Origin of the sequence: Rhodobacter aestuarii (assembly GCF_900156655.1) — a bacterium.
GTDB classification, from domain to species: Bacteria; Pseudomonadota; Alphaproteobacteria; order Rhodobacterales; family Rhodobacteraceae; genus Rhodobacter; species Rhodobacter aestuarii.
This window is the reverse complement of the sequence record NZ_FTOG01000008.1, coordinates 56,945-114,131: the sequence shown is the minus strand read 5'-3', so window position 1 is coordinate 114,131 and position 57,187 is coordinate 56,945. Positions and strand designations below refer to the sequence as shown.

Annotated in this window: 53 protein-coding genes and 1 tRNA gene (2 of these 54 cut by a window edge); 33 read left to right on the top strand and 21 right to left on the bottom strand. The window is 61.2% G+C overall.

Annotated features, from left to right (window positions below):
• The 4 genes from BW967_RS12435 to BW967_RS12420 all read right to left on the bottom strand — a co-directional run.
• Nucleotides 1-16, bottom strand: the 5' portion of a protein-coding gene (locus BW967_RS12435) for an inner membrane-spanning protein YciB (protein WP_076485402.1). 596 nt of this gene lie to the left of the window's left edge; only the first 16 of its 612 coding nucleotides appear in the window; it begins with the start codon at nt 14-16; its stop codon lies off the left edge, out of view.
• Between the two features lie 13 nt (nt 17-29).
• The gene (locus BW967_RS12430) at nt 30-935 is read right to left on the bottom strand and encodes an EamA family transporter (protein ID WP_076485401.1); all 906 of its coding nucleotides are present in this window, start codon (nt 933-935) and stop codon (nt 30-32) included.
• 107 nt (nt 936-1,042) lie between these two features.
• A complete protein-coding gene (gene ftsY / locus BW967_RS12425; protein ID WP_076485400.1) occupies nt 1,043-2,575 on the bottom strand; it encodes a signal recognition particle-docking protein FtsY in 1,533 nt (510 codons plus the stop codon).
• A 63-nt stretch (nt 2,576-2,638) separates the two neighbouring features.
• Complete coding sequence (locus tag BW967_RS12420) at nt 2,639-3,280, bottom strand: lysoplasmalogenase family protein (RefSeq protein ID WP_076485399.1); 642 nt, start codon at nt 3,278-3,280, stop codon at nt 2,639-2,641.
• Nucleotides 3,281-3,393: 113 nt separating this feature from the next.
• Here BW967_RS12420 and BW967_RS12415 point away from each other — a divergent pair, with 113 nt between their 5' ends.
• Both BW967_RS12415 and BW967_RS12410 read left to right on the top strand, forming a co-directional pair.
• Nucleotides 3,394-4,587: an alkane 1-monooxygenase gene (locus BW967_RS12415; protein ID WP_083952212.1), complete on the top strand. Its 1,194-nt coding sequence runs from the start codon at nt 3,394-3,396 to the stop codon at nt 4,585-4,587.
• A gap of 73 nt (nt 4,588-4,660) precedes the next feature.
• On the top strand, nt 4,661-5,071 hold the full coding sequence (locus BW967_RS12410) for a hypothetical protein (RefSeq protein WP_076485398.1): 411 nt from the start codon (nt 4,661-4,663) through the stop codon (nt 5,069-5,071).
• Nucleotides 5,072-5,080: 9 nt separating this feature from the next.
• Here BW967_RS12410 and xseA read toward each other — a convergent pair whose 3' ends face one another.
• Entirely contained in the window at nt 5,081-6,553 is a 1,473-nt protein-coding gene (gene xseA / locus BW967_RS12405) for an exodeoxyribonuclease VII large subunit (RefSeq protein ID WP_076485397.1), read from the bottom strand.
• A 75-nt stretch (nt 6,554-6,628) separates the two neighbouring features.
• On the opposite strand from xseA, the gene purD reads away from it, so the two are divergent.
• Nucleotides 6,629-7,891: a phosphoribosylamine--glycine ligase gene (gene purD, locus BW967_RS12400; protein ID WP_076485396.1), complete on the top strand. Its 1,263-nt coding sequence runs from the start codon at nt 6,629-6,631 to the stop codon at nt 7,889-7,891.
• Between the two features lie 91 nt (nt 7,892-7,982).
• Here the strand turns inward: purD and BW967_RS12395 are convergent, their stop codons facing one another.
• Nucleotides 7,983-9,362 carry an L-serine ammonia-lyase gene (locus BW967_RS12395; protein ID WP_076485515.1) on the bottom strand — a complete coding sequence of 460 codons (1,380 nt, stop codon included), beginning with the start codon at nt 9,360-9,362 and terminating at the stop codon, nt 7,983-7,985.
• 180 nt (nt 9,363-9,542) lie between these two features.
• Here BW967_RS12395 and BW967_RS12390 point away from each other — a divergent pair, with 180 nt between their 5' ends.
• From BW967_RS12390 to BW967_RS12355, 8 genes are all read left to right on the top strand, one after another.
• A complete protein-coding gene (locus BW967_RS12390) occupies nt 9,543-10,586 on the top strand; it encodes a Hint domain-containing protein (RefSeq protein ID WP_076485395.1) in 1,044 nt (347 codons plus the stop codon).
• Nucleotides 10,587-10,699: 113 nt separating this feature from the next.
• Nucleotides 10,700-11,485 (top strand): ribose-5-phosphate isomerase RpiA, encoded by a 786-nt coding sequence (rpiA, locus tag BW967_RS12385; protein WP_076485394.1) that lies wholly within the window; start codon nt 10,700-10,702, stop codon nt 11,483-11,485.
• A gap of 23 nt (nt 11,486-11,508) precedes the next feature.
• Nucleotides 11,509-11,988: a hypothetical protein gene (locus tag BW967_RS12380; RefSeq protein ID WP_076485393.1), complete on the top strand. Its 480-nt coding sequence runs from the start codon at nt 11,509-11,511 to the stop codon at nt 11,986-11,988.
• Nucleotides 11,989-12,092: 104 nt separating this feature from the next.
• Complete coding sequence (gene gorA, locus BW967_RS12375) at nt 12,093-13,445, top strand: glutathione-disulfide reductase (protein ID WP_076485392.1); 1,353 nt, start codon at nt 12,093-12,095, stop codon at nt 13,443-13,445.
• A gap of 81 nt (nt 13,446-13,526) precedes the next feature.
• Entirely contained in the window at nt 13,527-14,642 is a 1,116-nt protein-coding gene (gene hflK / locus BW967_RS12370) for an FtsH protease activity modulator HflK (protein ID WP_076485391.1), read from the top strand.
• A complete protein-coding gene (gene hflC / locus BW967_RS12365; protein WP_083952210.1) occupies nt 14,639-15,538 on the top strand; it encodes a protease modulator HflC in 900 nt (299 codons plus the stop codon). The genes hflK and hflC overlap by 4 nt, the downstream gene beginning before the upstream one ends.
• A complete protein-coding gene (locus tag BW967_RS12360) occupies nt 15,538-15,729 on the top strand; it encodes a DUF2065 domain-containing protein (RefSeq protein ID WP_076485389.1) in 192 nt (63 codons plus the stop codon). The genes hflC and BW967_RS12360 overlap by 1 nt, the downstream gene beginning before the upstream one ends.
• 164 nt (nt 15,730-15,893) lie before the next feature.
• On the top strand, nt 15,894-17,357 hold the full coding sequence (locus BW967_RS12355; protein WP_373455192.1) for a DegQ family serine endoprotease: 1,464 nt from the start codon (nt 15,894-15,896) through the stop codon (nt 17,355-17,357).
• A gap of 158 nt (nt 17,358-17,515) precedes the next feature.
• On the opposite strand, the gene BW967_RS12350 is transcribed toward BW967_RS12355, so the two are convergent.
• The 5 genes from BW967_RS12350 to BW967_RS12330 form a co-directional block, all read right to left on the bottom strand.
• Complete coding sequence (locus BW967_RS12350; protein ID WP_076485387.1) at nt 17,516-17,860, bottom strand: hypothetical protein; 345 nt, start codon at nt 17,858-17,860, stop codon at nt 17,516-17,518.
• 140 nt (nt 17,861-18,000) lie between these two features.
• Nucleotides 18,001-18,510, bottom strand: a complete 510-nt coding sequence (gene nusB / locus BW967_RS12345; protein ID WP_076485386.1) for a transcription antitermination factor NusB — start codon at nt 18,508-18,510, stop codon at nt 18,001-18,003.
• Nucleotides 18,507-19,058 carry a 6,7-dimethyl-8-ribityllumazine synthase gene (locus BW967_RS12340; protein WP_076485385.1) on the bottom strand — a complete coding sequence of 184 codons (552 nt, stop codon included), beginning with the start codon at nt 19,056-19,058 and terminating at the stop codon, nt 18,507-18,509. Before BW967_RS12340 ends, nusB begins: the two co-directional genes overlap by 4 nt.
• A gap of 1 nt (nt 19,059) precedes the next feature.
• Nucleotides 19,060-20,193: a 3,4-dihydroxy-2-butanone-4-phosphate synthase gene (gene ribB, locus BW967_RS12335; RefSeq protein WP_076485384.1), complete on the bottom strand. Its 1,134-nt coding sequence runs from the start codon at nt 20,191-20,193 to the stop codon at nt 19,060-19,062.
• Nucleotides 20,190-20,780 (bottom strand): riboflavin synthase, encoded by a 591-nt coding sequence (locus tag BW967_RS12330; RefSeq protein ID WP_076485383.1) that lies wholly within the window; start codon nt 20,778-20,780, stop codon nt 20,190-20,192. The genes ribB and BW967_RS12330 overlap by 4 nt, the downstream gene beginning before the upstream one ends.
• A gap of 223 nt (nt 20,781-21,003) precedes the next feature.
• Between BW967_RS12330 and BW967_RS12325 the strand changes: the two genes are divergently transcribed.
• The 3 genes from BW967_RS12325 to BW967_RS12315 all read left to right on the top strand — a co-directional run bounded on the left by BW967_RS12325 (nt 21,004) and on the right by BW967_RS12315 (nt 25,536).
• A complete protein-coding gene (locus BW967_RS12325; protein ID WP_076485382.1) occupies nt 21,004-22,290 on the top strand; it encodes a capsule biosynthesis protein in 1,287 nt (428 codons plus the stop codon).
• Nucleotides 22,291-22,399: 109 nt separating this feature from the next.
• Nucleotides 22,400-23,497 carry a polysaccharide biosynthesis/export family protein gene (locus BW967_RS12320; protein ID WP_076485381.1) on the top strand — a complete coding sequence of 366 codons (1,098 nt, stop codon included), beginning with the start codon at nt 22,400-22,402 and terminating at the stop codon, nt 23,495-23,497.
• Complete coding sequence (locus BW967_RS12315; RefSeq protein ID WP_076485380.1) at nt 23,497-25,536, top strand: capsular polysaccharide biosynthesis protein; 2,040 nt, start codon at nt 23,497-23,499, stop codon at nt 25,534-25,536. The genes BW967_RS12320 and BW967_RS12315 overlap by 1 nt, the downstream gene beginning before the upstream one ends.
• Here BW967_RS12315 and ribD read toward each other — a convergent pair.
• The 3 genes from ribD to BW967_RS12300 all read right to left on the bottom strand — a co-directional run bounded on the left by ribD (nt 25,533) and on the right by BW967_RS12300 (nt 27,609).
• Nucleotides 25,533-26,624, bottom strand: coding sequence for a bifunctional diaminohydroxyphosphoribosylaminopyrimidine deaminase/5-amino-6-(5-phosphoribosylamino)uracil reductase RibD (gene ribD / locus BW967_RS12310; RefSeq protein ID WP_175610456.1), 1,092 nt, complete (start codon nt 26,622-26,624; stop codon nt 25,533-25,535). The two genes, BW967_RS12315 and ribD, sit on opposite strands and share 4 nt — an antisense overlap.
• Nucleotides 26,621-27,091, bottom strand: coding sequence for a transcriptional regulator NrdR (nrdR, locus tag BW967_RS12305; protein ID WP_076485379.1), 471 nt, complete (start codon nt 27,089-27,091; stop codon nt 26,621-26,623). Before nrdR ends, ribD begins: the two co-directional genes overlap by 4 nt.
• A 158-nt stretch (nt 27,092-27,249) precedes the next feature.
• Nucleotides 27,250-27,609 carry a hypothetical protein gene (locus tag BW967_RS12300; protein WP_076485378.1) on the bottom strand — a complete coding sequence of 120 codons (360 nt, stop codon included), beginning with the start codon at nt 27,607-27,609 and terminating at the stop codon, nt 27,250-27,252.
• A gap of 159 nt (nt 27,610-27,768) precedes the next feature.
• On the opposite strand from BW967_RS12300, the gene BW967_RS12295 reads away from it, so the two are divergent.
• Nucleotides 27,769-29,043: an ATP-binding protein gene (locus tag BW967_RS12295; RefSeq protein WP_175610455.1), complete on the top strand. Its 1,275-nt coding sequence runs from the start codon at nt 27,769-27,771 to the stop codon at nt 29,041-29,043.
• Nucleotides 29,036-29,599 (top strand): response regulator transcription factor, encoded by a 564-nt coding sequence (locus tag BW967_RS12290; RefSeq protein ID WP_076485376.1) that lies wholly within the window; start codon nt 29,036-29,038, stop codon nt 29,597-29,599. The genes BW967_RS12295 and BW967_RS12290 overlap by 8 nt, the downstream gene beginning before the upstream one ends.
• A gap of 30 nt (nt 29,600-29,629) precedes the next feature.
• Here the strand turns inward: BW967_RS12290 and BW967_RS12285 are convergent, their stop codons facing one another.
• The 3 genes from BW967_RS12285 to BW967_RS12275 form a co-directional block, all read right to left on the bottom strand.
• A complete protein-coding gene (locus BW967_RS12285; protein ID WP_076485375.1) occupies nt 29,630-29,956 on the bottom strand; it encodes a hypothetical protein in 327 nt (108 codons plus the stop codon).
• Between the two features lie 106 nt (nt 29,957-30,062).
• Nucleotides 30,063-30,299, bottom strand: coding sequence for a DUF1127 domain-containing protein (locus tag BW967_RS12280; RefSeq protein ID WP_076485374.1), 237 nt, complete (start codon nt 30,297-30,299; stop codon nt 30,063-30,065).
• Nucleotides 30,300-30,432: 133 nt separating this feature from the next.
• Nucleotides 30,433-30,735 (bottom strand): hypothetical protein, encoded by a 303-nt coding sequence (locus BW967_RS12275; RefSeq protein WP_108188633.1) that lies wholly within the window; start codon nt 30,733-30,735, stop codon nt 30,433-30,435.
• A 127-nt stretch (nt 30,736-30,862) separates the two neighbouring features.
• On the opposite strand from BW967_RS12275, the gene pyrC reads away from it, so the two are divergent.
• The 11 genes from pyrC (at nt 30,863) to purF (ending at nt 41,970) form a co-directional block, all read left to right on the top strand.
• Nucleotides 30,863-31,903 (top strand): dihydroorotase, encoded by a 1,041-nt coding sequence (pyrC, locus tag BW967_RS12270; RefSeq protein ID WP_076485372.1) that lies wholly within the window; start codon nt 30,863-30,865, stop codon nt 31,901-31,903.
• A gap of 46 nt (nt 31,904-31,949) precedes the next feature.
• Complete coding sequence (locus BW967_RS12265; RefSeq protein WP_076485371.1) at nt 31,950-32,630, top strand: orotate phosphoribosyltransferase; 681 nt, start codon at nt 31,950-31,952, stop codon at nt 32,628-32,630.
• Between the two features lie 240 nt (nt 32,631-32,870).
• On the top strand, nt 32,871-34,361 hold the full coding sequence (locus tag BW967_RS12260; RefSeq protein ID WP_076485370.1) for a replicative DNA helicase: 1,491 nt from the start codon (nt 32,871-32,873) through the stop codon (nt 34,359-34,361).
• A gap of 86 nt (nt 34,362-34,447) precedes the next feature.
• Nucleotides 34,448-35,497, top strand: coding sequence for an alanine racemase (gene alr / locus BW967_RS12255; RefSeq protein WP_076485369.1), 1,050 nt, complete (start codon nt 34,448-34,450; stop codon nt 35,495-35,497).
• Entirely contained in the window at nt 35,497-36,273 is a 777-nt protein-coding gene (locus BW967_RS12250) for an MlaE family ABC transporter permease (protein ID WP_076485513.1), read from the top strand. Before alr ends, BW967_RS12250 begins: the two co-directional genes overlap by 1 nt.
• Nucleotides 36,270-37,013, top strand: coding sequence for an ABC transporter ATP-binding protein (locus BW967_RS12245; RefSeq protein ID WP_076485368.1), 744 nt, complete (start codon nt 36,270-36,272; stop codon nt 37,011-37,013). The genes BW967_RS12250 and BW967_RS12245 overlap by 4 nt, the downstream gene beginning before the upstream one ends.
• Before the next feature lie 136 nt (nt 37,014-37,149).
• Entirely contained in the window at nt 37,150-37,920 is a 771-nt protein-coding gene (locus BW967_RS12240; protein WP_108188634.1) for a DNA repair protein, read from the top strand.
• The gene (locus BW967_RS12235) at nt 37,920-38,345 is read left to right on the top strand and encodes a paraquat-inducible protein A (RefSeq protein WP_083952232.1); all 426 of its coding nucleotides are present in this window, start codon (nt 37,920-37,922) and stop codon (nt 38,343-38,345) included. The genes BW967_RS12240 and BW967_RS12235 overlap by 1 nt, the downstream gene beginning before the upstream one ends.
• A 45-nt stretch (nt 38,346-38,390) precedes the next feature.
• Nucleotides 38,391-39,761, top strand: coding sequence for a DNA repair protein RadA (gene radA / locus BW967_RS12230; RefSeq protein WP_076485366.1), 1,371 nt, complete (start codon nt 38,391-38,393; stop codon nt 39,759-39,761).
• Between the two features lie 33 nt (nt 39,762-39,794).
• Nucleotides 39,795-40,373, top strand: coding sequence for a CvpA family protein (locus tag BW967_RS12225; protein WP_076485365.1), 579 nt, complete (start codon nt 39,795-39,797; stop codon nt 40,371-40,373).
• Between the two features lie 115 nt (nt 40,374-40,488).
• The gene (gene purF, locus BW967_RS12220; protein ID WP_076485364.1) at nt 40,489-41,970 is read left to right on the top strand and encodes an amidophosphoribosyltransferase; all 1,482 of its coding nucleotides are present in this window, start codon (nt 40,489-40,491) and stop codon (nt 41,968-41,970) included.
• Nucleotides 41,971-41,988: 18 nt separating this feature from the next.
• Here the strand turns inward: purF and BW967_RS12215 are convergent, their stop codons facing one another.
• Entirely contained in the window at nt 41,989-43,020 is a 1,032-nt protein-coding gene (locus BW967_RS12215) for a sensor histidine kinase (RefSeq protein WP_076485363.1), read from the bottom strand.
• A gap of 296 nt (nt 43,021-43,316) precedes the next feature.
• Here BW967_RS12215 and BW967_RS12210 point away from each other — a divergent pair, with 296 nt between their 5' ends.
• From BW967_RS12210 to BW967_RS12185, 6 genes are all read left to right on the top strand, one after another.
• Entirely contained in the window at nt 43,317-44,531 is a 1,215-nt protein-coding gene (locus BW967_RS12210) for a TMEM43 family protein (RefSeq protein WP_076485362.1), read from the top strand.
• A gap of 182 nt (nt 44,532-44,713) precedes the next feature.
• A complete protein-coding gene (locus tag BW967_RS12205; RefSeq protein WP_076485361.1) occupies nt 44,714-45,820 on the top strand; it encodes a TRAP transporter substrate-binding protein in 1,107 nt (368 codons plus the stop codon).
• A 93-nt stretch (nt 45,821-45,913) separates the two neighbouring features.
• Nucleotides 45,914-46,684, top strand: coding sequence for an SDR family oxidoreductase (locus tag BW967_RS12200; protein ID WP_076485360.1), 771 nt, complete (start codon nt 45,914-45,916; stop codon nt 46,682-46,684).
• A complete protein-coding gene (locus BW967_RS12195; RefSeq protein ID WP_076485359.1) occupies nt 46,677-47,012 on the top strand; it encodes a dihydroneopterin aldolase in 336 nt (111 codons plus the stop codon). The genes BW967_RS12200 and BW967_RS12195 overlap by 8 nt, the downstream gene beginning before the upstream one ends.
• A gap of 113 nt (nt 47,013-47,125) precedes the next feature.
• A complete protein-coding gene (locus tag BW967_RS12190) occupies nt 47,126-51,805 on the top strand; it encodes a PAS domain-containing protein (RefSeq protein ID WP_076485358.1) in 4,680 nt (1,559 codons plus the stop codon).
• A gap of 142 nt (nt 51,806-51,947) precedes the next feature.
• Complete coding sequence (locus BW967_RS12185; RefSeq protein WP_076485357.1) at nt 51,948-52,307, top strand: cyclophilin-like fold protein; 360 nt, start codon at nt 51,948-51,950, stop codon at nt 52,305-52,307.
• 125 nt (nt 52,308-52,432) lie between these two features.
• On the opposite strand, the gene BW967_RS12180 is transcribed toward BW967_RS12185, so the two are convergent.
• The 3 genes from BW967_RS12180 to BW967_RS12170 all read right to left on the bottom strand — a co-directional run.
• A complete protein-coding gene (locus BW967_RS12180; protein WP_139327832.1) occupies nt 52,433-52,690 on the bottom strand; it encodes a hypothetical protein in 258 nt (85 codons plus the stop codon).
• A gap of 72 nt (nt 52,691-52,762) precedes the next feature.
• On the bottom strand, nt 52,763-56,455 hold the full coding sequence (locus tag BW967_RS12175; RefSeq protein ID WP_083952202.1) for a vitamin B12-dependent ribonucleotide reductase: 3,693 nt from the start codon (nt 56,453-56,455) through the stop codon (nt 52,763-52,765).
• 679 nt (nt 56,456-57,134) lie between these two features.
• Nucleotides 57,135-57,187 (bottom strand) — tRNA-Pro (locus BW967_RS12170) (it continues 24 nt past the right edge of the window).

Here is a 57,187-nt window from a genome sequence, read left to right as displayed (position 1 = left end):
CTTTCTTCTGTGCCATGCCTGCCTCTTTCCTATCGGTTGCCCGCAAATTCCACCACAACGGCGCCGAGGGCAATCAGTGCCATCAACCCAGTGCGCCGTGGCCCCACCTTCTCGCCCAGCACCAGCCAGCCAATCAGCGCGGCAAACACGGTCGAGGTTTCCCGCAGCACCGCTGCCTCCCCCACCCGGTCGATGCGCGTTGCCATCATCACCGCGCCGAAGGAGAAATAGGCCACGATCGCGCCAGTGACACCCCTTTTAAGAAGCGGCGCGAATTCGACCTTTGGGATGTGGCCCCAGCGCCGCAAGGTCAAAAGCGGCATGAACCAACCATCTAAGAAGAAGAACCACGCCAAAAAGGTGAACGGGTTGGCCGTGGCGCGAATGCCATATGCATCGACCGTGGTATAGGCAGCCACAAAGCCCCCCGTCAGCACCGCCAGCGCAAGCGCCGAGACCATGGTTTCGCGCCCCACGGTGAGCGTGCGCAGGTTATAAAGGGCCAGCCCCCAGATGCCGCCCACCAAAAGCGCCACGCCCGCCCATTGACCGGGCGTGAAATGCTCCGCGAACAAAAGCCCCGCGCCCAAAACGGTGAACAAGGGCCCGGTGCCGCGCACCACAGGATAGACAACTGTATAAGCCCCGCGCGTGTAGCTGGCCGCCTGCGCAAGCTTGTAGCCAATGTGAATGACCACAACGACCGCGAAAATCGGCCACATATGCGGCTCGGGCCACGGCACGACAAAAAGCGCGAAAGGCGCGGCGATCACCCCATAGGACGCATCAATCACCGCGCGGCTCAGCCAAGGATCATGCCGCCCCTTTTGCAGCGCGCCAAAAAGCGCGTGCAAAAACGCCGCCATCAGCGCAAGGCCAATTGCCACATTATGCCCGGTGGGCGTGCCGGAAATCGCGTTGATATACTCAATCACGTTGGGTCTTCTTTACAGACAAAAATGGGGCGCTCTGCCCCCGGCCGCAAGCGGCCTCCCCTCAGGGGGTTAAGCCAAGCCAAAGGGGGGGCAGCGCCCCCGCTCTGTTACTCGGTTTCAATCCCCACAAGCGCTGCGGCAAATTCTTCCGGGTCAAAGGGCGAAAGATCGTCGATCTGTTCGCCAAGGCCGATGGCGTGGATCGGCAAGCCAAAGCGGTCGGCCAACGCCACGAGCACGCCCCCCTTTGCGGTGCCATCAAGCTTGGTCATCACAAGCCCCGACACATCGGAGATTTTGCGGAACACATCCACTTGCGTCACCGCGTTTTGTCCTGTGGTCGCATCCAGCACGAGCAAAGTGTTATGCGGCGCGCTGTCATCAAGCTTGCGGATCACCCGCACGATCTTGGCAAGTTCTTCCATCAGGTCAGAGCGGTTTTGCAACCGCCCCGCGGTGTCGATCATCAAGAGATCGGCGCCTTCTTCGGTCGCCCGTTTGAGCGCATCATAAGCAAGCGCAGCCGGGTCCGAGCCTTCGGGGGCTGTAAGCACCGGCACGCCAGCGCGGTCGCCCCAGACTTTGAGTTGTTCAACCGCCGCAGCGCGGAAAGTGTCGCCCGCCGCGATCACCACATTCTTGCCCGCCGCACGGAATTGGCTCGCAAGCTTGCCAATCGTCGTGGTTTTGCCCGACCCGTTGACGCCCACCACGAGCACCACCTGCGGCTTGCGCGCATAAAGCGGCAGCGGTTTCGCCACCGGCTCCATGATCCGCGCGATTTCTGCCGCGAGCAGTTCTTTGAGTTCGGGCACCGAAAGCTTGCGGCCCATCCGCCCCTCGGCCAGGTTGGCGGTGACCCGCAAAGCGGTTTCCACCCCCATATCGGCGGCGATCAGCACCTCTTCGAGGCTTTCGAGCATCTCATCGTCCAGCACCCGGCGCGGCACATCGGCCCGCGCCGCGATCCGGCCGAAGAAGCCGGGCTTGGCCGCCTCGGGCTCCGGAGCGGGGACGGGGGAGGGAGCAGACACAACTTCGGGTTCCGGTTCTGTCTCGGGCGCGACCTCTGCCCCGCCGCGCCCCATAAGCCGACCAAAGAAACCCCGCTTTTCGGGTTCGGGAGCCGGGGCGGTCTCGGGCTCAGGCTCAGGCTCAGGCTCAGGCTCAGGCTCAGGCTCAGGCTCAGGCTCAGGCTCAGGCTCAGGCTCAGGCTCAGGCTCAGGAAGCGTTTCTTCTACCGGGGCAGGCTCTGCAACAGCTTCAACCACCGGCGTGGAGTCTTCCTCGGGTGCCGCCACAACCTCCGGCGCGATCACAACCTCGGGTGCCACTTCTTCTTGCGGCGGGGGCTCGATCACCGGCTCCGGAGCCACCGCTTGCACCGGTTCCGGCGCGGGCGGGGTTTCCAAAGCGGGTTCGGGTTGCGGCTCGGGGTCCGCAGCCACAGGCTCCGGCGCACCCTCGGGTTCTGGCTCGGGCGTGGGTTCCGGCTCCGGCGGCAGTTCCAGCGCCACGTCGGGGGCGTTGTCTTCCTCGGTCTCCGGCGCGGGGGCCTCGTTGACAAGCGCATCAAGCCCCTCTTCCAGTTTCGAGGAAGAGCGGGTGAGCCGCGATTTGAGCTTGTTGAAGAACGACATCGAGGCCTCCGTTTTGCAAAATCCCTAACGGATCAGGGCGGGGGAGAAAAGAGTGAAGCCGCTTTAGCCCAGCGCAGACCAAGCAATCAGCGCCTGCGCGGGCCAATAAAGCGCCCAAACGATGTGCGAGGCAGCGCGCCGCACCCGCCCCGGCGGCAGTGCAAACAACTCCAGCGCCAGAATGAAATCAGAGGCCATGAAGCATAGCGCACCCCAAAAGATGCGCGGATCATCGACGCGCAAGGCGGCGAGCACCATGACCAAAATCACGCCGATATAGAGTTGCACAGGCCACTTGAGCGCCCCCGCACGCGGTGCAAGGAACAAAAAGGCCAGCGCGGCCAAAGCCCCTGCGCCCAGCGCGGGCCAAAGATCGGGCCAAGCCCTTCCCAGCGCAAAAAATGCCGCCGCATAAGCCAGATGCCCCAAGGCAAAGGCCACCATGCCCGCCAAAAACGCCCCCTGCCCCGGACGCGACAGAAAGAAATCCCCCAAACCCCCAAGTACAAGACCAACAAGGATCACCGCCCCCGTGCCCGCAGGCGCAGAAAGCGCTAGCCCCGCCGCCAAAGCCCAAACCGCCCCGGTTTTGATGAAAGACTTGCGCCACGATGCGGGCGCCCCCGCAAAGGCCACTCCTTGCCAAAGCGCCAAAACCAACGCAGCACAGAAAAACGGCAAGGCGAGCAAAGGAACAGCAGACATGCACGCAATGGGCCACAAAAGCGCTGACGCGGCAAGTCGTCACCCCCCTCCCCGCCAGTCTTTTTGAGTAAGCAAAGGCAAAGCACGGCCCTTTCCCTGCCGGAGAAAAAGCTATGACCGACTCCCCGAAAGAACTGCCCTTTTCCGCCCTGACGGGCGCGTTGCGCGGTTTGCGCACGCTGGGGCGCGATATTCCTGATGTGAAATCCTTTGCGATTTTGTCGCTCACGCCCGCCGCGCTGATCTTGCTTGGCGCGCTTTATGGCGGGCTTTGGCCTGCCATCGCGCTGTTGTGGATTTTGCTGGGCGTTGATTACTTGGACCATCGCCTGCCGAAACCCGCACCGGATGCGCCCGAAGGGGCCGCGTTTCCTGCAGCCGATTTGCTCTCCCAAGCGGTGGCGGTGATGCATTTCGTGCTGTTGGTTGCGACCGTGGGCGCGGTTGCGGGCTTTTCGGGCCTTGGGTGGCCAAACCGGATTTTGGTCCTGCTGGCGGCGGGTCTTTGGTTTGGCCAAGTCTCTAATGCCAATGCGCATGAGCTGATCCACCGGGGCGAGCGCAAGCTCTTTGCGCTTGGCAAATGGGTCTATATCTCGCTGCTTTACGGCCATCATGTCAGCGCGCATCGGCTGGTGCACCATACTGCCGTCGCCACCCCGAAAGACCCGGCCACCGCCACGTTAAACGAAAGCTTCTGGGCCTACCTGCCGCGCGCTTGGCGTGGCGGCTTTGAGGCGGGCTTGGCGGTTGAAAAGGCGCGCGACGCGCAACGCCGCGACGCTTTGGGGCAAAAGCCCACGCTCAAACAGCGGATCAAGGCGCTCAATCCTTACGTGATCTACGTTTTGGGCGGATCGTGGTTCCTGATCGGATCGGTGCTTTTCTTCGGTTGGACGGGGCTTATCGCCTATGTCGCGCTTTGTGCATTGGCTCAGATGCAGCTTTTGCTCAGCGATTACGTGCAACACTACGGCCTTTTGCGCCGCGAACTCACCCCCGGCCAATATGAACCAGCGACCGAACTGCACAGCTGGGATGCGCGCGAAACCGCCTCCTCGCTGATGATGCTCAATGCCCCGCGCCATGCCGACCACCATGCCCACCCCGCGCGCCCCTATCCCGCGCTGCAACTGGGCGAAACGGAGGCGACAGGCCGCCCGATCTTGCCGCGCAGCCTGCGGGTGATGTCGGCGCTCGCGCTTTGGCCCGCGAAATGGTTCTCGGTGATGGATCATCGGGTGCTGGCCTTGCGCAAAGCGGTGGCAGAGGACGTGCCCAAGGTCACCATCGCCCCGCAAGCGTGAGGATGCCGCCTCACGCAGCCGTGGCTTTGCGGGGCGCCCCCTTTGACGCTATCTTGCGCAAAAGGAGTCCCGCATGCGCCCCAGCCTGATTGCCCTTGCCCTCTGCCTTGCACCGCTTGCCGCCACGGCGGAAGAGGTCGGCCCACCGCTCAGCGCGGATCAGTTTGACCAACTGACGCTTGGCAAAACGATCACCTATTCCTCGGGCGGTGAGGTCTATGGGGTGGAGCAATACCGCCCCGGTCGCAAAGTCGTGTGGGCCTTTGCCGAGGGGCAATGCGAGGAAGGCGACTGGTTTGCAATGAATGACCAGATTTGCTTTGACTACCACTCCCAGCAAGTGGGCCTGCAATGCTGGACCTTCCACCAAAGCGGCGATGCGCTGGTCGCGTGGTTTGAGGGCAATCGCGAAGGTGCGCCGCTTGTCTCGCTGGAAGAGGTCAACACACCGCTCAACTGCCCCGGCCCGGAAATCGGGGTCTGATCGGCGGGCTTAGAAAAGCGAGCCTTGCTCTGGCGGGGTGTCTTTTTTCTTGGCGCGCGGCTTTGGCGCGGGTTTGGGCGGTTTGACGGGGGCAGAAACAGGCACAACCGGGGCTGCGCCCGTGCTGACCGACAAGCGCCCATCGGCAAATTCCACCTCAAAAGCCCCGGCCTGCCCCGCCGCTCGCGCAGTGGTAAGCACCGTATCGCCGGGGCCCCGCACCACCGCGTAGCCGCGCCGCAAGGTCTCGGTATAGCCCAAGGTTTGACGCAGCCGCTCGAGCCGTTCCAGCCGCTCATGCGCCTGCACGAGCCGCGCCTTTTGCGCCTGTGCGAACCGCTCAGAAAGCCCGGCAAGTTTTTGCCCCTCATGCCGCAGATAACTTTGCAAAAGCCGGGGCGAGACCTGCGCAGCAAGCGTTGCAAAGGCCGCGCGTTTTTTCACCACCAACCGATCCAGCGCGGGCAAAAGCCGGTCGGCTGTCAGATCAAAGCGCTGGCGTTTCGGCGCAATCAACGCCTGAGGCCGCCCCAAACCGCGCGAAAGATCCGAAAGCCGTTGGCGACGCACATCGAGCCGATGCAGCAAAGCGCGTTTTGAGCGTGCCTCCATCTCGTTGAGCCGCGCCAAAAGCTCTGCCCGCACCGGCACCGCAATTTCTGCCGCCGCCGTCGGTGTGGGTGCGCGCCGGTCCGACGCGTAATCAATCAAGGTCGTGTCGGTTTCGTGCCCCACGGCGGAAATCAGCGGGATCTGGCTTTCTGCCGCCGCGCGCACCACAGCCTCTTCGTTGAAGCCCCAAAGGTCTTCAAGCGAGCCACCGCCGCGCGCGACAATCAACAAATCTGGGCGCGGGATCGGCCCGCCGGGGGTCAGCGCATTGAACCCGCGAATGGCGGCGCTGACCTCAGAGGCACAGGCTTGACCCTGCACCGCCACCGGCCAAATAAGCACCCGGCGCGGAAAGCGGTCGCGTAGACGGTGCAAAATATCGCGGATCACAGCACCAGAAGGCGAGGTCACCACCCCGATCACCTCAGGCAGATAGGGCAGCGGACGTTTGCGGGCGGGGTCAAAAAGCCCCTCTGCCGCCAATTGCTTGCGCCGTGCTTCAAGCATGGCCATCAGCGCGCCCGCACCAGCAGGCTCCACCGTCTCGACAATCAGCTGATAGCGCGATTGGCCGGGGAAAGTGGTCAGCTTGCCCGTGGCAATCACCTCCATCCCCTCTTCGGGGCGGATTTGCATCCGCGCTACCTGCCCCTTCCAGCTAACGGCAGAGATCACGGCATTGGCGTCTTTAAGGTCAAAATACATATGGCCCGAAGACGGGCGGCTTACCCGCCCCACTTCGCCGCGCACCCGCACACGACCAAATTCCCCCTCAATCACCCGTTTCACCGCGCCAGAAATCTCTGAGACGGTATAATCATGGGCGTTTGAGGGGCCGTCTGGGCCGGGGCTGTCGTCGATCAGGTCCATGTTGCCTTGCCTGTGGGGTGGCGAAACCCTAGAAGACCCGAAAGCCGAGGCCAAGAGCCGAAAGGGGACATAGGCATGAACATTCTGATCTTGGGCAGCGGCGGGCGCGAACATGCGCTTGCTTGGGCGGTGAAGCAAAACCCGAAATGCGACCGGCTGATTGTGGCCCCGGGCAATGCGGGGATTGGGCTGCTGGCGGAACTCGCGGCGATTGATCCGTGCTCCACCTCGGCGGTGCTTGCCTGTGTTGAAGAAAACGCGATTGATTTTGTGATCATTGGGCCGGAAGCCCCCTTGGCCGCGGGTGTGGGCGATGCTTTGCGCGCAGCCGGTGTGCCCTGCTTTGGCCCCTCTGCGGCGGCGGCGCAACTTGAGGCCTCCAAAGCCTTCACGAAAGAGATTTGCGATGCCTGCGGCGCCCCCACCGCCGCTTGGGCACGCTTTGCCGAACTGGACCCGGCGCTTGACTATGTCCGCACCCAAGGCGCGCCGATTGTTGTGAAGGCCGATGGTCTGGCGGCGGGCAAAGGCGTGATCGTGGCGATGACGCTGGAAGAAGCCGAAGCGGGCCTGCGCGAGATTTTCGGCGGGGCCTTTGGCGACGCCGGGGCCGAGGTGGTGATTGAAGAGTTTATGGCGGGCGAGGAAGCGAGCTTCTTTGTGCTCTCCGATGGGGTGAACGTGCTGCCGGTTGGCACCGCGCAAGACCACAAGCGTGTGGGTGAAGGCGATACCGGGCCGAACACTGGCGGCATGGGGGCCTATTCCCCCGCCCCGGTGCTCAGCGCCGCGCTGCAAGAGCAGGTGCTTGACCAAATCATCCGCCCCACGGTGGCGGAAATGGCCAAGCGCGGCACCCCCTTCCAAGGCGTGCTTTATGCCGGGCTGATGATCGAAAATGGGAATGCGCGGCTTGTGGAATACAATGTCCGCTTTGGCGACCCGGAATGCCAGGTGCTGATGATGCGGCTTGGCGCGCAGGCGCTGGACCTGATGCAAGCCTGCGCCGAAGGGCGCCTTGATGAGGTGCAAGCCACTTGGGCCGAGGATCACGCGATGACCGTGGTGATGGCCGCCAAAGGCTACCCCGGCGCTTATGAAAAAGGCAGCGTGATCGACGGGCTCGACGCCCTTCCTGAGACCTCCAGCCAGATGGTCTTCCATGCAGGTACGGCCTCGAAAGACGGCCAGATCATCGCCACCGGGGGCCGCGTGCTCAATGTCACCGCGCGCGGTGCGACCCTACAAGAGGCGCAAAGCCGCGCCTATGAAATGGTCGCGCAAATTGACTGGCCAGAGGGCTTCTTCCGCCGCGATATTGGGTGGCGCGCGCTATAATCAAAGCCGAAGCGAGGGGGGCTGTCTGCCCCCCGAGGTTATTTTCACCAACGCGAAGGCAAAGAGGGGCAGCGCCCCTCAAGCCCCAATCTCAGCAGTTCGGCACGTTGACCGCGAGCCCGCCAAGGCTCGTTTCTTTGTAATGTTCATGCATGTCGCGACCGGTTTGGCGCATTGTTTCAATCGCCGCATCCAGCGGCACGAAATGCGTGCCATCGCCGCGCAGCGCCAAAGACGCCGCCGAGATTGCCTTGATCGCGCCAAGCCCGTTGCGCTCGATACAGGGCACCTGCACCAGCCCTTTGACCGGGTCGCAGGTCATGCCAAGGTGGTGTTCAAGCGCAATTTCAGCCGCGTTTTCGATCTGCTCGGGCGTGCCGCCAAGCACAGCCGCCAAGCCCGCCGCCGCCATCGCCGCCGCCGAGCCGACCTCGGCCTGACAGCCGCATTCCGCGCCCGAGATGGAGGCATTGGTTTTGATGATGCCCCCCACAGCCGCTGCGGTGAGCAAAAACTCCCCCACCCGGCTGGAGGTCGCGCCCGGCACATGGTCGAGCCAGTAACGGATCACCGCTGGCAGCACCCCCGCCGCGCCATTGGTGGGGGCCGTTACCACCTGCCCTCCGGCGGCGTTTTCCTCGTTCACCGCCATCGCGTAGCAGGAAATCCAATCGTTGATCGTATGCGGCGCGGCAAGGTTCATGCCGCGCTCGGCCAAAAGCGCCTCGTGAATCGCTTTGGCGCGGCGCTTCACCCGCAGCCCGCCCGGAAGCTCGCCATCAAGCTCCAAACCACGGTTGAGGCAATCGTTCATCACCAGCCAAACCCGTGCGAGCCCGTCCGAAATTTCTTGCTCTGAGCGGAAGCGGCATTCGTTGCGCCATTTCATCTGCGCAATCGACAGCCCAGAGGCATGCGCCATCGTCAGCATTTCCGCCGCCGAGCGGAACGGGAACGGCACCGCAGAAGGGGTAGAAAGCGCGCGGTCATCCACCGCCGTATGTTCCGCCTCCGTCAGCACGAAGCCGCCGCCGATGGAATAATAAGTCTCGCGCAGGATCACGTCGCCTTGCGCGTCGCGCGCCTCGATCACCATACCATTCGCATGGCCGGGCAGCGGGGCGCCGTAATCAAAGATCAGATCATGCTCAGGGTCGAACTGCAGCGCGGCGAGCCCTTCGGGCACCAGAAGATGCGTGGCGCGGTTTTCGGCCAAGGCCGCCTCTGCCGCCTCGTGATCGTAGCTTTCGGGCAAAAAGCCCGCGAGCCCCAAAATCGTGGCGCGGTCGGTGGCGTGACCCTTGCCCGTGAAGGCCAGCGAGCCGTGCAAATGCACCCGCAAAGACTGCGGATGAAACGGCGAGGCCCGGAGCGCGTCCAAAAACCGCCCGCCTGCCACCATCGGCCCCATCGTATGCGAAGAAGACGGCCCGACGCCGACTTTGAAGATATCGAAAACGCTCAGAAACATCGCGCACTCCCTTTGCGCCATGCTGCACTGCTGCGTGGCTTTCAGCAGGTGCGAAAGCGACATTTGCACGCACGCAAGCGGTGAGCCACGTTTGCGGCGCTCGACCATAGTGAATCGGTAAATGCGTTAAGCGCAATTTCACCCTTGCCCGGCAAACTGCCCCTAAAGAATGGAGCAGTCATGCCAACTTTTGGCGCTTGGCAACTATCGGATTTGATTATTTCCGGCCCGGATCCCTTCGGGTCGAATGCTGTCGCGAATCCAGACACCGTTGGCGCCACGACCTTTACCATTAACCCGGCAGCCAGCCTGCGCTTTGTCACGCTGTCTGATGACGACTCGATCTTTGAAGATGCAGATGGCGATCAGGAACTGGTGGCGCCGATGGTCTTTGATGGGGTGAGTTATGGCTCCGGGGGCGCAGGCGATGTGGAGACGGAATATTCCTATGTCGTGCGCCCCGTCGGCTCAAACGACCCGGCGGACAACATCACGATTTATGTGCTTGAATTTGAGGGTGATGTGCATGGCATCGCCTCGTCAGAGCGGCTTTTAGCGGGGCGCGACTACCAGATCGTCGCCATCGAATCGGATGACCCAACGGTGGCCTATACGGCGATGGCGGTCTGTTTTGCGGCGGGCACGCTGATCGCCACTCGGCGCGGGCCAAAACCCGTGGAAACGCTGCAACCCGGTGACAAGCTGCAAACCTCTGACAATGGCTTTCGCCCGGTGGATTGGGTTGGGCGCTGGCGCGTGAACGGGCGCGGACGCTCCGCTCCGGTGCGGATCGCGCCGGGTGTGCTGAACAATGACCGCGCGCTATATCTTTCTGGTCAGCATCGCGTGCTGTTGCGCCCGACCGCCGGACCTTTGGTCGGCGAAGAGGTGTTGGTGGCGGCGAAAACGCTTGTCGGTCTGCCCGGTATCACACGGCTGCCGTGCAAGCGCATCGAATGGGTGCATGTGCTGATGCCCGAGCATGAGGTGATTTTCGCCGAAAATGCGCGTGCGGAAAGCCTTTTGGCCGGACCGCGCGCGCTGTCGCTGATTGAGCCGCAGCAGGCGCAGGCTTTGCGTCGTGAATTGGCAGAAGATCCGCTGCATGGCCTGCCCGCGCGCCCGATTGTACCGCCCGCCAAGGTGGAGCGGATGATCCTCTCCTATCGCGGCGGCAAGGGGCCCGCCGCCGTGGCGGGGCTCAAGCTCACCCTCGGCACCTGACGCAGCGGCACTTAAGCCGCAGAAATGGGGTAAATATCGCTCGCACGGGGGCAATCGCTTGGCTATAACGCGCGGGTAACCATTTTGCGCGCGTTCTGACCAAGGAGTTGCCCATGCCCGCCGAGCTTTCCCCCATCGATAAGGCGAAATTCGCCGCCGCGCGCCGTGCTGTCGATTTCGTCGAAGACGGGATGAAGGTGGGCCTTGGCACGGGCTCGACCGCCGCTTGGATGGTGCGCTGCTTGGGCGAATTGGTGCGCGAAGAAGGGCTGCGGATCACTGGCGTGCCGACCTCGAGCCGCACCGCCGACCTTGCGCGCCAAGTGGGCATTCCGGTCGTTGGGCTTGATGAAGCGAAATGGCTCGATCTGACGATTGACGGCGCCGATGAATTTGACGGCGAGTTGAACCTGATCAAAGGCGGCGGCGGGGCGCTGTTGCAAGAAAAGATCGTCGCTACGGCCTCTGACCGGATGATCGTGATTTCGGACGCGTCGAAAGAAGTGGTGAGCCTTGGCGCTTTCCCGTTGCCGGTGGAAGTGGTGCCCTTTGGCTGGCAGACCACCCGCGCGCTGATTGAGGAAATGCTGATCTCGGTCGAGGTTTTGGGGCGGCAAACGACGCTGCGGCTCAATGGCTCGCAACCATATATCACTGATGAGGGCAACCACATTGTGGATTTGCACCTCAACCGCATCTCCAACCCGCGCCAATTGGCGATGGCGTTGAACCAAATTCCGGGTGTCGTGGAAAATGGGCTTTTCATCGACATTTGCGACATGGTGATCATTGGCGGGCCCGATGGCGCGGTGGAGCTGCGCGACATCAACGCAGGCTCGGTGACACAAGAACGCATCGACTTTGCCGAAGACGCCAATATCTTTGCGGACCTTGATTGACCGCAGGTTGACACGAGGCTGACATGACCCCGCAAGCAGATCATCGCCCCGACCTTGTCGTGCAGGGCCGCGCGCTCATGCCCCACCTTTGGGCGGCGGGGATCATTTTGATTGGCCTTGTGCAGGCGATCTCGCCGGTTTTGGGGCTGGTCGAGATGCTGCGCGGCGGCGGCGAAGACGGGATGATTTGGCATTCCGTCTCGGGCCTTGTCGGCGCGGTTTTGTGCTTCTTTTTGGCTTGGGTGCTGTGGTCGATGCCGCGCCCGGCGCTCGTCTTCCGCCATGATCGGCTGGAAGTGGCGCGGTTTTGGGGTAAATACACCTCGGTCAGCTACAGCGAGTTGCACGACAAAGACGAAGACCCCGCCACCGCAGGCGGCAAAGCGGCGGTGCGGCTGCGCAAATTGTCTATCCCCGGCTGGGTGATGACCAAGGAAGAAAACGCCGCGTGGCGCGCGGAATTGGTGGCGCGTGTTCCGAGCCTTGGGGCCGCAGGCCAGTAAAGCCCGTCAAAACCCGGCACATTTGCGCGCTTGCCTTGTTCTTCGGGGCAGGCAGGGCTAAATCCTTGGGGCGGTATCAGGGCCGCGCAGGGAAAGGACGGCAAATGAGCTTCGATTTCGACCTCTTCGTGATCGGCGGCGGGTCGGGCGGCGTGCGCGCGGCTCGTATTTCGGCAGGCTATGGTACGAAGGTGGCCTTGGCCGAGGAAAACCGCATGGGCGGCACCTGCGTCATTCGGGGCTGTGTGCCGAAAAAGCTGATGGTTTTCGCCTCCTCCATGCCCGGTGCGGTGGAAGAAGCGCAAGCTTACGGCTGGAGCGCCGAGATCGGCACCTTTGACTGGCTCGCCTTCCGCACCAAACTCCATGCCGAACTTGACCGGCTTGAGCGCGTTTACCGCGCGGGGCAAGACAATGCTGGTGTCACCGTTTACAACCAGCGCGCCACCATCGCGGGCCCGCATGAGGTGCAACTCGCCGATGGCAGCACCGTCAGCGCCAAACATATTCTGGTCGCGGTCGGCGGGCGCCCCTTCGTGCCGCATTTTGAGGGGTCTGAGCATGTGCTCACCTCAAACGATCTGTTCCATCTTGAGACGCTGCCGAAACGGCTGTTGATCGTGGGCGGGGGCTATATTGCCTCTGAATTTGCCTGTGTGTTCCAAGGGCTGGGCAGCCAAGTCGCGCAGTGGAACCGCTCGCCGCTGTTGCGGACGTTTGACACCGAATGCCGCGATTTGATTGTCGAGCGGATGAAAGCCCGCGGCATTGACGTGCATGAAAACGTGATCATTGACCGGGTGACGAAAACCGAAACCGGTTTTACCGCCCATGCGGGCGATGGCCGGGTGCAGGAATTTGACGCGGTGGTCTATGCCACGGGCCGCGTGCCGAATACCGAAGGCCTTGGGCTTGAAAGCGCGGGTGTGACGCAAGCCCATAACGGCGCGATCGTGGTGGATGAATGGTCGCAAACCAATGTGCCGTCGATCTTTGCCGTGGGCGATGTGACCGACCGCGTGAACCTCACTCCGGTCGCGATCCGCGAGGGCCATGCTTTTGCCGATACGATCTTTGGCGCAACGCCGCGCAAGATCGACCATGATCTGATCGCCTCGGCAGTCTTTACCCGGCCGGAATTTGGCACCTGTGGTTTGAGCGAAGAAGAAGCCCGCAAAGCAGGCCCGATTGAGGTTTATGTCTCGGCGTTCCGGCCGATGCGCTCCGCCTTTGCTGGGGCTGACGACCGTGTGTTGATGAAGCTTGTGGTCTGCAAAGAAAGCCGCAAGGTTTTGGGGTGCCATATCGTCGCCCCGGAAGCGGGCGAGATGATCCAACTGGCCGCCATCGCGATGAAGATGGGCGCCACGAAAGAACAGTTTGACGAAACCTGCGCCGTGCATCCGACCATGGCGGAAGAATTGGTGACGATGCGGTCGCCCGTGCGGCATCAATAACCGCATCAAACATGACGAAAACGCTTGAATTTCAGCAGATGATCCCCACTTCGGGGCAGAGAGATCAAAGGTGAGGAAACAATGACCAACGGAGGACCTTGGGGCTCTGGCGGCGGCGATGACCGCGAACCGCCGCGCCGCCCCGGCCCGCGCCGCCCGCAAGACAGCAACAATTCGATCCCCGAGATTGATGAGCTGATGAAAAAAGGCTCCGAGGGCCTGCGCGTGCTGATGGGCGGGCGTTCTGGCAATGGGGGCCGCTCGGGTGGCGGTGGCGGCAATGGCCCCGCCTTCACGCTCGGCACGCTCGGCATTGGGGCCTTGGCCCTTTTGGCGGTTTGGGCGTGGAGCTCCTTTTACACCGTTCAGCAAAACGAACGCTCGGTCGAACTGATGTTCGGCAAATACAATGCCACCGGCAATCCGGGTCTGAACTTCGCGCCTTGGCCCGTTGTCACGGCCGAGGTGATCCCGGTGACCGACGAACGCACCACGGAAATTGGCACCGGGCGCGGCGGCGATATGGATTCGGGCCTGATGCTGACGGGCGACCAAAACATCGTTGATGTGAACTACCAGATTGTCTGGAACGTGTCGGACCCACAAAAATTCCTGTTCAACCTTGCGGATCCGGAAGACACGATCCGCGCGGTGTCGGAATCGGCGATGCGTGACATCATCGCGCGTTCGGAATTGGCGCCGATCTTGAACCGTGACCGCGGTGTGATTGCCGCCGATCTGCGCACCGCCGTGCAGGGCACGCTTGATAGCTATCAAGCGGGCATCAATATCGTGCGGGTGAACTTTAACCGCGCTGACCCGCCGCGCGAGGTGATTGACAGCTTCCGGGACGTGCAAGCCGCGCAACAAGAGCGCGACAAGCTGGAAAAAGAAGCCGATGCCTATGCCAACAAAGTGACGGCAGAAGCGCGCGGTCAGGCCGCGCAAATCGCCCAACAGGCCGAAGCCTATCGCGCCCAAGTGGTGAACGATGCGCAAGGTCAAGCGGCGCGCTTTACCTCGGTCTATGAGGAATATCGCAAGGCGCCTGACGTGACGAAACGGCGGATGTTCTACGAAACCATGAGCCAGACCCTTGGCGGCGTGAACAAGGTGGTGATCGACGGCGAGGCGGGCACCGTGCCCTATCTGCCGCTTGACCGTCTGCGGCCCACGAGCACCGGGGGGAACAACTGATGCGCGCACAATTGCTTATTCCGGTGGGCGTGATCGCGCTCGGCGTGGCGCTGTCGTCCATCTACACCGTGGATGAACGCGAAAAGGCGCTGGTGCTGCAGTTCGGTGAGGTCGTGTCCTCACGCACCGAACCGGGCATTGGCTTCAAGATCCCGCTGTTCCAAAATGTCGTCAAATATGACGACCGGATTTTGGCGCTATCGACGCAACCGCTCGAAGTGACCCCGCTGGATGACCGCCGCCTTGTCGTGGATGCTTTCGCGCGTTGGCGCATCGTTGACGCGGTGAAGTTCCGCGAAGCGGTGGGCGGCGGCGGCGAAGGCTTTGCCAAGAACCGTCTTGATGGCATCTTGAACAATGCGATCCGCGAAGTGATGGGCTCTGTGCCGTCGACCGCCGTTTTGTCGGATGACCGGACCGCGTTGATGAACCAGATCCGCAATATCGCCCGGCGCGAAGCCAATGCGCTTGGCATTGACGTGATCGACGTGCGTCTGACTCGCACCGACCTGCCCGACCAAAACTTGCAATCCACCTATGAGCGGATGCGGGCGGAACGGCAGCGGGAAGCGGCGGATGAACGCGCCCGTGGTGGCGAGGCGGCGCAACGCGTCCGCGCCTCTGCGGACCGTCAGGTGGTGGAACTGACCTCGGAAGCGCGCAAGCAAGCCGAGATCGTGCGCGGTCAGGCCGATGCGGAACGCAACGCGATCTATGCCGAAGCCTATGGCAAGGATGAAAGCTTCTTTGCCTTCACCCGCGCGCTGCAATTCTATGCCGACAGCTTGAAGGCAAACTCGACCTCGCTCGTCACCGAACCCGATAGCCTGTACTTCGACTATCAACGGTTCGTGCGCTCGCTCGAGGCGGGACCGGAAACGGGTAGCGAAAACTGATGAGTGCGATCTTCACAGCCTTGGGGCTTGTGTTCGTGATCGAGGGGCTGGCGCTTGCGCTGGCCCCTTCGCGTTTTGAAGAGGTTTTGGCCTTTTTGGTGAGCCTCGGACCAGAGGCGCGGCGCCGCCTTGGGCTGATCTCTGTGGCTGGCGGCGTGGCTATTGTGGCACTTGTGCGCGTATTTATCTGAGTATTTTGCTTCGTTTCACATGTTTCACAGCGAATTTACGCACCGCGACGGGCTTTCATTTGAACCCGAGGCCGCTTAGGCTTTTTATCGACGCGACGCCGGAACCGCCCGGCCAAGACGACTAACGGGAGAAACGCCGAATGACCACCACCGCCCCCCTACGGATGCTGAAGCTGGAAACCGCGCCGCGGCTGGCGAAATCGCTTCTGGGTGCTGCGCTTTTGTCAACTGCGCTGGTGCTGAGCCCGGTTGACCCGGCCCATGCCTTTGCCGCCCCCGAAAGCTTTGCCGATCTGGTGCAACAGGTAAAACCGGCGGTGGTGATGATCACCACCTCCACTGTGGTGACCGAGCCCGCAGGGGGCATGCCGGGCTTCCCCAAAGGCTCGCCCTTCGAAGATTTCTTCCGTGAGTTTGGTATGCCGAACGGGCCGGGCAACAACATGCCCTCGCGCCCGCACCGCTCGGATGCGCTTGGCTCTGGCTTTGTGATCTCGGAAGATGGTTACATCGTTACCAACAACCACGTGATCGAGAATGCCGATGAAATCTCGATCGAGTTTTCGGGTGGCCAAAAGCTTGACGCAAAACTGGTCGGCACCGATCCAAAAACCGACATCGCGCTTTTGAAAGTGGAAAGCGACAAGCCCCTGCCCTTCGTCACTTTTGGCGACAGTGACACGATGCGCGAAGGCGATTGGGTGATGGCGATGGGCAACCCGCTGGGCCAGGGTTTCTCGACCTCGGTCGGCATCGTCTCGGCGCGCAACCGCGAACTTTCCGGGACCTATGACGATTACATTCAGACCGATGCGGCGATCAACCGGGGCAACTCGGGCGGGCCGCTCTTTAGCACCGATGGCAAGGTGATCGGCGTCAACACCGCAATCATGTCGCCCAACGGCGGCTCGATCGGGATTGGCTTCTCGATGGCCTCGAATGTCGTGTCTAAGGTCGTCAGCCAGTTGAAAGAATTTGGCGCAACGCGGCGCGGCTGGCTTGGGGTGAAAATCCAAGATGTGACCCCCGATATGGCCGAGGCGATGGAACTGACGACACCTGAGGGTGTGATGGTCTCCGATGTGCCCCCCGGCCCGGCCAATGATGCAGGCATGGAATCGGGCGATGTGATCATCAGCTTTGATGGCAATCCGGTCAAAGACAGCAAAGATCTGGTGCGCCGTGTCGCCGATGCCCCGGTGGGCGAAGCCGTGCGCGTTGTGGTGATGCGCGGCGGCAAAGAGCAAACGCTTTTGGTGACGCTTGGCCAACGCGAATTGGCCGAAGGCGCCGATGGTGGCAGCAGCGAGGGGATGTCGCCTGAGGCGAGCAAGGGCGAAGTGCTGGGCATGTCGCTCAGCCCGCTGTCGGATGCGCTGCGCTCTGAAATGAACCTCTCTGCCGATACCAAAGGTCTGGTAGTGACCGATATCGACGAAACCAGCGAAGCCTTCGACAAAGGTTTGCGTCAGGGCGATGTGATCGTCGAGGCCGGGCAACAACCTGTTTTGGATGTGTCCGATCTGCACGCGCGGGTGAGCGAGGCGCGTGAGGGAGGCCGCAAATCGGTTCTGCTGTTGATCCGCCGGGGCGGCGAGCCGCGCTTTGTCGCCGTGCCGGTGAACTAAGCCACGCAGCTGAGACAAATCTTGCATCATTGACATGATGCGATCCGCCGGGGGCCCTGCCCCCGGCTTTTTCATTTGCCGTCAGCACTGCCCCGCAGTCTTCCCGCACAAAGAAAAACCCCCCGCTAGGTAGCGAGGGGCCTTTCTGTCCGGAGGGTTCAGTACGGCTTCTTGACGTTCTTGTATCGGGTATTTCTGTCGACCGGGACCGGAATGGCGACCATGTCACGCGCCATCCCCAGCGGGATCGCATCGCGTTTGCCACCACCCGGCGGGTCTTCTTTTTCGGCCATGCTCATCACAGCAATGCCGAATTGCACGCCGGAAAAGACCACTGCGTTAAACACAAACAGCAGCGCCAGCGCGATATAGCCAATATCGGAGGACAAGATCAGGTGGCGGAGGTTCGCCACATTGAACCCAAGCAACAGACCCACGAAGACGGCCGAAAGACCGGCCCCGAAGATCACGTTCCGGATGTACAGACGCACCAACTGCGGCATGTCGATTCCTCCTGCGTTGGAATCATTCTAGCGCAGATTTGTGAGATTGATACCGCAATTTTGCCAAAATGCCGCACCAACGTCACAAAATATCGACAAAATAAGATATGTGGCCGATACAACAAGCAGCGAGGCGCGTTTTAGAACGCCTCGGGGCGGATTTCGCGCGCCATGTGATCAAGCACCGCATTGACGAATTTCGGCTCGCGGCCTTCCGGGAAGAAGGCACGGGCCACGTCCACGAATTCGTTGATCACCACTTTGATCGGTGTCGCCGGGTTGACCATTTCGGCCCCAGCCGCGCGGAACAGCGCACGGATCACCGGGTCGATCCGGTCAATCGGCCATTTCGCCACCAGCGCGCGGTCGGTGGCTTGGTCGATTTTTGCCTGCCACATCACCGCATCGTCGAGCACGCGACGGAAAAGCGAATAATCACCCTCTGCCAATTCCTCGCCCTCTTCGGTGACCATGCCAAAACGGAAGCTTTCAAACTCGCGCGCCACGCGATCTGCCCCCTGCCCCGCCGCTTCCATCTGAAACAGCGCCTGCACAGCATACAGCCGCGCAGCCGAGCGCATCCGGCGTTTGTCTTCCGGGCTCAGTTTCTTCGGGGGTTCGTTCGGCGTTTCGGGGGCAGTATCGGTCATGCGCGGCTCGGTCCTTCGGTCTCACCGGCGATGCGGAACTCTTCGCCTGCGGGGCGGAAGCCGATTCCCTTCGTCCGGTTGGCCCATTTGCGCGAGAGCGCGACAAGATGCAAGGCCGCAGCAGCAGCGCCACCGCCCTTATCTTGATCAGCGGGGTCTGCGCGCACCTCGGCTTGCGGGCGGTTTTCCACCGTCAGGATGCCATTGCCGATGCAAAGCCCTTGAAGCCCCAAAAGCGTCAGCCCACGCGAACTATCATTGCAAACAGTATCATAATGGGTGGTCTCACCCCGGATCACGCAGCCCAGCGCCACATAACAATCGTAATCGGCCATGCGGCTCGCCATGCCAATCGCGGTCGGAATTTCGAGCGCGCCGGGCACTTCCACAATATCGACCGTGGCCCCCACTTTTTCCGCAGTGGCCTTGGCGCCGGCAATCATATTGTCGGCGATGTCTTTATAGTAAGGCGCGACCACGATCAGCATTTTCACCGGATCGGTGAAGCTCGGCAGGTCCAAGACGTGGTGGCTTTCATTCCCCGCCATCTTAGTAGCCCCGCGTTTCTTCGATGATCAGGCCATAGCCTTCGATGCCCACAAGTTTCGGCGCGGGCGAATTGGTCAGCAGCTTGAGATGCGTCAGGCCGAGCGCGAGCAAGATCTGCGCGCCCAAGCCATATTGGCGCAAGGTTTGCGGGCTAGCTTCGCCCGGCAGCACCATTTTGGCGGAGGTTTCCCGCAAAAGCACGACAACGCCGCGGCCCTCGGCGGCAATCGCTTCCATCGCACGGCCCAGATCGCCCGCTTTGGCAGCATTGAGGCCCAGCACATCCGCGAGCGGGTCAAGGGCATGCATCCGCACCAGCACCGGCTCATCGGTCGAAATATCGCCTTTGGACAAAACGATATGCTCGGCACCCTCGGTCTGGTCGGTAAAGACACGCATCGACCAATCCCCACCGTGGATCGAGGTCACGGCGCGTTGTTTGGTTTCGCGCACCAAGCTGTCATAGCGGCGACGGTAGGCGATCAGATCCGAGATCGTGCCGATCTTGATGTTGTGCATCTGCGCGAAAGCGATGAGGTCGGGCAGACGGGCCATTGTGCCGTCTTCGTTCATCACTTCACAAATCACGCCCGAGGGGTTCAGCCCGGCAAGGCGCGAAATATCGACGGCCGCTTCGGTGTGACCGGCACGTACCAGAACGCCGCCTTCGCGCGCACGCAGCGGGAACAGGTGACCGGGCGTTGCGATATCGGCAGGGCCTTTGGTCGGGTCGATGGCGACAGCGACAGTGCGGGCGCGGTCATGCGCCGAAATGCCGGTCGAAATGCCTTCACGCGCTTCAATCGACACGGTGAAAGCCGTTTCGTGACGCGACGAGTTCGACGAGGCCATGAGCGGCAGGCCCAAAGCTTCGATCCGGCTCGCGGGCAGCGCGAGGCAAACAAGGCCGCGGCCATGCGTCGCCATGAAGTTGATCGCATTCGGCGTCGCCATTTGTGCCGGAATGATCAGATCGCCTTCATTCTCGCGGTCTTCGTGATCGACCAGAATGAACATCTTGCCGTTGCGGGCGTCTTCGATGATCTCATCAATCGTCGAGATGGCGTCGTGGTAGCTTTGCTCCACCGGGCCGGGTTTGTCGTGTGCGCCGGACTTGTCCACCGGGTTCGTCATGCCTTCCACTCCGTCAGCCGCGCGACATAGCGCGCGAGCGTATCGATTTCCAAATTGACCTTATCGCCCACCTTGGACGCGCCAAAACTGGTCACGGCCTTGGTATGCGGGATGAAGTTGATGCCAAAGCTGCACCCGTCCACCTCGTTCACGGTGAGCGAGCAGCCATCGAGCGCGACCGAGCCTTTCGGCGCGATGTATTTGGCCAGTGCCTCGGGGGCGCGGAAGGTGAAGCGGGTGCTTTCCCCCTCGTCCACCATCGCGGTGATTTCGGCCACGCCATCCACATGGCCCGAAACGATATGGCCGCCCAGTTCGTCGCCAACTTTCAGCGCGCGCTCTAGGTTGATGCGTTTGCCGACAGCCCAATCGCCAATATTGGTTTTGGAGACCGTCTCGCCCGAGATTTGCACATCATACCAATCGGCGCCGGTGGCGATGATCGTCAGGCACACGCCTGCATGCGCAATTGAGGCGCCAATATCGACCGTGGCCATATCGTAGCTGCTGCGGATGCGGGCGCGCAGGTCGCCGGTTTTTTCAAGACTGACGATCTCGCCCAGATCGGTGACGATTCCGGTGAACATGGCTTTTCCTCTGCCTGATTTGGTTCTGCCTAGCTTGCGCAGGCCTTGCGCGCAAGGCTTGGCCCCGACGCATGGGTGCACAAGACCGGCGCGAAAATGCGTCTTGCCGTCGCGGAAGCCCGTTTGCGGCCCTCAAGAGCGGGATGATCCGGTTTTCGCCCCGATTTCTCCGTGACTCTGCCACGCGGGCGGGCCAAAAGGGATCGCCCACCCCGGAGAGACAATGACTGCCGCCCTCGCCCGTACCTTTTTGATGCTGCAAGGTCCGCATGGGCCTTTCTTCGATCAATTGGGGCAGATGCTGCGGTTGACCGGGGCCAAGGTCTGGCGCGTGGGCTTTAACCGGGGCGATCAGGCGTTTTGGCGCGATAAGGCGCATTTCATCCGCTACAACGGCACGCCCGAGGCTTGGCCCGCACGGTTTGCCGCGCTTTTGGATGAAAAAGCTGTCACCGATCTTGTGCTTTATGGCGATACCCGGCCCATTCACGCCCAAGCTGTGGCCGAGGCAAAGGCGCGCGGCATCACCGTGCATGTGTTCGAGGAAGGCTATCTCCGCCCCTATTGGGTGACCTATGAGCGCGGCGGGGCCAATGGCCATTCGCGGCTGATGCGGCTGAGCCTGCCCGAAATGCGCGCGGCCCTTGCCCAAAGCGAGATCGACTTTCCCGATGCGCCGCCACGTTGGGGCGACACCCGGCAACACATCTTTTATGGCGCAGTCTATCATTTCTTCGTGCTGGCCCTGAACCACGACTACCGCAGCTTCACGCCGCATCGGGGGATTTCCGTCTTTGACGAGGCGCGGATCTATTTCAAACGGCTGTTTTGGATGCCGTGGCAGGCACTGGAGCGGACTTTGGCCACCGCGAAGGTGCGGTTGACGGGCCATCCGATCCATTTGGTGCTGTTGCAGCTTGAGCATGATGCCTCTTTGCGGATGCACTCCAACTTCCAAAGTCAGGCCGAATTCATCGAGCTGGTGGCCGAGGGATTTGCCAAAGGCGCGCCGCGCCACCATCACCTCGTCTTCAAAGCGCATCCGCTTGAAGATGGCCGTGCACCGCTCGCTGCGACGATCCGCGCCGCCACAAAACGCCACGGATTGGCTGGCCGGGTGCATTTTATTGGCGGTGGCAAATTGGCCGCCCTTTTGGCGCAAGCACGCTCTGCGGTGACAATCAACTCCACCGCGGGCCAGCAGGTGCTTTGGCGCGGGCTGCCGCTGCGTATCTTTGGCCGCGCGGTTTATGACAAACCAGAGTTCGTTTCGGCCCAACCGCTCGACGCGTTTTATGCTGCACCTGCGAGACCAGATACGCGGGGCTACCGCGACTACAGACACTACCTGTTGGAAACATCGCAAGTTCCGGGCGGATTTTATGCCGCACGCGGTCGGCGCATCTTGCTTCGGCAGGTGGTTGATATGATGTTGTCGCCCGAAGATCCCTATGATGCTTTGGTCGCCGGAAACGCGGCACCACGGCAACAGTTACGCGTTGTAAGTTGACTATGCTGGATTTTTTCTGCCTTGCCCGTTATGGTAGCAAAAAAATGAACGGCAATCCCGCACAGGAGCCCGAGCAGTGAGCACCAAAACCACCCGCAGAACCCTGTTGATGGGTTTTTCGGCCGTCCTTCTTGGGACCGCCTCCTGTGGCCTGCCCCGGTCTGGCCCGAACAAGCGTGAAATCTTTTCTGGCTCGGTCATGAAGCAAGGCGATGCCTTCGTCATTTCCGTGAATGACCATGTGACGCGCGCCACTTCGGTGCAACCGTCGCTTGGCTTCTCCTCCGCATTCCAGCGCGCGGGCGTTGTGGGGTCTGACACGATCAACCCCGGCGACACGCTGATGCTGACGATCTGGGAAAACGTCGACAACGGACTTTTGGCGCCGCAAGGCGCCTCGGCCACGCAGTTGACCGAAGTGCAGGTGGATGGCGCGGGCAATATCTTCGTGCCCTATGCGGGCAAGATCAAAGCGGCAGGCAATTCACCCGATGCGCTGCGCAAGATCATCACCGAAAAACTGGATGCGCAAACCCCGGACCCGCAGGTGCTGGTGTCGCGCGCGGCGGGCGATGGCTCGACCGTTTCGCTGATGGGCTCTGTGGGTGGCCAAGGCGTTTATGCGATTGAACGCCCCACCCGCACGCTTTCGGCCATGCTCGCGCGCGCGGGCGGCGTGACGATCAAGCCCGAGATTGCGAAGATCACCGTCAAACGCGGCAACAACAAAGGCACGGTCTGGCTAAAAGACCTCTACCAGAACCCGAAAATGGACATCGCGCTGCGTTCGGGCGATGTGATTTTGGTGGAAGAAGACACCCGCGCCTTCACCTCGCTTGGCGCGACCGGCGCGCAAGCCCGTGTGCCGTTTGAAACGCAAACACTGTCTGCGTTGGAAGCCATCGCCACCGTGGGCGGGCTTAATTCCAACCTCGCCGATCCGACCGGGGTCTTCGTGTTCCGCAACGAACCGGCCGATATTGCGTCTGTGGTGTTGGGCCGCAATGACCTCGTGGGCGATCAGCGCATGATTTATGTGCTCGATCTGACCGAACCCAATGGCATGTTCATGGCACGTGATTTTGTGATCCGTGATGGCGACACCGTCTATGTGACCGAGGCCCCCTATGTGCAGTGGCAAAAGTCGCTTTCGGCGCTGACGGGCTCGGCTGCGACCGCGGATTCCTTGCAAAACCTCGGCAACTGATGCCAAACGCCTTACAAGGCCAAGCCGCCGGAGGGGCCGCCTCCCGGCGGCTTTTCTATTACACGGCGGGCTTTTGGCGAAACCCACGGCTTGGGCGCATCTTGGACGCGGCGGGCTGGTCTTTGCATCTGGGCCTGCCGGGGCCGGAGGATCGCGTGGTGGTTTGGGGGCGCTCGCCCTATGCCGCCCGCGGTGAACGGGTTGTTGCGCGCCAAGGGGTGGGGTTGGTACGTCTTGAAGATGCGTTTTTACGCTCTGTCCATCCGGGGCGCGCTCGGGGCGCCGAAGGACCTTTGGGGCTCTTGATTGACGAAAACGGGGTGCATTTTGATGCTTCGCGCCCGTCCCTCATTGAACGGATGCTGGCGCGCGAACCGCTTGATGATACAGCGCTTTTGGACCGTGCGCGCGACGGCATTGCCCGGCTGAAGGCGCTGGAACTTTCAAAATACAACAATTTCGACCCCGACCTTGAACCGCCCGCGCCGGGCTATGTGCTGGTGATAGATCAAACAGCGGGCGATGCTTCGGTGCGTTATGGCGGGGCGACGCCGGGCACCTTTCGCGAGATGCTCGCCGTTGCGCAAATCGAAAACCCCGGCGCGCGCATTTTGATCAAGACCCATCCCGAAACCCGCGCCGGGCTGCGCGGCGGCTACTTTGGTCCCGTGCATGAAGACGCGCGCACCACGCTTTACGATGCGCCCGTCTCGCCTTGGAAATTGCTGGAAGGCGCGGTGGCGGTTTACACCGTTTCCTCGCAACTGGGCTATGAGGCGATTTTGGCAGGCCACAAACCGCGCGTCTTTGGCCAACCCTTCTATGCGGGCTGGGGGCTCACGCTGGATGAAAACCCGGTGCCACGCCGCAATCGCCGCCTGACGCGGGCGCAAATCTTCGCCGTCAGTCACCTCTTGGCTCCGCAATGGTATGACCCGTGCCGGGAACTTGGCTGCAGTTTTGAAGAAGCGGTGGACCAACTTGAAGCCGACGTCCGCACCTATCGGGCCGACCGCTTCGGCCATGTGGCAAGTGGCATGCGGCTTTGGAAACGCGGGGCCCTCAACGCTTTCTTTGGGCGCGAAAAATCTTTGCGCTTTGTCGATCCGCCAGAAAAGGCCGCGCAGGTGGCCGAGCGTAGCGGGCGCAGACTCTTGCTTTGGGCAGGTAAGGAACCCGCTGGCTTTGCAGCCCCGGCGCTGCGGGTGGAAGACGGTTTTTTGCGTTCGCGGGGCTTGGGGGCCGATCTGGTACCGCCGCTCTCACTCGTCACAGACAGCCAAGGCATTTATTACGACCCAACCCGCCCCTCAGATTTGGAAGACCTGATCAAGGCTCCCCTGCCCGCTGGCGGGGCCGCACGGGCGGAGCGGCTGATCGCGGCTTTGCGCAAAGCAGGGCTTTCAAAATACAACATTGGCGGCGCGGCGCCCCCCCTCCCGCAAGGACAGCGTATCCTCGTACCGGGGCAGGTTGAGGATGATGCCTCGATCCGTTTGGGCGCGGGCGAGATTTGCACTAATCTCGCATTATTGGCGAAGGTCCGTGCCGAAAACCCAAAGGCAATTGTGCTTTTCAAACCTCATCCAGATGTCGAAGCCGGATTACGCCCAGGTGCCATTCCCGAGGCGGAGGCGTTGCGTTACGCCGATGCCATCTTGCACAAATCTGACCCCATCGCTTTGATTGAACAGGTTGATGAGATTTGGACGATGACCTCCCTTTTGGGGTTTGAAGCGCTGATCCGGGGCAAGCCAGTCACCACCACCGGTGCCCCTTTCTATGCGGGCTGGGGGCTGACGCGCGACCTTGGGGCGATCCCCGACCGGCGGCGCCAAAAGGTCAGCCTTGAACAGCTTATCCATGCCAGTTTGATTGCCTACCCGCGCTATTTCGACCCGGTTCGCCGCCGCCCCTGCCCGCCGGAATTGTTGCTAGAGCGCTTGGCCAATGGCCCGCTGCCCCGGCCCGGCCCGATCAACCGCACCTTGGCAAAACTGCAAGGGATCTTCGCGAGTTACGCCGCGCTTTGGCGTTAGGCGCGGTGCCAGCGCGCCAGCACATCCGGCCCGATTGGCTGCACCTCGGTTAGCCTGTAACGCGGCGCATCGGCCAAACGCTCTAGCCCCAGCGCCCCAATGCCCGGGCGCGCATCGCCGCCCAACACCACCCCCGCGGTAAAGCCGATCAACTCATCCACCAGCCCCGCCGCCATTAGGCTCGCCGCAAGCTGCCCCCCGCCTTCGCAAAACACCCGCGTCAGCCCGCGTTCGGCAAGGGCGTGCATCACCGCGACCGGATCAAGCCCAGCCGCGCTCTCGCCCACTTCGATCAGTTCCGCCCCAAGGCCAGACCAGAAAGCCCGCGCTTCTTCAGGGGCTTGCGGACCATGTACCAGCCACAGCGGCGCTTGATCCAGCGAGCCCGCCAAACGGTCGCGCGGCAGATCAAGGGTGCGGCTGGCCACCACGCGCACAGGCGCGCGCAACGGAGTAAAAGCGCGCACGGTCAGCAGCGGATCATCCGCCCGCGCGGTGCCGCCACCCACCAAAACCGCATCATAGCGTGCGCGCAAAGCCTGCACCCGCGCGCGGGCTTGCGGCCCGGTGATCCATTGGCTTTCGCCATTGGAAAGTGCAATTCGGCCATCAAAACTGGCCCCGAGTTTCAGCGCGAGCCAGGGTCGTCCCTGTTCCACACGGCTCAAGAACCCCGCCTGCAAAGCGCGCGCCTCCGCCCCCATCACGCCGGTGATCACCTCAACCCCAGCGGCCCGCAACATGGCGTGGCCTTTGCCACAAACGCGCGGATCGGGATCTTCTAGGGCAGACACAACACGGGTAACGCCAGCCTCAATCAACCCCTCGGCGCAGGGCGGGGTCTTGCCGTAATGCGCGCAGGGTTCAAGCGTCACATAGGCCGTGGCCCCGTGCGCCCGTGCGCCCGTTTGATCCAGCGCGCGGCGTTCCGCATGGGGCCGACCGCCCGGCTGCGTCCAACCGCGCCCAACGATCCGCCCCGCGTTCACGATCACACAGCCCACCGCAGGATTGGGCCAGACATTGCCCAAACCCCGCGCGGCAAGGCTAAGCGCCAGCCGCATGAAGCGGCTGTCAGCTTGGCTCACTCCGGCTCTCCGCTCACATTGGGGCGCAGTTCGGAGACGAATTTGTCAAAATCATCTGCGGCTTGGAAGTTCTTGTAAACACTTGCAAACCGCACATATGCAACGGTGTCGATCCGCGCCAAAGTCTCCATCACGATCTCCCCGATGGAGCGCGAGGGAATATCGGTTTCGCCCAAGCTTTCGAGCCTGCGCACGATGCCCGAGATCATTTGGTCAATCCGCTCCGGGTCGATCGGGCGTTTTTGCATCGCGATGCGGATCGAACGCTCAAGCTTGTCGCGGTCAAAGTCTTCGCGCCGTCCAGAGGTTTTGATCACGACCAGATCGCGCAATTGCACGCGTTCATAGGTGGTGAAACGCCCCCCGCAGGCCGGGCAAAACCGCCGACGCCGGATCGCCACATGATCCTCTGCCGGGCGGCTGTCTTTCACTTGAGTATCAACGTTCCCGCAAAATGGGCAGCGCATGGCCTCCCCTTTCTTCCTGTTCCGCCTCATGTTGGGGTCTGACGCCCCGGTTATCCACAGACTATAGGGGGGATGCGAGAATTCGGGTAGCGAAAAGATCGCCCTACCAAATACAGGGGTAAAGGTGTGGCGGCACGGACTCATGCCCCCACAGGCGGTTAGGATTTCGCGGCAGGCTCCGGAGCCACATAGGGGGCCGCTTCAGCGCGGGATTTGGCATAGACGGCCAAACACTCCGGCATCACCTGCATCGCCTTGAGTTCACGCGCAAAAGCAGCGTCGACCGCGGCCGCCCCCATAGGGTTGGTTTTCAGTGCAGGCGGCTCACGCGTGCCATCCCCTTTGCCGGTCACAAGCGCATATTGACCACCGTCCTCTGCCGCCACATAGGCGAAACACGTGCCACGTTGCGAGATGCGCGGGGCGCTGGGATCGGCGGGCATGCCCTCAACACAGGCGGCCAGCGCAACGGGGGCCACGAGCAAAAAGCGGGGCAAGACTTGGGCGAACGGGGGCATGCAAATCCTCTTTCTTAACAGCGCCACGGTAGCAGCCTGCGCGCATGGAGCAAGAGGAATTGCCGCCGCCACGCGCACGCCCAGCGCAGAAGTTTTTGCACAGAGTTGCCCTGCCCGAAGACATGCGGCATGGTCGCGCCAATCCGGAAAGGTTCAAAAATGCGCGCGCCAGCACCCGATCAAACGCCCCCGATCCGCGCCCCCAAACAGGGCGAAACGGCTTGGCTTTTGGTGCAAATCCGTTGGGTGGGGATCATTAGCCTGATCGTTGCGCTTGTTTATGCGCTCAAGATCCTGCGCCTTGATCTGCCTTATGAACCGATTGGCGTGGTGACGGTGCTGTTGGTTTTTTACAACCTCCTCACCGCAGTTTCAGTCACCCGCCGCACGGTTTTGCCCGATTGGGTGATCCTTGCGCAATTGGCGCTCGACACTGGCGCGCTGACGGCACTTTTGGCGCTTTCAGGTGGCGCGGCGAGCCCGTTTACGATGCTGTTGATGGTGCCCCCCCTTTTGGCGGTCTCTCTTTGCACCCCGTTTTTTGCGCTGCCGATTTATTTGCTCAGCAACCTTGCGATGTTTGGCCTTGTTGCGCTGACCGCGGAGGCCGGGCCCGCGCCGACCGGGCTCTTTTTGGCTTTTGTGCTGACCTCTACGCTGATGGTCTGGTTCGTGTTGCGATTACGGCTCAGCATGGCAGCGCGGGAGCGGGCGATTGAAGAGCTACGGCGCGCCAAAGCCGAGGCGGATCAACTGGTTGGCCTTGGGCTTTTGGCCTCTGGTATGGCACATGAACTCGGCACACCGCTGACAACGCTGGCGGTGACGCTTGATGATTGGGCCGAGATTGGCCCACCTGAGCGCGATGCCCTTGCCCCCGAACTCGACCGGATGATCACGCAATTGCGCCGCTGCCGGGCAATTGTTTCGCGCACATTGCAAGCGGCGGGGCGCGAGCGGCTCGAAGCCGCCGCCGATGTGCCCGCCGAAGCCGAAATCCGCCGCATTCTGGCGATATGGAGCGGCTCGCGCGGGCGCGCGCGGGTGCCCGTGCAAACCACCCCCGCGCTGCGTGGCACCCGCATTTTGACCGCCCCAATTTTTGAAGCTGCGCTCGTGAACTTGCTCGACAATGCTGAAAGCGTGGCTCCGGGCACGCTGGAGGCCAGCCTCAACCGCGAGGGAAACCTGCTTGTTTTCACGCTGACCGACCGTGGCCCCGGCTTTCCTGAAAGCGTGCTGGCCAACCCCGGCGCGCCATTTCTGTCTGGCTCCGGCCAACCGGGGCGCGGACTGGGACTCTTTTTGGCGCGCAATGCGATTGACCGCCTTGGCGGCCGGATGGAATTGCGCAATACCCCCACCGGTGCCGAGGTGCGGCTAAGCCTGCCGCTGCTTAGCCGTTCCCTGCCCGAGGAGATCCGCCATGAGTGAAGACCACCGTTGCCTCTTGGTTGTTGAAGATGACCCGCATCTGGCCGAAACGCTTGCTGCCGCCTTTGCCCGACGCGGCTATGAGGTGCATGCCGCCACCCGCGAGGAAGCCGCAATCGGGTTGGCGCAGCGCTATGCCTTCACCCATGCGATTGTGGATCTGAAGCTGGCCGAGGGTTCGGGGCTTGGGGTCGTCAAAGTCTTGGGAGAAAAGGAAGATCCGCCCGCCATCGTGGTGTTGACGGGTTTCGCCTCGATCTCGACCGCCGTGGAGGCGATCAAGCTTGGCGCGACGCAATATTTAGCGAAACCCGCTACGGCGCGCGAGATTGAAACCGCGTTTGGCCACCGCGCCGGAATGGCAATGCCCGAGATTGAGGCGCCGCAGGTGGGGGTAAAAGCGCAAGAATGGGAACTGATTCAGCGCACTTTGGCGGAAACCGGATTCAATATTTCCGAGACCGCGCGGCGGCTTGGCATGCATCGGCGCACCTTGGCGCGCAAACTCGCCGCGCATCGTGCCGCCGCCGAAGGACAAGAAACCGTCGAGGAATAAGAGGGCCGCGCTACGCGACGGCGCGACAGGTCACGCCGGGGCGTTGGAACTTTCTTCGCCCTCGGCCCCTTCTTCGTCATGCGGGCCAAACACATGGGTTTGCACCTGCCGCCGCCCCAAGCCACGCGCGATCTGATCTAAGATCACCTCTTCGGGTGCGAAAAGCGGGACGGGGGTGAAATCCTCAACCACCGCCGCCGTCTCAAGCCCGAGGGCATGGAGCGCTTGGATCAAGGCTTCATCCGCACGGACCAAAAGCCGCGATGTATCTATCTGACAAGGCGCGCGAAACTGGCCTACGCATAGCGCGGCCAGCACCAAATCCCCACGCACCTCTGTCAGTGTCTCGTGCTTCATCCGATCAACCCCGCCTGAAGTCTTTCACTTGCGAGGCAGTATTGAACCGCATGCGGATCGGCGCAACCCTTTGTTGCACCTAGATCCCTTGCACAAATGCGACAAATCAGTAGCAGAATTTATCGCGGAAGACGTGGCTGACAATGTCATCACGGGTCAGCCCGTGCACCGCCAGTTCTTCATCCGACATATCGGACAGCCGCAGCACTTCCTGCATCCGTTCATGCGCTTCGGTCGCCTCCACGAGCCGTGCGCCAAACGACGCCGCAAAACGCCCGATCTGGGCTGCGATGTCTTTGAACAGGTTGAGTTCTTTTTCGATGAATGTCGTTGTGTAAGCCATGGAAACCTCCTTAGGGCAGAGTGTTTCCCCCCTTGAGGTCTATATAAGTCAGACTCGTTGTCCCATGAACCGACAATCCGGCAATGCCGCCCTGCATTTTCTGCAACGCGGCATTAACAAAACGCTTAATTCTCTAGCAGTCGAAGGCGCGTGCGCGAACGAGCGAAACCGGCACACCCGGCGGGGTTTCGTCGAACACGACCGTATCCGCGCCATCGGCCTTGGCGGTTTCCAGCACCTTGTTGCGCGCATAGCGCAGCGCCTCTTCGCCCAGCACCGGGCCATAAAGCCCCGGCTCATTGGTGATGATGGAAACGGCGCGGCAGCTTGCCACCTCGTTTTCTTGCGCGACCCGCACTTCAGGCACACCGCGAAAGCCCGGATCGTTACAGCCCAGAAGGGCAAGACCGGCGATCAACGGAAGGGCTGCTCTCATTTTTTCCTCCTTTTCCCGTTTGCGCGCAAAATTGGCGCAGAAGCGGGGCCGCTGTCCAGCCCATGCGGGCGGTTTCGGCGCAAAGCTGCCACTGGAAATACGCGCCCATCAGGTGTAACCGAAACGCATGACCCAGATCACGCTCCCCCGCCCCGACGATTGGCATTTGCACCTGCGCGACGGTGCGATGCTGCAAGGTATCTTGCCCGAGAGCACGCATCACTTCGCCCGGGCGATTGTGATGCCGAACCTTGTGCCGCCAGTGGTCACCGCCGCCGAGGCCACGGCCTATCGCGACCGTATTCTGGCCGCCCTGCCGGAGGGTGCAGCCTTCACGCCGCTGATGACGCTTTACCTGACCGAGGCGACCGACCCGGCCGATGTGCGCGCCGCGGCGGAAAGCGGGCTGGTGAAAGCGGTGAAGCTTTACCCGGCAGGCGCCACCACCAACTCCAATGCAGGCGTGCGTGACTTTGATAAGGTGCGCGGCGTGCTGGAAATGATGGCCGAGATCGGCTTGCCTTTGTGCGTGCATGGCGAAGTGGTCACGCCCGAGGTCGATATTTTCGACCGTGAGGCGGTCTTTATTGACACCGTGCTCGACCCGATCCGCCGCGCCACGCCGGGGCTGCGGGTGGTGATGGAGCATATCACCACGAAAGACGGGGTGGATTACGCGCGCAGCCAAGATGACACTTTGGGCGCGACGATCACCACGCACCACCTGATCATCAACCGCAACCACATCCTCGTGGGCGGGATCAAACCGCATTACTATTGCCTGCCCGTGGCCAAGCGCGAATTGCACCGTTTGGCGCTGCGCGAGGCGGCGACCTCTGGCGATCCGCGCTTTTTTATCGGCACGGATTCCGCCCCCCATATTGATGATCTGAAAGAAAACGCCTGCGGCTGCGCGGGCTGCTTTACCGCCACGAACACGATGCAGCTTCTTGCGCATGTGTTTGAGGAAGAGGGCAAGCTTCAAAACCTTGAAGCCTTTGCCTCGCGCAATGGCCCCGCGTTTTATCGGATGCCGGTCAATGAAGAGACGCTGACGCTGATCAAGACTGACACACCCGCAGCTTGGCCCGACAAGATTATCACCGGTGCGGGCCCCGTGACTGTTTTCAACCCGGGCTTCCCGGTCTACTGGCATGTAAAGAACTGACCCGACTGCGGCGCGCCCCGCATAGGCACAGAACAGGACGACACAGATGATCCCCTCTTCCTACCCCGCGAAAGAAGAAATCGCCCGGCTCACGGCGCGGATGCTTTTGGAAATCAAGGCGGTGCATTTCAATGCTGACGAGCCCTTCACGCTCGCCTCGGGCCTGCCCTCGCCCACCTATATCGACTGCCGCAAGTTGATCTCTTACCCGCGCATCCGCTCCACGCTCATGGATTTCATGGCCGTGACGGTGCTGCGCGACGCGGGCTTTGAGGCTTTTGACAATATTGCGGGCGGCGAAACGGCGGGCATCCCCTTTGCCGCGATGGTGGCAGAGCGTCTCGCGCTGCCGATGACCTATGTGCGCAAAAAGCCCAAAGGCTATGGCCGCAATGCCCGCATTGAAGGTGCGATGTCTGAGGGCGAGCGGGTGCTTCTCGTCGAAGACCTGACCACCGATGGCGGCTCGAAACTGAGCTTTGTCGATGCGATCCGCGAAACCGGGGCAAGCTGCGCGCATACCGCCGTGATCTTTTACTACGGGATCTTCCCCGAGACAGAGCCGAACCTCGAAAAGCATGGCGTGAAGCTGCATTACCTCTGCACCTGGTGGGATGTGCTGGCCGAGGCGCGCGCCCAAGGCGCGTTTAGCGCCGAGACGCTCAATGAGGTGGAGGCGTTTTTGAAAGCGCCGCGCCCGTGGCAGGAAGCCCGTCAAAAAGGCTGACCCGATTTCTGGGGATAAGTTTCCCCAAGAGTTGTGGAAAAAAATGGGACAACTTGGGGCGACTCGCGCCCCAAGCGAAGTTTCGCCCAAATCTTGTGGGGCGTGCTACGCAAACCCCCATAAATGCGCTAAGCTTAACGTCAAACCACGGGTTCTCTACAGAGTTATCCCCTGCGCGGGCCGCTTGGGCTTTTGATCAGGAATCGTTAAGAACGCCGCTGGTGGGGCCGAGAGGCAGAAATGAACACGATTGCACAGATAACGTCGGAGCAACCGGCGGGCGCTGAAGAAGAGGCCTTGCCGCATAACATCGAAGCCGAGCAGCAATTGCTGGGCGCGATTTTGACGAACAATGACATCTTTGACCGCATCGCCTCTGTGGTGCGGGCGGAGCATTTCTATGAGCCGGTGCACCGCACGATCTACGAAGTGGCCGTGGCGCGGATTCAGAAAAACGCGCTCGCTTCTCCGGTCACGCTCAAAGCCTATCTTGAAGACGATGAGGGGCTGAAGGCGCTTGGCGGGGCCGCTTACCTTGCGCGGCTCGCGGGTGCGGCGATCTCGTCTTATGCCGCGCGCGACTATGCGCAGATGATCCATGACCTCGCGCTGCGGCGCGAACTCATTCGGCTCGGCAAAGACCTTTCTGCTTCCGCGCAAAAGGTGGAGATTGGCCGCGAACCTGAAGAGCTGATCATCGAGACAGAAGGCGCACTTTATAAGCTCGCGGAAACCGGCACAGCAGAGAAGGGCTTTGTGAGCTTTCTCAAAGCAGTCACCGAAGCCGTGCAATCGGCCAATGCCGCTTATCAGCGCGAAGGCGGTCTGGCAGGCGTTTCCACAGGGCTGCGCGACCTTGATAAGAAGCTCGGTGGGCTGCATTCGTCTGACCTTTTGATCTTGGCAGGTCGTCCCTCGATGGGGAAAACCTCGCTTGCCACCAACATCGCCTTCAACATCGCCAAAGCCTATAAACGCGGCATGCGCCATGATGGCACCGAAGGCGCGGTGGAAGGCGGTGCGGTGGGCTTTTTCTCGCTCGAGATGAGTGCGGAACAGCTGGCGGCACGGGTGCTCTCTGAGGCCTCCGAAGTTCCCTCAGAACAGATCCGGCGCGGCGATATGACCGAGGCCGAGTTCCGCCGCTTTGTGGAAGCCGCCAAAGCGCTCGAAACCTGCCCGCTTTACATCGACGATACGCCCGCGCTCCCCATCGCACAGGTGGCGGCACGCTGCCGCCGGCTCAAGCGCACGCATGGGCTTGATGTGGTCTTTGTCGACTATTTGCAGCTTCTGCGCGGCTCAGGCCGAACCGACAACCGGGTGCAGGAAATCGCCGAGATTTCGATGGGGCTGAAAGCGCTTGCGAAAGAGCTCAACATTCCCGTGGTGGCGCTGTCCCAGCTTAGCCGGACGGTGGAAAGCCGCGAAGACAAACGGCCACAACTCTCCGACCTTCGGGAATCGGGCTCGATCGAGCAAGACGCTGACGTGGTGATGTTCGTCTACCGCGATGAATATTACCATGAGCGGATGAAGCCGCCAGAAGATGACCCGAAATTTGCCGAATGGCTGCAAAAGGCCGAGCGCGTGCATGGCAAGGCCGAGGTGATCTTGGGCAAACAGCGTCACGGGCCGATTGGCACCGTGGAAGTGGCCTTTGAAAGCCGTTTCACCCGGTTCTCGGACCTTGCCAAAGCCTGGCAGGGCGACGGCTCAGACGGGTTCTGATCTGACATCGGGGGCGGCACGCCCCCGTTTTCCGTTCACGATTGTTTGCGCTTGACGTTACGCCCCCCGCACAAGAGAAAACCCCCATGGCTACTGCATCGCTCCGTATCGACCTTGACGCCGTGCTCGCCAATTGGCGCGCGCTTGACGCAATGACTTCTGCCGCGACCGAAACTGGCGCCGTGGTGAAGGCCAACAGCTATGGCCTTGGCGCCGCGCAGGTGGCGCGGATGCTGGCGCGCCACGGGGTGCGCAAATTCTTTGTCGCCGCCACGGAGGAAGGTGCCGCCGTGCGCCAAGCCTTGGGCGAAGGGCCTGAGATTTTTGTCTTTTCCGGCCATATGGCGGGCGACACAGAAATGGTGGGCGATCTGGCGCTGACGCCGATGCTCAACTCGGTCGAACAAGTGACCCGGCATCTGGAGGCCCTGCCCGGCGCCCCCTTTGGCGTGCAGCTTGATACCGGGATGAACCGGCTCGGGATGGAGGCCGCCGAATGGCAGGCCGTCGCGCCGATGGTTTTGGGCGCGGGACCGAAGCTGATCATGAGCCATTTGGCCTGCTCAGACGAACCCGCGCATCCGATGAATGCGCAGCAACTTGCCGCCTTCCGCGCGATGACCGACGGGATGGATGTGCCACGCTCGCTTTCCGCCACGGGCGGCATCTTGCTGGGGCCGGATTATCACTTTGACGTCACCCGCCCCGGCATTGGCCTTTATGGCGGGCTGCCCTTCACCGAGGCACAATCGGTCGCCACGCTTTCGCTGCCGGTGGTGCAAATCCGCGATGTGCCTGCGGGCGAAACGGTGGGCTATTCGAACACGTGGACCGCCTCGCGCGACAGCCGCATTGCGACGGTCGCGGCAGGCTATGCCGATGGGCTGACGCGGCGGCTTTCAAGCGTGGCCACGCTCTACCACGGCGCCACCCCCTGCCCGCTTGTGGGCCGGGTTTCGATGGATCTGATCACTGTCGATGTCACCGACCTGACCGAAGTGCCAAGATCGCTCGACATCCTTGGCCCCCATCAGGGGATCGAAGCACTGGCGGAGCTGACCGGCACCATCGGCTATGAAATTCTGACCTCGCTTGGCGCGCGCTATCAGCGCCACTACGCCGGAGGCCAAGCGTGATCGCTTCCGCCCTTGCCACGCTGGGGCGGGGCACTTTGGGCGGGCTTGCGGGCACCGGGCGCGTGGCGCTTTATGCGGGCGCGGTACTGGGCCATCTGCTCCGCCCGCCGTTTTACCGCCGCGAGTTCTTTGTCGCTTTGATGCAAATCGGCTGGCTCTCTTTGCCCGTGGTGGGGCTGACGGCGCTTTTCACCGGGGCAGCGCTGGCTTTGCAAATCTACGCAGGCGGGGCGCGGTTTTCTGCGGAATCCGTGGTGCCCTCCATTGTCGCCATTGGCATGGTACGCGAATTGGGTCCGGTGCTCGGGGGCCTGATGGTCGCCGCACGGGTCGCCAGTTCGATTGCCGCTGAAATTGGCACGATGAAAGTGACCGAGCAGATCGACGCTTTGGTAACGCTTTCCACCAATCCGCTCAAATATTTGGCCGTGCCGCGAGTGCTGGCGGCCACGCTTTCGGTGCCGCTTTTGGTCGCCGTCGGCGATGTGATCGGGGTGATGGGCGGCTGGCTTGTGGGGACAGAGCGGCTTGGCTTCAACTCCGCCACTTACCTGCGCAACACATGGGAATATCTTGAACTGTGGGATGTCGGCTCCGGCATCGTGAAAGGCGCCGCCTTTGGCTTCATCGTGGCACTGATGGGCTGCTACTATGGGATGAATTCAGGGCGCGGCGCGCAGGGCGTGGGGCGGGCCACCAAATCCGCCGTGGTCGCGGCCTCGGTCTTGATCTTGGCCGCCAACTACCTGCTGACAGAGGTGTTTTTCTCCGCATGATCGAGATTGACGGGCTGAAAAAATCCTTTGGGTCCAAGCATGTGCTGCGTGGTGTGAACCTTCATATCGCGCGCGGTGAGAGCTTGGTGGTGATTGGCGGGTCGGGCACCGGCAAATCGGTGCTTTTGAAATGTATCCTTGGCCTTGTGCGCCCCGATACCGGCACGATTGCGGTGAATGGCGCCCCGGTCGCGGAAACGCGCGAGGCGTTTCTGTCTCGCTTTGGGATGCTGTTTCAGGGCGCGGCGCTTTTTGACAGCCTGTCGGTTTGGCAAAACGTGGCGTTTCGTTTGCTGCGCGGCCCCGAGCGGCGCACGAAAGAAGAGGCCCGCAAAACCGCCGTGGAAAAGCTCGCCCGCGTCGGCCTTGGCCCCGAGGTGGCGGATTTGTTCCCGGCCGAACTTTCGGGGGGCATGCAAAAGCGGGTGGGCCTTGCGCGCGCCATTGCCACCGACCCGACGGTGATCTTTTTTGATGAACCGACCACCGGGCTCGACCCGATCATGGCCGGGGTGATCAATGACCTGATCAATTCAGTCGTGCGAGAAATGGGCGCGACCGCGATCACCATCACCCATGATATGTCCTCGGTGCGGGCCATCGCCGATAAGGTGGCGATGCTGCATGATGGCAAAATCCGCTGGCACGGCCCGATTGACGAGATGGACACCACCGACGACCCTTACGTGAGCCAGTTCATCCATGGCCGCGCCGAAGGGCCGATTGCCGCCATTCGGTGAACGCAGCGTTTCCAAACAAGAAACGTTAGATACACCAAAGGCGTTGATCTTCGGGGCCTTTTGGGTCGAAAATACCGTCGGTGGGGCGCATTTCATATATCGCCAATTTCTCCTTGCCTGATTGGGGGGCTGGGCCATGTCCAATTTGACCGCGCGCCGCGAGGCGCAAGCGCGCCTGAACGATATGTTGCAAAACCTGCTCTCTGGGGCGGTATTTGTGTTTGCCTTTGGGGCGTTGCTGCTGTTTGGGGCCTCTGCCACGGGGCTTGCGCCTTGGCTCATGCTCGATCTGCGCTTTGGCGATACGCCTTTGCCAAATGCCGGGATCTGGATCGAGGCCGGGGTGGCCTCGCTTGGCTTTGTGCTGTTGCTGTATCTTCCCGCGCAGCGCCGGGTGATGGCGATTGAACGCAGCCACCGCAATTTCCGCATTGGCACCGAAGATGTGGCGAGCGCCTACCGCGCCATTCACGCTGCCGACCGCAAGGGGGTCTTTGCGCTGTCGGGCGAGTTTGACGCGATGCGGGAGCGGATGGAATGGCTGCGAAAGCACCCCGATTTGGGGCATCTGGAACCCGAGCTATTGGAGCTTGCCGCGCAAATGAGCCTGCAAAGCCGTGATCTGGCGCAGGTCTATTCGGATGAAAAGGTCGCCCGCGCGCGCGACTTTCTACGCGCCCGCCAACACGAGGTGAACACTGCGCGTGACCGCCTCACCATCGCCCGGTCGATCTGCGATGACCTGCGCAGCTGGCTCACCGATGTAGAGGCCGAAGAACGCAAATTGTCAGAGGAATTCAAGCTTTTGGAACGTGATCTGAAAGCGGTCTTGCCGGGCCTTGGCTATGAGTTGGAAGAAGGCCCCACGCCCGACAATGTCGTCGCCCTGCCGAAGACGCAGAAATGATCCTGAAATATGCCAATCTGGCGCTTTTGATCCTGTTTCCGGTGGCGTGGACCGCCCCACTTTTGCGCGCCGGGATCTTGCCATTTTTCGAGTTGGATGAAATTTCGATCCTGTCGGGCCTGTCGATCCTTTGGGGCAAGGATATTTTTCTGGCGCTGCTCGTGACCTTTTTCGCGCTTGTTGCGCCAATGGCAAAGGTGGTGGGGCTTGCGCTGGTGCAGTTTCGCTTGGCCTCGCCCCGGCTTTTGCCCGCCTTACGGTTTTTGGGGCGGCTCGCGATGGCCGATATCTTTCTGGTGGCGCTTTATATTGTGCTGGCCAAAGGCACCGGGATCGGACGGTTGGAAACCGGCTGGGGGCTTTACCTCTTCACCTTCTGCGTGCTGGCCTCTTACACGCTTTCGCATTTGGGCAAGCGGCGCTGAGCCCTCCCCGCTTGCCGGGCGCGCAGCGCTCTGACACAAAGGCGCATGGCCAAAACATCTGCTTCTTTCACCTGCACCGAATGCGGTGCCGCGCATCGCAAATGGTCGGGGCGCTGCGACGCTTGCGGAGCTTGGAACTCGATCATCGAGGAAAAGCCGCTTTCCAATTCCGGCCCCGCCAGCAAAAGCCTTGGCGGCGCGAAGGGCAAGCGCATCGACCTGACAACCCTAGCCACCGAAGAAGCCCCGCCTCCGCGCACGCTTTCTGGCATGGATGAATTTGACCGGGTGCTGGGCGGCGGTCTGGTGCCTGCGTCGGCGATTTTGGTGGGCGGTGATCCGGGCATTGGCAAATCGACTTTGTTGCTGCAAGCCGTGGCCGCTTTCGCCCGTAAGGGGCTCAAATGCCTTTATATCTCGGGCGAGGAAGCCTCGGCCCAAGTGCGGATGCGCGCGGCACGACTGGGGCTGGCTGATGCGCCGGTGCAATTGGGGGCCGAAACGAACCTGCGCGATATTCTGACCACTTTGGAGGCTGAACGGCCCGATCTGGTGGTGATCGATTCGATCCAGACGATGTGGGCCGATATGGTCGAAGCCGCACCGGGGTCTGTTTCCCAAGTGCGGGCTGCGGCGCATGAATTGGTGACCTTTGCCAAATCGCGCGGCGTTTCGGTGGTGATTGTCGGCCATGTGACGAAAGAGGGTCAGATCGCCGGCCCGCGCGTAGTCGAACATATGGTCGATACCGTGCTTTATTTTGAGGGCGAGCGGGGGCACCAGTTCCGCATCCTGCGCGCGGTGAAGAACCGCTTCGGCCCGGCCTCGGAAATTGGCGTTTTTGAGATGACCGGCGGCGGTTTGGCAGAAGTGGCCAACCCCTCTGCCCTGTTCCTCAGTGAGCGCGGCCAGCCTGCCCCGGGCTCTGCGGTCTTTGCAGGGATCGAGGGCACGCGGCCCGTGCTCACCGAAATTCAGGCCCTCGTCGCGCCCTCGTCGCTTGCCTCACCGCGCCGCACGGTGGTGGGGCTCGATTCGGGGCGGGTTTCTACGATCTTGGCGGTGCTCGAAAGCCGCTGCGGCATTCCCTTTGCCGGGCTGGATGTGTTTTTGAACGTGGCGGGCGGGCTCAAAGTGCTGGAACCTGCCGCAGATCTGGCGCTGGCGGCGGCGTTGCTCAGTGCCCGCGAAGACACACCGCTGCCTGCGGATATGGTGATTTTCGGAGAAATCTCACTATCTGCCGCGCTCAGACCGGTGGGTCAGGCCGAAAACAGGTTGAAAGAAGCCCAGAAACTTGGTTTCTCACAGGCGATCCTGCCCGTCGGCACAAAAGTCGAGGGCGGCGCGGGGATGGCAACACGCAAATTGCCCGACCTCGTGACATTCGTTGGGGACATGTTCGGCGCAGGCTAGCGCCAAAAAGCACAAAGCAGGGGCAGCAGGGCCATGGAAGGTTTCACCATCGTCGACGCCATCGTGGCGGTCACCATCATCCTGTCGGCGATCCTCGCCTACAGCCGTGGCTTCGTGCGTGAAGGGCTTGCCATTGTCGGCTGGATTGCCGCCGCCATCGTCGCCTACACTTTCGCCGATGCTGCCCGCCCGCTGATCGCACAGCTTCCGGTGCTGAACAAATTCCTCGCCGATAGCTGCGAATTGGCGACGATTGGTGGTTTTGCGGCGGTTTTTGCGCTCGCCCTCGTGGTCTTCTCGATCCTGACCCCGCTTTTTGCCTCGGCGGTGCAGCGCTCGGCGCTTGGCGGCATTGATCAGGGGCTTGGCTTCCTGTTTGGCGTGCTGCGTGGGGTGATCTTGGTCGGCGCGGCTTTCGTGGTCTATGACCGTCTGGTCAGCAGCGAGGCTATTCCGGTTGTCGACAAATCCCGCTCGGCCACGGTTTTCATGAAACTTTCCGGCCAGATGGACGAAAGCATGCCCGAAGATGCGCCGGGTTGGATCGTCGCACGCTACGAAGATTTGGTCTCGAAATGTGCTGCGCCGACGACAACGCCTGCCTCGAACTGAGACAGCAAACGCGAAAACGTGACGCAGAGATGACGATTTTGGAGCGGGAGGGCTTAACAGCCCTCTCGTTTCGCATTATAGCGCCGCCAAGCCCGCCGGATCTGGAGCCCCTCCCATGACAGCTGCCGAAAAAACCTTCCTGTCGCACCCGTTCGACGACGACAAGCTGAAGGAGGAATGCGGCGTCTTTGGCGCGATCGGCATGGCCGATGCCGCGAACTTCGTGGCGCTTGGCCTGCACGCCCTGCAACACCGTGGCCAAGAAGCCGGGGGCATCGTCGCCCATGACCCGGAAAAAGGCTTCAACTCCGCCCATCGCTTTGGCTATGTGCGCGACAACTTCACCAAGGCCTCCTTGATGGAAAGCCTGCCGGGCCCCTTGGCCATCGGCCATGTGCGCTACTCCACGGCGGGGTCCAAAGCGGCGGTGATCCGCGACATCCAACCCTTCTTTGGCGAGTTTTCGATGGGCGGCTGCGCGATTGCGCATAACGGCAACCTCACCAATGCCGAGTCGCTGCGCCGCGAATTGATCGAACATGGGGCAATCTTCCAATCCGGCTCGGATAGCGAATGCATCATCCACCTGATGGCGCGCTCGTTCCAAAAAACCCATGCCGACCGGATCGCCGATGCGTTGCGCCGCGTTGAAGGCGCGTTCTCGGTCATCGCCATGACCCGCACCAAGCTGATTGGCGTGCGCGACCCGCTGGGCGTGCGCCCGCTGGTTCTGGGCCGGATCGGCGACAATGGCTATGTGCTCTCGTCTGAAACCTGCGCGCTGGACATCATCGGCGCCGAGTTTGTGCGCGAAGTTGCGCCCGGTGAGATGGTGATCATCCAAGATGGCGTGATCGAAAGCACCCGCCCGTTCCATGATGCCAAGCCGCGCTTTTGCATCTTTGAGCATGTCTATTTCTCGCGCCCTGACAGCCAAATCGGCGGCCGCTCGGTCTATGAGACTCGCCACCAGATTGGCGTCGAATTGGCGCGTGAAGCCCCGGTGGAAGCCGACCTTGTCTGCCCCGTGCCCGACAGCGGCACCCCGGCAGCGATTGGCTACAGCCAAGAATCGGGCATTCCCTTCGCGCTTGGCATCACCCGCAACCAGTATATGGGCCGGACCTTCATTGAGCCGACCGAGCACATCCGCAACATGGGCGTGCGTCTCAAGCTCAACGTGAACAAATCGCTCGTGAAGGGCAAACGCGTGATCTTGGTCGATGACTCGGTCGTGCGTGGCACCACCTCGCGCAAGATCAAGGAAATGATCTTGGATGCGGGCGCCGCTGAGGTGCACTTCCGCATCGCCTCCCCGCCGACCGCTTGGCCGTGCTTCTATGGCGTGGACACGCCCGACCGTGAAAAGCTGCTGGCCGCGCGCATGACCGAAGAAGAGATGCGCGATTGGATCGGCGTAACCTCGCTTAAGTTCATCTCGCTTGATGGGCTTTACCGTGCGGCGGGCGAGACCGATGGCCGCAACAATAGCTGCCCGCAATATTGCGATGCCTGCTTCTCCGGCGAATATCCGGTGGCGCCGTCTGACCAGATCGGCAAGGGCTTCACGATGAAAACGGCGAAGGCGGCCAAGTAAGGCCGCCGCATTCCCGCATTACTCGGCTTGCGTGATCGGCTTGATCGGGAAGCGCAGCCGCACTTCGGTGCCGCCACCTTGGCGGGGGCCAAAGGTCAGTTCGCCTTCCAACTGCGCCGCGAATTGCCGCGCGAGCCGTAGCCCCAAGCTTTTCGAAGCGGCAGGATCAAACCCCGGCGGCAAGCCGACACCGTCATCGGCAATCACAATCGTCCCCAAATCGCCCGAAGCGCGCGGCGTGCGCCGGGTGGACAGCGAGACGGTGATCCGCCCCGTCGCCCCGCGCAGCGCATGTTCAAGCGCGTTGGAAACCATCTCCACGACAATCAGCGCGACCGGGGTGGCTTGTTCCGCCGGGACTTGCAGGTCTTGCAGATCATAGTGCAGACGGACTCGGTCGCTCAGGTTCGCTGCGGCGACAATCTCGGGCAGCGCACCTTGCATCAGCGCGCCGATTTCGGTCACCTGACGGCGCGGGTCATGCAATTGGCGCTGCAGCGTCGCGATAACGCCAAGCCGGGCGGCAGCGGTGTTGAGCGCTTTCTTCGCCACCTCGTCGCGGGCTTTACGCTCTTCCATCCGCAGGATCGAACCGATCACTTGCAGGTTATTCGAGACGCGGTGCTGCAGCTCATGGAACATCAGCGTGTTTTGCTTGGCTTGGCGCGCCCAGTCGCCCCGCTCGTCTTCAAGCTTGTGGAGCGCGAGCCGCATCATCTCGATCACCAAAAGCTCGGTCCCGGTGATGAAGACGTAAAAGAGCATCGGCACGATGCCATGCAGCCCAAGCGAAAAGCTCGCCGCTGGACCCACGAAAAAGAACCACGCCGCCATGCCACAAGCGACGGCCATGGCGATCCCCGCTCGCGTCGACAGGAAGAACCCAGTCAGGAAGACGGCCGGGAAGAAGGTCAGGAACGGATAGCCCTGCGGGAGATGCGGGACAATCCAGAACCGCGTGCCAAGGGCCAGCGCAAAGACCGCTGCACTTGCCCCCCATTCCAGCAGGGGGCCATGCGGGCTCACGGTCAAGGATCGCAGCAATCTCATCGGTTTTCGGTCTTTGTAAGGCGGAGTGGACACCCCATCACTAGGCCAAACACCCGTGTTGTAAACCGAATTCTTCGCGATTTCGCACAGTTGAGACAGTCTGCTTTGCACGCTGTGCAACCCTCGCCGAAAGTCGCCCTGCCCCCTTTTGACGCAATGATTGCCCGTTTGGCGCGCTTGGCCTAAGCTGGCCCCGTTATCGAGATTTCTTTTGCGGCACCGCAAAGGTGCCCCTGCCTTTTGAGCCCCAATCACGCCCGGCCCCGCCGGTGCTTTTGAAAGGATGTGCATTCGCCATGAACGATCAGGTCACACGCACCACGTCACAATCTTGGTTTTCCCGCATTGGCCAATCTCTGATGGGGATTTTCTTTGGCTTCATTCTGGTGATCGCAGCCATCATTGGCCTTGCCATGAATGAAAGCCGCGCCGTCAAAACCGCCAATGCGCTGCGCGAAGGGGCGGGTTCGGTGATCTCGCTTGATGCCAATGGCTTTGCCCCGGGTGGCGGGCCCACCCGCGGATTGCTGGTGCACGCCTTTGGCCAGATTGTCGTTCCCGAAGGCGGGGAGCTTATAGATTCCAATGGCTTGCCGAGCAATGTCCCGGCCAATGCCACAAAACTCGAACGCATCGTGGAAATGTATCAATGGGATGAGGACAAGCATTCCGAAACCCGCGAAAAGCTGGGGGGCGGCACCGAAACCGTCACCAGCTATAGCTACAAAAAGATCTGGTCGAACCGCCCCATCACCTCGGCACGGTTCGCCGAACCTTCGGGCCATCAAAACCCTGAAATGCCGGTGCAAGGCGAAGAGATCGTCAAAGACCGCCGCTTGGCTGTGGGCGAAAGCGACTGGCACCTGCCCGCCACACTGGTGCGCCGTGTCGGCCATGTGAGCGATTTGACGCTGGGCCAAGACGATCTGCGCGGCGTGCGAGACTGGCTTGGCACCTATCGTCCGGTGAAGCTGTCGCAAGGGGCGGCCTATGTGGGCTTTGACCCGCTTTCACCGCAGGTGGGGGATTTGCGGATCAGCTACCGCGTCGCGCAGGCCGATAGTGCCTCGGTTGTCGCGCGTGATGCGTCGAGCGCCTTTGCGCCGTGGCAAAGCTCCAACGGACGCGAGATTTTCTTGATCCGCACGGGCGATGTGCCCGCCGCGCAAATCTTTGAAGAGGAGCTTTCCTCGAACCGCACGCTGACGTGGATTTTGCGCGCCGCAGGCGTGCTGGCGATGCTTGCCGGCTTCAAGCTGATGCTGAGCATCTTTGGCGTGATCGGCTCTGTGATCCCGTTCGTGGGCAGCATCGTGCGGATGGGCACGACCCTTGTGTCGGTGGCGCTGACGATGGTTCTCGCCCCGCTCACCATTGGCCTGTCTTGGCTCGCGGTGCGCCCGCTTTTGGGCGGGCTCTTGATTGGCGGCGGCGTGGTGATTGGGGCCGTGATGCTTGTTTTGCGCGCGCGCAAGGCCCCCGCCGCACCGGGTGCAGCCCCAAGCGCCTAAAGAAGAGCGCCGAGACAATCGCGCGTGACGCTACGTTCTTCCGCCGCAGTGCCGCGCTGCGGCGGAAGATTTTGTTTACAGGCCCTGCGGCCTTGCTAACCTACCCACATCCTAGGGGGGAGGCCGGTTCGCCGGACCCTGGGGAAACCGTCGCATAGAGACGACTTGGGAGGAATTTTTAGATGGATCGTCGCACCTTCATTCGGAAGGGCGCGCTCGGCACTGTTGCCGCTGCCGCCGGAACTACACTTGCTGCCCCCGCCATTGCACAGGAAAACCCGACCATCACGTGGCGGATGACCTCGTCTTTCCCGAAATCGCTCGACACGATCTATGGTGCCGCCGAAACGATGGCGGATTTTGTGCGCGGCATGACGGATGGGAAATTCAACATTCAGGTCTTTGCCGGTGGCGAGATCGTTCCCGGCCTTCAAGCCATGGATGCGGTTTCCTCCGGCACGGTCGAGGCCTGCCATACCTGCTCTTACTATTACTGGGGCAAAGACCCGACCTTTGCATTGGCCACCGCCGTGCCCTTTGGGCTCAATATGCGGATGCAAAACGCCTGGTTCTACTATGGCGGCGGCAATGACCTGATGAACGAGTTCTACGCGAACTATAACATCTCCGCCCTGCCCTGCGGCAACACCGGCGCGCAGATGGGCGGCTGGTTCCGCAAAGAGATCAACACGCTTGATGACCTTAAAGGCGTGAAAATGCGGATCGGCGGCTTTGGCGGCAAGGTGCTGGAACGGCTGGGCGGCGTGCCGCAGCAAATCGCGGGCGGCGATATTTACCCCTCGCTTGAAAAAGGCACGATCGACGCGACCGAATGGGTCGGCCCCTATGATGATGAGAAGCTCGGCTTTTATAAGGTCGCGCCCTATTACTATTATCCCGGCTGGTGGGAAGGCGGCGCCTGCCTGCATGCGATGTTCAACAACGATGCCCATGCGGCGCTTCCCGAACATTACAAGATCGCGTTGGCCACTGCCTGCGAAGCGGCAAACCAAGATGCCATGGCAAGCTACGATTGGAAAAACCCGGCAGCTCTGCAATCGCTGATCGCGAATGGCGCGCAACTCCGCCCCTTCACCCAAGAAGTGCTTGATGGCTGCTTCAACGCTGCCAATGAGGTCTATGCTGAGCTGGATGCCTCGAATGCGGCATTCAAGAAAATCAAAGACAGCCAATGGGCTTTCCGCAAGGAAGCCTATCTGTGGATGCAACTGTCGGAATACAACTTCGACACCTACATGATGATCCAACAGCGCAACGGCAAACTCTGAGTTCGTTCGTGCGAGAACCGAAAGGCCCCCTGCACCGGGGGCCTTTTCCTTCGCCAGGCCGCCCCCTAGATAAGGGAAAACAAAGGGGGACAGATGCCCGGAATTTTGATCACCGGCGGCGCGAAACGGATTGGCGCGGCGATGGCACGCGGCTTTGCCGGGGCGGGCTTTCGGATCATGCTGCATTATCGGTCTTCGGCGGACGAAGCCGAGGCTTTGGCGGCAGAGTTGAACACGCAGGGCGAGATTTGCCGCCTTGTGCAGGGCAATCTGGAAAACCCCGCCGATGTGCAAGCGGTGTTTGACGCAGCGGTCGCTTGGCTCGGACGGGTCAATGTCGTGCTCAACAATGCGTCGAACTTCATGAATGATGATGTCTTCACGCTTGAAGACGCCAAGATGGACGCGCATTTCGCGGTGAACCTGAAAGCCCCGGTGGCGCTTGCCGCGCGGCTTGCGGCGCAAGACATGGGCGGTGAAGACGGGCTGGTGATCAACATGCTCGACAACAAGGTTCTGGCGCTGAACCCCGATTTCTTTTCCTACACGCTCTCCAAAGCGGCGTTGCATGCGGCCACCGAAATGCTGGCGATGCGCTTCGCGGGCCAGCCTCGTGTGAACGGGATCGCGCCGTCCATTACGCTGATTTCCGGCAAACAAACCCAAGAGAACTTTGAAAAATCGAGCCGGATCAACCCTCTGCACATTCAAGTGCAACCCGAAGACCTCGTGCGGGCCGCGCTTTATCTTTGGGCCGCCAAAGGCACCACGGGTGAGGTTATCGCCGTCGATGGTGGGCAAGCGCTTTGGCAATTGCCCCGCGATGTCGCGTTTTTGGTCAAAGAGGGTTACGTGCATGGCTGAGATGATTATCCGCCTCGAAGAGCTTGAAATCACAATGTATTTGGGCATCCACGACTTTGAACGTGCGCGCCCGCAGCGGGTATTGATCTCCGCCGAGATCACCGTGACCGGCACCGATTGGCAGGCAGGCAAGTTCTTCGACTATGACCCGGTCGCAGAATTCGTGCGCGCCTTCAACGGCACACGGATTGACACGCAAGAGGAACTGGTGAGCCGCATCCACGCTTTCGTGCATTCGCGCGAGGGGGTGGTGCATGCGGCGATCTGGTCGAAAAAGCCCGACGTCTACCCAGATGCAAAAGCGGTGGGCGTGGTGCTGCGCGGCTGACAGTCTTAACCTTAAGTCGAATAATTCCAGGTCGTCCTTTGCGCTGAAGCCCGAACTTAACCTTTCCCCCTGATGCTACTCCCGCGAGGGGCGTATCAGTATCAGGATTATGAATGTCGGGGGCAATCAAATCAGTCGAGACCGTGCTTTCCGGGTTTCCCGGGGCCGTGGTGCTTTGCACACATGGCGGAGAGCTGGTCTGGGGCAACCCAGTTGCCACGCGCGCCTTTGGCGGCGGGGTCGACTTGGCTGGGCGCAGCGTCTTTGCGGTATTGCCCGATGCACTGGGAAACCGGCTTGCCCAACGGTTGGAGGAGGCTTGCGCCACGCCCAACCGGTTCCGCATTGAATTAGAAGCCGTCTCCGGCCCGCCCCGGCCACTTGAAATCACCACTTGGAGCTTTGCACCGGGTCTTTGCGTGGTGCAAATGGCCGAACCGGTCATGGATCTGCGCAGCCAAGCCGAGGTGAACCGGCTTGAAGGCGCGCTTGAAGTGGCCACCAAGGCGCGGCTCGCCACCGAGGCGCAGCTTCGCACGGTGCAAGAACGTGCCGATGTGCTGCGAATCTCGGCGGAAAGCTCGAATACCGTCGCGTGGCACCTGTTCCCGGGGCCCGGGATTGGCGAGATTGGCGCACATTTCGCGCCGATGCTTGGCTACCCAGAGGGCTTTGAAATCTCGCTCGAGTCGATGCGCGAGCTGATTCACCCCGACGATCAATCGACAGCGGGTGCCGAATTCCAAGCGATGTGCGCTGGCGAGACAGATAGTTTCAGCCACGACTTTCGGATCAAGCGCGCCGACGGGACTTGGGCATGGATCACCTCGCGCGGGCGCCGGGTGGACCGTTCTGACCGAGGCTTGCCCGATATGCTGTGCGGGTCTTTTGCCGACATCACCGACCGCAAAGAAAGCGAAGCTTGGGTTTTGCAAGCCTTCAACGAGGCGCAGGCGGCGCGCAATGCTGCGGCGACTTCGGCGGAATTGATGAAAACCGCGATGGCCTGCGGCGGCTTCGGGGTTTGGGTGGTCTGCGCAGAGCGCGGCGAAGCCTGGATGAACGACGAAGGCTATACCGCTATGGGTTATGCGCCGGGCGAGTTTAGGCCCGATGACGAGGGTTGGCGCAGCCTTTACCACCCTGATGATCTTCCGCCCGCCATCGTGCTGATGGAAGATTTGATCTTCGACCGATCCGAGGTGTTCGACAATACCGCGCGGCTACGCCACAAAGATGGCTCTTATCACTGGTATCGTTGCGTTGCGCGTAAGATCGACCGCAGCGCACAGGGGCTGCCGTTTCAAGTCTCGGGCGCGCAGACCTGCATCGACCATCTCAAGGAAAACGAGCGCCAATTGTCTAAGGCGCTGGCCGATGCGGAACATACCCGCGAACTGGCGCAGGAACGCGCCGAACTGCTGCGCACCTCCGGGCTTTGCGCACAGATTGGCCATTTCTCGATCTGCCCCGATCTGAACGAAGGTTGGACACCGGCGGAAACCTATCGGCTTTTTGGCTATGAACCGGGCGCTTTCCCCTCGACCGACGCGGGTTGGCGCAGTCTGATCCATCCCGATGATCTTTCCGAAGCCACCACCGAGATGCAAAAGCTGCAATCGGGCGAGATCGCGCTTTATGCCCATGAACATCGTCGTCGTCACGCCGATGGCAGCTATCATTGGTATCGTGCCATTGCACGCCGGGTGGACCGCTCTGACAAGGGGCTGCCCTATCTGCTGGCGGGCGCGATCATCAATATTGATGCGGTAAAAGAAAACGAAGCCCGCCTGGCCGCTGCGGCCCATGAAGCCGAGGCCGCGCGCGCGCGCCTTGACACCTTGGCCGACAACACGCCCGGTGCGCTTTTTGAATTCCGCATTGATGAGGCGTGGAACCAAAACCTCCCCTATTTCAGCGCCAAGCTGCCGCAAATGCTTGGCGTCACGCGCGAGATGCTTGAACGCGATGGCGCTTTGGCCTTTACCAATGTGCCCAGCGAGGACATGCCGGAAATCAACCGCGAGATCGAAGAGTCGCGGCGCAACGGCACCGAATACCTCGCCAAACTCTCTGTTCTGCATCCCGAGCTTGGACAGCGCTGGATCTCGATTTCCTCGATCCCGTTCCGACAGTCGGATGGTTCAACGGTCTGGTTTGGCACCGTGCTGGATGTCACCGAGCATATGCGGGTTGAGAAACAGGCCAGCGACGCCGCAAAAGAGGTGCATCGCATCCACGAGCGGATGATGACCATGGCCGAAAACGCGCCCGGCGCGATTTTCGAATGGCACCGCACGCCCGATGGTCATTTTGAGTTCGCGTTCTTCTCGGCCGCTTTGCCGGAATTGATGGGTGTGACCCGCGCGGCGTTGGAAGAAAGCGGCGCCGCTGTCTTCACCCATTTCCCGACAGAAGACATTGCCCCAGTGCAAGCTGCTGTGATGGAATCGGTTGAAAACCTGACCCGGTTTGAAACGCAACACCGGATCAATCATCCGGTGCATGGCACGCGCTGGATCCACGTTTCCGCCCAACCCTTTGCCCAGCCCGATGGCACGATCATCTGGTATGGCAACACGATGGATGTGACCGAGCGCGTGGCCAGCGAAGAGCGCGCCCGTGAAGCCGCCGAAGCGGTGCGCGTGGCGCATGAGCGTATGGTTACGATGGCGGAAAACGCCCCCGGGGCGCTCTTTGAATGGCACCGCAATCTTGACGGCGTCGACAAACTGGTCTTCTTCACGGGGCAATTGTCGGACCTGACAGGCGTGTCGCGCGAAGCGCTGGAAGCCAATGCCAGCGGCGTCTTCACCCATATCCCGCCAGAAGATGCCGAGCAGATCGCGGCTGAAATGGGACGCACGGCGGTTGAGCTTTCGCGCTTTGAAATGCGGTTCCGCCTTGAGCACCCGGAAAAGGGCCCGCGTTGGATCCACCTCATGGCGAGCCCGGTCCCGGCGCATAATGGTGGCACCACATGGTACGGTAACGCCACCGACATCACCGCGCGCGTCGCTGCAAAACAACGCGAAGCCGCTGCCGCAGAGACCGTGCGCCAAGCCCATGAACGGCTTGCATGGATCGCCAATATCGCCCCCGTCGGTCTTTATGAATTCAAACTGGCCGCCGATGGCACCACTTCGGTGCCCTATGCCAGCCCGTTCTTTGAAGACCTGATGGGCGTGGGCTATGGCGTCTTTGCCGAAGGCAGCGCGACCACGGATATTTTTGCCAATGTCCACCCCGATGATCTGCCAAACTTCCTTGCCGCCGACAACGAGCGCGACCCAACGCTCGAGTTTTGGAGCCAGCGGTTCCGCGTCAACCATCCGACAAGGGGCGAGATTTGGCTTGCCAATTCCGCCACGCCGAAAACGCTCGACGATGGCTCGGTGGTCTGGACCGGCGCGATCCATGATGTCACCGCCGATGTGCGGCGCGAGGCGGAGCTGCGCCGCGCGCACCGCATGGCCGAAGACATGCGTGCCGAGAACGAACATCAAGCGCTGCACGACGGGCTGACCGCCCTGCCCAACCGGCGCTATTATGACCAAATGCTGGCGCGCCGTATTGCCCAAGGTGCTGCGGGCGAGACGCCAGATTGCACCTTGATCCGCATCGACCTTGACCACTTCAAGCATGTGAATGACACGCTCGGGCACGAGGCGGGCGATTTGGTGCTGGTGCGGGTGGCTGAGGTGCTGCGCAAGACGCTGCGCGCCTCTGATTTTGCCGCGCGCATTGGCGGGGATGAATTCTCGATTTTGCTGGCACCGGGAAGTGGCCGCCACGATGCCGAAGAGATCGTGGAACGGATGCAATCGGCTTTGGCCGAACCGCTGATGTATGAAGGACGGCAATGCCGCTTTGGGGCCTCTTTCGGGATCGCGGTGGCGGATAACATCGCGCAAATGGGCACAGAAATTCAGCTTTTCGCCGATGCCGCGCTTTACCGCGCCAAGGAAGGCGGGCGCAACCGGCTCGAGTTCTTTACCCCCGAACTGCACCAAAACCTGCAAGCAGACCGCCGCATCGCCGCCGAATTGCAAGAGGGTCTGGATCGTTCTGAATTCGTGCCGTTCTTCCAAGCGCAGGTTTCAGCCAAAGATGGCAGCCTGACCGGCGTCGAAACGCTGTTGCGCTGGCGCCACCCGGAACGCGGCACCCTTGCGCCGGACAAATTCATGCATGTGGCGGAACAACTCCGCATCGTTCCCGAAATTGACCGGGTGATGATGGAAAAATCCCGCGATGCACTGAGCTTCTGGGAGCAAAACGGGCTCTTGATGCCGAAGATCAGCTTCAACGTCTCGGCGGGGCGGATGCATGACCCAGATGTCGTTGAATCGGCCCGCAGCTTGGCGCGCGGCAAGACCCATGTAACGTTTGAGCTTTTGGAATCGATCCTTGTCGAAGAGGAAAGCGACGCGTTCCGCTTCCACCTTGATGCGATCCGCGAAGCGGGGATTGAGATCGAGATTGACGATTTCGGTTCGGGTCATGCCTCGATCATTGGCCTGATGCAGATCGCGCCCTCCGCGCTCAAGATCGACCAGCGCATCGTCGCCCCCGTGGCGCGGGACCCGCGCGCGGCCAACCTTGTCAAAGCGATTGTCGAAATCGCCGAGACCTTGGGCATCGGCACGGTGGCCGAGGGCGTTGAAACCGAAGATCAGGCGGAGATTTTGCGCACATTGGGCTGCGACGTGCTGCAAGGCTATCTGTTCTCGGTGCCACTTTCGGCGGAAGACTTCTTGGCGATGCGGCAAAAAACCCGAAAGATCGCCTGACGCGAAGCGTCCTGCGCGGACGTTATGAAGCCCGCTCATAACTGCCAGTCACGATCGCCCCCTAACGCTTTGGCTGAGATGAGTTATTCTTACACTCATCCCTTCCAGCCGCTGCGGCGGCCTTGCAACGCAAAGATGCTTCATGCCGATCCCGATCCAGATTACCGCCGGTCAAACGGTGCTGAACGCCGTTTTAAACGACACAACCACTGCGCGCGCCTTGGCCGCCCGTTTGCCGATGACCGTAGAAGGCCAGCGCGCCGAGTTTGACTATTGCTGCATCGCTCGCACCGCGCTTGAGACCAATCCGGCCGAATTGCAAGACGGCTGGACAAACGGCGATCTGCTTTACGGCGGCGGCTGGTTTGCAATTTTGTTCGCAGGCCAAGAGCAATCCAAAAGCTACCGCGATCAAATGATTGTCGGCCATTTGGAGAAAGGCGAACTCGCGCGCGTGCGCGCTTTGGGGGCGAACGAAAGCTTCACCCTGTCACTGCGCTAAAGGAAAAGACCCCCATCTTTGCAGACGGGGGTCAGGTTCGTCGATCAGGCTCATCATTGGTGCCCGAGGTTTTGGTTTCGCCTGGGCCTTCTCGACGTCAAGGGCAAGCGCACCTGCCCCGGATTTCAATGCACCGCGTGGGTGGTACTCTTCATCAAGGTCACCGTGGTGGTGGCCCCCGCCATGCGGATATCGGTCACATCCAGCCCCTGCACCGGGGCCGCCCCTTCTGCGCCCGCGCCCATCACCTCGATCGAGGCGCCCGCAAAGCTCGCATCAATCAAACGCCGCAACGCGTCGCCTGCCGCCACGGCCTCATAGCCGCCGGGAATGCGGCGTAGGGCGATTTCAGGCAGGGTTTTGGTGCCGACGATCAGGTGCACTTTGGGCTCTTTCTGTTCAGACAAGGGTCGCATCGGTTAAGAGGCCGCCCCGCAGGGCGGCCCAGTCTTTTCTTAGCTACAGCCGCTCGTGGAGCCGCAGGTGTTGCACTTCATGCAGGTGCCGTTGCGCACCAGCGTGTAGTTGCCGCATTCACCGCAGGGATCGCCTTCATAGCCCTGCATCTTTGCTTTGGCGCGCGCATCCATCGTCACCACGCCAGAAGCGACCGCGGTGGAAGAGGTGACAGAGACATTACTGCCCACCGCCATCGCCTTCACCGTTTCGGGCACCAGCGTGTTCAGCGCGGCCACCGGATCAAGCTCCGCCGCCCCGCCTTGCAGCACGACAAAATCTTGCGGCAGGCGCTTGCGCAGATAGCCGGTCGACGAGATTTGGCGCAGCACTTCAAGCGATTTCGACGCGGCGCTCTCGCTCACCGGCTCGACATTGGAGCGCTTGCCCTCGTCCTTACCGCCGCCCAGATCGTCGAACATCGTGCCCGAGGGTTTGATGTGGGCCAGATCAGTGCGGTCGAGGTAGCTCACCGCCAGTTCGCGGAACACATAGTCAAGGATCGAGGTCGCATTCTTGATGCTGTCATTGCCCTGCACCATGCCCGCAGGCTCGAATTTGGTGAAGGTGAAGGCATCGACGAACTCTTCCAGCGGCACGCCATATTGAAGGCCGACCGAGACCGCGATGGCGAAGTTGTTCATCATCGCGCGGAAGCCAGCACCTTCCTTGTGCATGTCGATGAAGATCTCGCCCAAGCTACCATCGCCATATTCGCCGGTGCGCAAATAGACCTTGTGGCCGCCGACCACGGCTTTTTGCGTATAGCCTTTGCGACGATCGGGCAGTTTCTCGCGATGCGAGCGCACGATCTCTTTCACGACGATTTTCTCAACGATCTTTTCGGCCAGCACCGCAGCCTTTTCGGCTTGGCTACCGGTGGCGAGGATTTCCTCGGCCTCTTCATCGTCTTCGACGAGCGCGGCGGCGAGCGGTTGGCTCAGTTTCGAGCCATCGCGATAAAGCGCATTCGCTTTGATGCCCAGGCTCCACGAAAGCTCGTAAGCCGCCTTCACATCTTCGATGCTAGCGTCGTTCGCCATATTGATCGTTTTCGAGATCGCGCCCGAGATGAAGGACTGCGCCGCCGCCATCATACGGATGTGGCTTTCGACCGACAGATAGCGCTTGCCCTTCTTGCCGCAGGCATTGGCGCAATCAAACACGCTCAGATGCTCAGGCTTGAGGAACGGTGCCCCTTCCAAGGTCATCGTGCCGCAAACATGGTCATTCGCGGCCTCGATTTGCGCGCGGGTAAAGCCAAGGTGGCGCAGCAGATCAAAGGTCGGATCGTTGAGTTTTTCTGCCGGGATGCCAAGCGTTTTGGTGCAGAACTCTTCGCCCAAGGTCCATTGGTTGAAGACAAAGCGAATATCGAACGCCGAGGGCAGCGCCGCTTCGATCTTTTCGATCTCGCGTGGGCCGAAGCCGTGGCCGATCAGCGCCGTATGGTTGATGCCGGGGCAGTTGCCCAAGCTTTGGTGGCCCACCGCATAGGCGATGATTTCCGCGATCTGCGCCGAGGAATAACCCAAAGTTTCCAGCGCGCCGGGCACCGAACGGTTGATGATTTTGAAGTAGCCACCGCCCGCGAGTTTTTTGAACTTCACCAGCGCGAAATCGGGCTCGATCCCGGTGGTGTCGCAATCCATCACAAGGCCAATGGTGCCGGTGGGCGCAATCACAGAGACTTGCGCGTTGCGGAAACCATGCGCCTCGCCCAGAGCCAGCGCCTCATCCCAAGCGGTTTTGGCAAGCGTCAGCAGCGCCTCATCGGGGCAGTTGGCTAGGTCGAGCGGCACCGGCAGCACTTCAAGCTTTTCATAGCCGCGCGACTTGCCATAGGCGGCGGTGCGGTGGTTGCGGATCACCCGCAGCATATGTTCACGGTTTTTCGCATAGCCCGGGAAGGCGCCGAGTTCCGCCGCCATCTCGGCCGAGGTGGCATAGGCGATGCCGGTCATCACAGCGGTGAGCGCCCCACACAAAGCGCGGCCTTCATCGCTGTCGTAGCCAAGGCCCATGTTCATCAGCAAGCCGCCGATGTTGGCATAGCCAAGGCCGAGCGTGCGGAAGTCATAAGACCGCTGCGCGATTTCCTTCGACGGGAATTGCGCCATCGTGACCGAGATTTCGAGTGTCACCGTCCACAGCCGCGAGGCATGAACATAGGCATCGGCGTCAAACTGGCCATCATTATAGAAGGTCAGCAGGTTCATCGACGCAAGGTTGCAGGCCGTGTCGTCGAGGAACATATATTCCGAGCAGGGGTTCGAGCCCCGGATCGGCCCATCTTCGGGGCAGGTATGCCATTCATTGACGGTGTCGTGGAACTGGATGCCCGGATCGGCGCAGGCCCAAGCGGCATGGCCGACTTGATCCCACAGATCGCGCGCTTTCACGGTTTTCGCGACTTTGCCATCGGTGCGGCGCAGCAGCTCCCAATCGGCATCATCTTTCACAGCCTTCAAGAAGGCGTTGGTGACGCGGACCGAGTTGTTCGAGTTTTGCCCCGAAACCGAGATATAGGCGTCAGAGTCCCAATCGGTGTCATAGGTCGGGAATTCGATCGAGGTGAAACCTTGGCGCGCGTATTGCAGCACGCGGTTCACATAGGTTTCCGGGATCATCGCCTTTTTGGCGGAACGGATCGCGGCTTTCAGCCCCTCGTTCACCGCCGGGTCAACGCGGCCGTCTTCGGTGCCATCCCATGCGCGGATCGCCTCGAAGATCTTGTTCAATTCGCGTTCGTGCATTTTGGAACCGGCAACGAGCGAGGCAACCTTTTGCTCCTCGATCACCTTCCAGTTCACGAATTCTTCGATATCGGGGTGATCCATATCGCAGATCACCATTTTCGCAGCGCGGCGCGTGGTGCCGCCCGATTTGATCGCGCCCGCGGCACGGTCGCCAATTTTGAGGAAGCCCATCAGGCCCGAGGATTTGCCGCCGCCAGAAAGCTTCTCGCCTTCTGCACGCAGGCTGGAGAAGTTGGTGCCGGTGCCCGAGCCGTATTTGAACAAACGCGCCTCGCGGACCCACAGGTCCATGATGCCGCCATCGCCCACAAGATCATCTTTCACCGATTGGATGAAGCAGGCATGGGGTTGCGGATGCTCATAGGCCGACGCCGATTTCACCAACTCACCGGTGGCGAAATCAACATAGTAATGGCCTTGGCTTGGCCCATCGATGCCATAAGCCCAATGCAGACCAGTGTTGAACCATTGGGGAGAGTTCGGCGCAGCCATTTGCGTGGCCAGCATGTAGCGCATTTCGTCGTAATAGGCTTGCGCATCTTCTTCGGTGCTGAAGTAGCCGCCCTTCCAGCCCCAATAGGTCCAGGCGCCTGCCATCCGGTCATAGACCTGCTTGGCCGAGGTTTCGCCGGTGAAGCGTTGTTCTTCGGGCAGCGCTTCAAGCACTTCGGTATCGGGCACCGAGCGCCACAGGAACTCCGGCACGCCCTCTTCGGCCACACGCGTGATCGCTGCGGGAACACCAGCTTTACGGAAATACTTCTGCGCCATCACATCCGAGGCGACCTGGCTGAATTGCTCCGGCACCTCGACGCAATCGTTGCGGAAAACGATCTTGCCATCGGGATTGCGGATTTCAGACGTGGTCGTGGTGAAGGCGATGGTGCCATAAGCACCGCTTTCCGCCGTGGTGAACTTGCGCTCGATCTTCATCTGCCCGTCCCGTCCCTTTGTCTGGTTGCGGCGCAGATGCGAAGACAACCCCCCCTCGCCTTTCCTTCAGCAAGGATGGATCGTGCCCGTCAGGGCCGACCGTTCTGGTTGGCTGTCTCGATCTTCCGCCGATACTATATCTGGTGGAGTAACTTCCGACGAGACACAAACTGCCGTGTGCGACCGCTATCGTCAACGGAATTTTCACCTTCTCATTGTGCGTTTTTCGGTTGACGGGGGGATGGGGAAATTTCGCCCAGATTCTTCCACATCGCCCCCACCCCGCCCACAGCCTGCAAGATTGGCGAATTTCCCTTGGGAACGCCTGTTTTACGGCGCGAAGTTGCAAGCTTTTTCAAAGCTATCCACAGCCCCCCAAGATGTTGTGGAGAACTATGCGCTGCAGTGCAGCTTTCGTCGCCCTGTCACGAAACTGCAGCTTTCACGCCACAGGATCGCGTAAGAATTGGCAAATTCGGCGCAAATGACGAAAGAGAGATTCGCCGAAACACACCATATCTGGGGCCAGCAACACGCGCTTAAACGCGGCAGATCACATACTATATGTAGTATGTATACCCCTTTGGCCGCACAGCTATCCAAAAGGCGTATGCGCCAGATTCGGGACCAAAATGCACCGGACATCCCGGATGATGTAAAATTGAGCATGTGGAGAGATTGGTCGGGGCGGCGAGATTCGAACTCACGACCTTCTGTACCCAAAACAGACGC

Coding starts and splice junctions, on each gene's coding strand:
- ftsY (WP_076485400.1), bottom strand. CDS start 2,575: ATGTCGTTCTTCAACAAGCTCAAATCGCGGCTCACCCGCTCTTCCTCG.
- BW967_RS12420 (WP_076485399.1), bottom strand. CDS start 3,280: ATGTCTGCTGTTCCTTTGCTCGCCTTGCCGTTTTTCTGTGCTGCGTTG.
- BW967_RS12415 (WP_083952212.1), top strand. CDS start 3,394: ATGACCGACTCCCCGAAAGAACTGCCCTTTTCCGCCCTGACGGGCGCG.
- BW967_RS12410 (WP_076485398.1), top strand. CDS start 4,661: ATGCGCCCCAGCCTGATTGCCCTTGCCCTCTGCCTTGCACCGCTTGCC.
- xseA (WP_076485397.1), bottom strand. CDS start 6,553: ATGGACCTGATCGACGACAGCCCCGGCCCAGACGGCCCCTCAAACGCC.
- purD (WP_076485396.1), top strand. CDS start 6,629: ATGAACATTCTGATCTTGGGCAGCGGCGGGCGCGAACATGCGCTTGCT.
- BW967_RS12395 (WP_076485515.1), bottom strand. CDS start 9,362: ATGTTTCTGAGCGTTTTCGATATCTTCAAAGTCGGCGTCGGGCCGTCT.
- BW967_RS12390 (WP_076485395.1), top strand. CDS start 9,543: ATGCCAACTTTTGGCGCTTGGCAACTATCGGATTTGATTATTTCCGGC.
- rpiA (WP_076485394.1), top strand. CDS start 10,700: ATGCCCGCCGAGCTTTCCCCCATCGATAAGGCGAAATTCGCCGCCGCG.
- BW967_RS12380 (WP_076485393.1), top strand. CDS start 11,509: ATGACCCCGCAAGCAGATCATCGCCCCGACCTTGTCGTGCAGGGCCGC.
- gorA (WP_076485392.1), top strand. CDS start 12,093: ATGAGCTTCGATTTCGACCTCTTCGTGATCGGCGGCGGGTCGGGCGGC.
- hflK (WP_076485391.1), top strand. CDS start 13,527: ATGACCAACGGAGGACCTTGGGGCTCTGGCGGCGGCGATGACCGCGAA.
- BW967_RS12360 (WP_076485389.1), top strand. CDS start 15,538: ATGAGTGCGATCTTCACAGCCTTGGGGCTTGTGTTCGTGATCGAGGGG.
- BW967_RS12355 (WP_373455192.1), top strand. CDS start 15,894: ATGCTGAAGCTGGAAACCGCGCCGCGGCTGGCGAAATCGCTTCTGGGT.
- BW967_RS12350 (WP_076485387.1), bottom strand. CDS start 17,860: ATGCCGCAGTTGGTGCGTCTGTACATCCGGAACGTGATCTTCGGGGCC.
- nusB (WP_076485386.1), bottom strand. CDS start 18,510: ATGACCGATACTGCCCCCGAAACGCCGAACGAACCCCCGAAGAAACTG.
- BW967_RS12340 (WP_076485385.1), bottom strand. CDS start 19,058: ATGGCGGGGAATGAAAGCCACCACGTCTTGGACCTGCCGAGCTTCACC.
- ribB (WP_076485384.1), bottom strand. CDS start 20,193: ATGACGAACCCGGTGGACAAGTCCGGCGCACACGACAAACCCGGCCCG.
- BW967_RS12330 (WP_076485383.1), bottom strand. CDS start 20,780: ATGTTCACCGGAATCGTCACCGATCTGGGCGAGATCGTCAGTCTTGAA.
- BW967_RS12325 (WP_076485382.1), top strand. CDS start 21,004: ATGACTGCCGCCCTCGCCCGTACCTTTTTGATGCTGCAAGGTCCGCAT.
- BW967_RS12320 (WP_076485381.1), top strand. CDS start 22,400: ATGGGTTTTTCGGCCGTCCTTCTTGGGACCGCCTCCTGTGGCCTGCCC.
- BW967_RS12315 (WP_076485380.1), top strand. CDS start 23,497: ATGCCAAACGCCTTACAAGGCCAAGCCGCCGGAGGGGCCGCCTCCCGG.
- nrdR (WP_076485379.1), bottom strand. CDS start 27,091: ATGCGCTGCCCATTTTGCGGGAACGTTGATACTCAAGTGAAAGACAGC.
- BW967_RS12300 (WP_076485378.1), bottom strand. CDS start 27,609: ATGCCCCCGTTCGCCCAAGTCTTGCCCCGCTTTTTGCTCGTGGCCCCC.
- BW967_RS12295 (WP_175610455.1), top strand. CDS start 27,769: ATGCGCGCGCCAGCACCCGATCAAACGCCCCCGATCCGCGCCCCCAAA.
- BW967_RS12290 (WP_076485376.1), top strand. CDS start 29,036: ATGAGTGAAGACCACCGTTGCCTCTTGGTTGTTGAAGATGACCCGCAT.
- BW967_RS12285 (WP_076485375.1), bottom strand. CDS start 29,956: ATGAAGCACGAGACACTGACAGAGGTGCGTGGGGATTTGGTGCTGGCC.
- BW967_RS12280 (WP_076485374.1), bottom strand. CDS start 30,299: ATGGCTTACACAACGACATTCATCGAAAAAGAACTCAACCTGTTCAAA.
- BW967_RS12275 (WP_108188633.1), bottom strand. CDS start 30,735: ATGAGAGCAGCCCTTCCGTTGATCGCCGGTCTTGCCCTTCTGGGCTGT.
- pyrC (WP_076485372.1), top strand. CDS start 30,863: ATGACCCAGATCACGCTCCCCCGCCCCGACGATTGGCATTTGCACCTG.
- BW967_RS12265 (WP_076485371.1), top strand. CDS start 31,950: ATGATCCCCTCTTCCTACCCCGCGAAAGAAGAAATCGCCCGGCTCACG.
- BW967_RS12260 (WP_076485370.1), top strand. CDS start 32,871: ATGAACACGATTGCACAGATAACGTCGGAGCAACCGGCGGGCGCTGAA.
- alr (WP_076485369.1), top strand. CDS start 34,448: ATGGCTACTGCATCGCTCCGTATCGACCTTGACGCCGTGCTCGCCAAT.
- BW967_RS12245 (WP_076485368.1), top strand. CDS start 36,270: ATGATCGAGATTGACGGGCTGAAAAAATCCTTTGGGTCCAAGCATGTG.
- BW967_RS12240 (WP_108188634.1), top strand. CDS start 37,150: ATGTCCAATTTGACCGCGCGCCGCGAGGCGCAAGCGCGCCTGAACGAT.
- radA (WP_076485366.1), top strand. CDS start 38,391: ATGGCCAAAACATCTGCTTCTTTCACCTGCACCGAATGCGGTGCCGCG.
- BW967_RS12225 (WP_076485365.1), top strand. CDS start 39,795: ATGGAAGGTTTCACCATCGTCGACGCCATCGTGGCGGTCACCATCATC.
- purF (WP_076485364.1), top strand. CDS start 40,489: ATGACAGCTGCCGAAAAAACCTTCCTGTCGCACCCGTTCGACGACGAC.
- BW967_RS12215 (WP_076485363.1), bottom strand. CDS start 43,020: ATGAGATTGCTGCGATCCTTGACCGTGAGCCCGCATGGCCCCCTGCTG.
- BW967_RS12210 (WP_076485362.1), top strand. CDS start 43,317: ATGAACGATCAGGTCACACGCACCACGTCACAATCTTGGTTTTCCCGC.
- BW967_RS12205 (WP_076485361.1), top strand. CDS start 44,714: ATGGATCGTCGCACCTTCATTCGGAAGGGCGCGCTCGGCACTGTTGCC.
- BW967_RS12200 (WP_076485360.1), top strand. CDS start 45,914: ATGCCCGGAATTTTGATCACCGGCGGCGCGAAACGGATTGGCGCGGCG.
- BW967_RS12195 (WP_076485359.1), top strand. CDS start 46,677: ATGGCTGAGATGATTATCCGCCTCGAAGAGCTTGAAATCACAATGTAT.
- BW967_RS12190 (WP_076485358.1), top strand. CDS start 47,126: ATGTCGGGGGCAATCAAATCAGTCGAGACCGTGCTTTCCGGGTTTCCC.
- BW967_RS12185 (WP_076485357.1), top strand. CDS start 51,948: ATGCCGATCCCGATCCAGATTACCGCCGGTCAAACGGTGCTGAACGCC.
- BW967_RS12175 (WP_083952202.1), bottom strand. CDS start 56,455: ATGAAGATCGAGCGCAAGTTCACCACGGCGGAAAGCGGTGCTTATGGC.